The sequence below is a fragment of the Stenotrophomonas sp. SXG-1 genome, assembly GCF_014083965.1.
Taxonomy (GTDB): Bacteria; Pseudomonadota; Gammaproteobacteria; order Xanthomonadales; family Xanthomonadaceae; genus Stenotrophomonas; species Stenotrophomonas geniculata.
Window position 1 is genome coordinate 4,323,780 of the sequence record NZ_CP046588.1, and the last position, 56,263, is coordinate 4,380,042.

Sequence of the window (56,263 nt, forward strand, 5' to 3'; positions counted from 1 at the left end):
GTCGTCGGCGATGGGCAGACGCGAAATCTCCGCCGGCGTGGCGCAGGCCAGGCGATCGCGGCCCGCGGCCTTGGCCCGGTACAGCGCCGCGTCTGCCGCTGCCAGCAGCGTGGACAGGTCGCCGTGGCCGTCGTCCATGGCCAGGCCGATGCTGGCGGTGACCGTCACCGGCCCGGTGGTCAGCCGCGCCGGCGTCTGCTGCAGAGCGGTACGGATCGCCGCAGCCCACGCCATCGCTTCGTCCTGCGTGCCGCCGGCCAGCACCAGCACGAACTCCTCGCCACCGTAGCGGCCCAGCAGCGTGTCCTGGCCCTGCAAACCGTGCTGCAGCAGCGCAGCGAAGTGGCGCAGTACCTGGTCTCCGGCCAGATGGCCCCAGCGGTCGTTGATCTGCTTGAAGTGATCGACGTCGACCAGCAACAGGGCCAGTGGCCGGCCCTGCCGACGCAGCCGCTGCAACTGTGCCTGGCCATCGGCCAGCACCGCGCTGCGGTTGAGCAGCCCGGTCAGCCCATCGGTGCGCGCCGCACGCCGCAGATCGACCAGCATGCGTTCGACCAGCAGCAGCACCATCGCAAAGCACCGCGCCAGTTCCAGCATCACGCCGGCAAGGTAGGTGACGAACATCGGTGTACCGGTGCGCATGATGTCCTCGCCGGCATCGGGTGCCACCGGCAGGAACAGGCGCACCGCGTACAGGGCCGCCTCGGCCAGGAACACCGCCGCCGCCAGGCGGCAGCTGGTGCGCTGCTGCACGGGGGCATGCCGCAGCAGCAACCACGCGATCCAGCCATCGACCAGCAGCGTGAACACACTGAACACCTGCAGGCGCACGCCCAGGTCCGGCCACAGCACCAGGAAGGCGAAGATGCAGGCCATGAAGGCGGCCGCCATCAACAATGGACGCCACAGCGGCAGCGGCTGTTCCAGATGCAGCGCCACGCCGCGCAGCATCAGCACCGCGCAGCCGGCCATCGCCGCGTTCCCGGCCAGTATGGCCGGCGCCAACAGCAGGTAGGGTCGCAGCGCCAGCAGGGTCACACCCAGGGTCAGCAGCCACAGGCTGGCGGTCCACAGGCGCAGCACCGGTTGCCCGCGCAGCACCACCAGCAACAATGAGAACCCCACGGCAATGCCGATGCAGAGCAGGAAGCCAAGCACGGTAATGGTCGGGAAATCCAGGGACATGCGGCGCTCATCGGCCGGGGCGGCGCGCGCATCTTAGCGCCTTGTGGTGCGATCCCCCCGGCGCTTCCCGCCCCGATGGCGATGCGGGGTCTGAAAACGGCGAGCACGGCGGCCGGCGTATGCGCAGAATCCGCGGAAAACCAAGGAGACGCTCATGCAAGCGTGGTACCTCGGTGGCATCGACCACCGCCCGTTCCTGCACCTGTTCGAGAAGAGCGACACCGCGCTGGCTGCGCTGGGCATCCAGCGTCGCTGGGCCGGCGAAACAGGAGGACACCCCTGCCGGATCAGCCTGAGCGATCCGCCCGGTGGCAGCGAGCTGCTGCTGTTGTCCCATGTGCACCTGCCCCTGCACTCGCCCTATCACGCCTCGGGCCCGATCTTCGTGCAGCGTGGCGTCACCCGCTGCGTGCTGCCGCCAGGTGAAGTACCGCCGTACGTACAGCGCCGGATGATCTCGTTGCGCGCCTATGACCAGGCTGCATGGATGCTGGCCGCAGAGATCAGCGCGGGCACGGACGTCTCCGCTCGGCTGGACGCGCTGTTTGCCGATCCTGCCGTGGCCTTCGTGCAGCTGCACAACGCGGCGCACGGCTGCTTCTCATGCCAGGCGGATCGCGTGGGCATGGCGCCGACGTAGCAGGATCTCCACGACGTGATCGTTGCCACGCCGAAGACGTGATCGTCAGCGCATCCGTTCAGTCCCGCGTGAAGCCTGCGGGAAGGGCTTCACACCCACAGTCACGGATCGGCATTTCCATGGTTCCGCACCCTGCGCTGCGACTCGATACTCGCCGTGGTGCCGCCGAAAGTCCGCCGTGCAGCGCAGCTCCTGCGGCCACCGCTCTCTTTCGACGACCACAAGGAAGCGCCATGTCATTCCGATCCACACCGCTGTTGCTGGCCACTTCACTGGCCGCCGCTGGACTGCTGCTGGCCGGCGATACATTTGCCCATGGCACCATGACCACGCCGATCAGCCGCGTCTATGCCTGCTTCCAGGGCAATCCCGAGAACCCGACCAACCCGGCCTGTGCCGCGGCCAAGGCCATCGGCGGCTCACAGGCGTTCTACGACTGGAACGGCATCAACCAGGCCAACGCCAACGGCAACCACCAGGCCGTGGTGCCCGACGGCAAGCTGTGCAGCGGCAACAACCCGACCTTCCGTGGCCTGGATGTAAACCGCAGCGACTGGCAGACCACGCCCATCCACGCCGATGCCAATGGCAAGTTCACCTTCGTGTTCAAGGCGACCGCGCCACATGCCACGCGTGACTGGCGCTTCTTCGTCACCCGCGAAGGCTGGCAGCCGGGCAGCCCGCTGGGCTGGGCCGATCTGCAGGAGTTCTGCACCCTGGGCAATACGCCGCTCTCCGCCGATGGCACCTACAAGCTGCAGTGCACGCTGCCGCAGCGCACCGGCCAGCATGTGATCTACAACACCTGGCAGCGCTCGGATTCGACCGAAGCGTTCTACACCTGCATGGACGTGCGCTTTGAAGGCGGCGGCGGAGGTACGACGCCGGCACCGCAATGGCAGGATGCTGGCCCGGTGACCGCACGCGGTGAGTTGCCGGTGGGTACCACACTGGCACTGCGTGTGTTCAACGCCAGCGGCAACGATGTCGAACGTGTGGAAACGACCTTGGCCAGCGGCCAGACGTCTGCCTCGCAGTGGCCCTTGGCGCTGGCGCGCAAGGTCAATGGCAGTGCACAACATGCGCGCGTGGGCGTGCTTGCCAATGGCGTGATCACGCCGTCGGCGTCGGCCACCGACAATCGCGTGTACCTGAAGGACGGCAACCGCTTCCAGCTCGATACCAGGGTGCCGGACCCGGGTACGCCATCGCCGGGCGGTGATTTCGACCACGTGTACCCGGCGGGCATCGGCAGCTATGTACCGGGCCAGACGGTGGTGAAGAGTAGCGACGGCAAGCTGTATGCCTGCCGTCCGTTCCCGGAGGGCGCGTGGTGCAACGTCAACGCCGAGGCGTACCGGCCGGGTGTGGGTGCCGCCTGGCGCGATGCCTGGATCGCGTACTGAGACCGGGTACAGGGAACGGTGGCAGAGCGCCGTTCCCTGCAAAGCGTGAGACGCGCCAGCGCGTGAGTGTGAAGCCGTTCCCATACGGAACCACGCGATGCTTCTTTCAAAGTAATCCGATGGATGCGGGCGGGCGGGATGCCGAGACTTCGCGGGGTTTCACCACCCACAGGAGATCTCCATGCATCTGTCACATCGGACTGTCATCGCGCTGTCTGTGATCGCAGGCATTGCCACCTCTGGCAGCGCTTTCGCCCACGGCACCATGTCCAAACCCTCCAGCCGCGTCTATTCCTGTTACCAGGGCAATCCCGAAAATCCGACCAACCCGGCCTGTGCCGCCGCCAAGGCCATCGGTGGCGCCCAGCCGTTCTACGACTGGGCCGGTGTCAATCAGGCCAACGCCAATGGCAACCATCAAGCGGTGGTTCCAGATGGCGAGTTGTGCAGCGGCGGCAACAGCAAGTACCGCGGCCTCGATCTGAACCGCAGTGACTGGCCGACCTCACCGATCCATGCCGATTCGCGCGGGCGTTACACCTTCGAGTTCAAGGCCCCGGCCCCGCATGCCACCCGCGAGTGGAAGTTCTACGTCACCCGCGACGGCTGGCAGCCGGACAGCCCATTGCGCTGGGCCGACCTGCAGGAATTCTGCACGGTGGGCAACGTGCCGGTCTCCGGCGACGTCTACAAGCTGGATTGCCCGCTACCCAAGCGCAGCGGCCAGCACATCATCTACAACACCTGGCAGCGCTCGGATTCCGGTGAAGCGTTCTATACCTGCGCGGACGTGCGCTTCGAAGGCGGTGGTGGCGTCGAACCGCCGCCGCAGTGGCAGGATGCCGGCCCGGTCACCGCCCGCGGTGCGCTGGACGTGGGCACCACCGTGACCCTGCGCGTGTTCAACGCCCAGGGCAACGATCTGGAGCGCCCGGAGATCACCCTGGCCGCAGGTCAGACCGCTGCGAACCAGTGGCCGCTGGCGCTGGCCCGCAAGGTCAACGCCAGTGCACAGCAGGCGCGCGTAGGCGTGATGAAGAACGGCGTGATCACACCGGTCGCCTCGGCCACCGAGAACCGCGTCTACCTGAAGCCGGGCAACCTGTTCCAGATCGATACCCGTGTGCCGGGCCCGATCGATCCGCCGCCGGGCGACGACTACGACTTCGTGTATCCGGCCGGTATCGGCAGCTATGAACCCGGCGAAACCGTGGTGAAGGGCACCGACGGCAAGCTGTACGCCTGCCGTCCCTTCCCGGAAGGCGCGTGGTGCAACGTCAATGCAGAGGCGTACCGTCCTGGCACCGGCGCTGCCTGGCGGGATGCCTGGATCGCGTACTGAGGCAGGTTCCGGGGGCGGCCTGTGGCCGCCTCCGGTTCATCGGGTTGCCGGCCGGCGGCCGGCACTACCCGGGTTTATTTGCTGCTGACGTACTTCTCGCGGCGGATCTGCGGGTTGCCCAGGCCAGCCGCCTTGAGCAGCTCGGCGCAGGCATCGACCATGTCCGGGTTGCCGCACAGGTAGGCGATGTCGGTGGCCGGGTCCGGCGTGAAGGCGGCCAACGCCTGCTGCACGTAGCCATGCTGCACGTCCTGGTGAGCATCGGCCGGCAGTTCCCGCGACAGGCACGGAACATAACGGAAGTTCGGGTGCTTTTCGGCGAAGCTGTAGAAGTCTTCGCTGTACAGCAGCTCACCCGGGCTGCGCGCGCCCTGCAGCAGCACGATCTGCACGCCCCGTTCGGCCATCGCCGTTTCCAGCAGCGGCAGCATCGAGCGATACGGGGTAACGCCGGTACCGGTCGCGATCAGCAGGTAGCGGGCGTTGTGGTCGCCGGGGTTCAGGCAGAACCGGCCATAGGGACCGGACGCACTGATCTGGCCGCCCTGCTCCAGCGCCTCGAACAGGGCCGTGGCGGCGCCACCGGGCACGAAACTGACCGCGATATCCACCGCCTCGCCCGGGCCCAGCGCGTGGTCGTGGATGGTCGCCAGCGAGTAGCTGCGCTTGGTTTCGGTGCCGTCGGCGTAGCTGAAATGGACCTGGATGAACTGGCCGGGCTGGAAATCCAGCGGCTGTCCATCGTCACGCACGAACTGGTAGTGGCCGACGGTCGGGGCCAGCATGCGGCAGCCGACCAGCTTGAGGGGGAATTGAACAGGCACGACTTTTCGGGACAGTGTGTAGCCGGGGCAAGCCCTCGGGGTCTTCTATAATAGCCCCTCCCCGCCCCTCTCCAGCGCCAGCCCATGGGCGCGAAGGCTTCGAGCTTGGCATCCCAGAACGATATGGCGCCCGCCCTGCGCGTGCGCGACCTGCGCAAGACCTACGACAATGGCACCCAGGCCCTGAAGGGGGTTTCCCTGGAAGTGGCCCCGGGCGATTTCTTCGCCCTGCTCGGCCCCAACGGCGCCGGCAAGTCGACCCTGATCGGCATCATCAGCTCCCTGGTCAACCTCAGCGAGGGCCAGGTGGAAGTGTTCGGCAGCGACCTGGTGCGCAACCGCAGCGCCACCATGCGCCTGATCGGGCTGGTGCCGCAGGAAATCAACTTCAACCTGTTCGAGAAGCCCTTCGACATCCTGGTGAACTACGCCGGCTTCTATGGCGTGCCGCGCGAGGAAGCGGAACAGCGCGCCGAAGAGGAACTCAAGCGCGCGCACCTGTGGGAAAAGGCCCAGGTGATGAGCCGCACGCTGTCCGGCGGCATGAAGCGCCGGCTGATGATCGCCCGCGCGATGATGACCCGCCCGCGCCTGCTGATCCTGGACGAACCGACCGCCGGCGTGGACATCGAGATCCGCCGCGACATGTGGCGCGTGCTGAAGGAGATCAATGCCGCCGGCACCACGATCATCCTCACCACGCACTACCTGGAAGAGGCCGAGTACCTGTGCCGGCACCTGGCGATCATCAACCACGGCCAGATCGTCGAGCAGGGCCCGATGCGCGCCCTGCTGGCCAAGCTGGACGTGGAAGGCTTCCTGCTGGACATCGACGGTGAGCTGCCGGCGCAGCTGCCGGTGATCGAAGGCGCGACGCTGACCGCGCCGGACCCGCACACGCTGGACATCGACATGCCACGCGCAATGGACCTCAACCGCGTGTTCGCCACGCTCAACGAGGCCGGCATCCGCGTGCGTTCGATGCGTACCAAGAGCAACCGCCTGGAGGAGCTGTTCGTGCGCCTCACCGGCAACCTGGAGAAGCCTGCATGAGCACCACCGAGCTGACCGACGGCCAGCGCAACCGCGTCGCACTGATGACCATCGTGCGCCGCGAAGTCGCCCGCATCATGCGTATCTGGGGCCAGACCCTGGTGCCGCCGGCGATCACCATGACCCTGTACTTCCTGATCTTCGGCAACCTGATCGGGTCGCGCGTGGGTGACATGGGTGGCTACACCTACATGCAGTTCATCGTGCCGGGCCTGGTGATGATGAGCGTGATCCAGAACAGCTACGGCAACATCAGCTCCTCGTTCTTCGGCGCCAAGTTCGGTCGCCACGTGGAAGAACTGCTGGTCAGCCCGATGCCGAACTGGGTGATCCTGTGGGGCTACGTGGCCGGCGCCGTGCTGCGCGGCCTGATGGTGGGCGTGATCGTGCTGATCATCGCGATGTTCTTCACCCCGGTGCGCATCCCGCACCCGCTGGTGATGCTGACCACGGTGATCCTGGGCGCGACGATCTTCTCGCTGGCCGGTTTCATCAATGCGGTGTATGCGAAGAAGTTCGACGACGTGGCGATCGTGCCGACCTTCATCCTGACCCCGCTGACCTACCTGGGTGGCGTGTTCTATTCGGTGAAGCTGCTGCCGGGCTGGGCCGAAGCGGCCACGCATGCGAACCCGATCTTCTACATGGTCAATGCGTTCCGCTATGGCCTGCTGGGCAGCAGCGATGTGCCGCTGCCGGTGGCTTACGGCCTGATGATCGGTTTCGTGGTGGTGCTGACGGCGCTGGCGCTGTGGCTGCTGCGTCGCGGCGTGGGCATGCGCAGCTGAGTTTTGCGTGCAGGGCCTGCGGCCCTGCACCCGCCGAATCAACGTCAACTTCTACGGCAACATCAAAAGCTGGCATTCCGTGGGTTGGCGGGGTGGGTCCGGTTGCGGGGGACGCCGTAAACCCATCCCTGGGGGCTTGGCCGCGGCATCCATGCCGCGGACACCCCCGCAATCGGACCCACCCCGCCTTGGACGGATTGCCGCTGCTGTGGGTAGGTGTCGACCTTGGTCGACACGATGGATCCACGCCATGCGTGGATGAAGCGTTCCAAGCCGATGCTCGGCGCTTTTCGTCTGGGATTGCGGCTAGGCTGTGGCGATGAAGATCACTTCCATTCCGTTGGACAAGGCCGTGTCGGACGGCCCCATCGATGCCTTCAGCCATGTGGTGCTGGGCGATTCGCCCACCCTGGATGAGGTACTGGATTGCCTGGCGTCGCTGCACGTGGCCAATCCCCGCCATCGCTATCTGTGCACGCTCGACGATGTCGGTCAGTGCCGTTACACCAGCATGCACGCGTCCGACGACGCGCGCATCGCACTGTACGAGGACGAAGACCCGGCGACCCCCGAAGATGCGTTGGCGGCACGCGAGCGGTTGCTGGCGCATGTCATCGCGCAGCTGGAGCACTCCTTCCATCGGCTGGAATGGACCACCCTGCCGGGTACCTTGCTGTGCAATGACGCAGACATCGAGACGCTGGTCACGGCCAATGCCGCACCCGACCTCATCGTCGACGAAGCGGTCTGCGTACAGCAGGTGCCGGTGGACCGCGATGACCTGCTGATCGCCGTCCTGCCCAACGGCTACTTCAGCGCGGACTGGGACATCTTCCAGAACCACGCCCTGATACGGCACCTGCAGGAGCGGTACGACTACCGCCTGTTCGGACTCGGCGCATCGTGGCTTGGCTTCCAGCGTAACCGCGCGCCACCGCCAGCAGAGGCAAACGCGTTGGTCGCTGACCTGCAGCGTGTCTACGCTGCCGGAACGCACGACATCTGGTCACAACTGGCTGCAACGCTGGCCACCCGAACCACGCTTCTATTGGGATACACCGAGGACTTCAGCGAACAGCTGCCCTGAGCACCGCTCTACACGAGCGAGCGCAGCGAACGACCCGCTTCCGCTCTTGATCTGCTTCCCGTGGTGGCCGCGCCCGGCCAACCCCGATGAACAGTGCTTTCCGCGAACCACCACGGGGGCACCGCCGTTGGCCACATTCTCCGGCACAATCGGACCCATGATTCCCCCAGAACACGGTGAACCTGCAATGCGCATCCTGATCCTTGGCGCCGGCGGTACCGGCGGTTACTTCGGTGGTCGCCTGGCCCAGGCCGGCGTGGACGTGACCTTCCTCGTACGCCCCGCGCGCGCCGCACAGCTGGACCGCGATGGCCTGGTCATCCGCAGCCCGATCGGCGATGCCCGCTTCCCGGTGCAGCACGTGACCGCCGATGCGCTGCCCACATTGGCCGCGCAGAAGCCTTTCGATCTGGTCATTCTCAGCTGCAAGGCCTACGACCTGGACAGCTCGATCGACGCCATTGCTCCAGCCGTGGGCGCGAACACCACCGTGCTGCCCATCCTCAATGGCCTGCATCACTACAATGCGCTGGACCTGCGCTTCGGCCGCGAGGCGGTGCTGGGCGGCCTGTGCTTCATCAGCGCCACCAAGGCGCCCGATGGCGCGGTGCTGCATCTGGGCAAGCCGGCCAAGCTCACCTTCGGCGAGCGCGACGGCGGAGCGATCTCCGCACGCGTGCGCGCCTTCGCTGCCGCCTGCGCACAGGCCAATCTTGATCACCTGGCCAGCGAGCGCATCGGCCAGGAGCAATGGATCAAGTACACCTTCCTGACCGCGCTGGCCGCCGCCACCTGCCTGCTGCGCGCGGACATCGGCACCATCGTCGCCACCGATGATGGCCAGGCCATCGTGCGCGGCCTGTACGACGAGTGCCTGGCCGTGGCCGAAGCTGCCGGTGAGCCGATTCCCGATGCCGCGCAGGACACCGCGCGCGGCACCCTCACCCAGGCCGGCTCTGCATTGAAGGCATCGATGCTGCGGGACCTGGAGGCTGGCCAGCAGGTCGAGGCCGAACAGATCGTCGGCGACATGCTGGCGCGTGCGCGCAAGGCCGACCAGGAAGGCCTGTTGCTGCAGGTCGCCTACAGCAGCCTGCAGGCCTACCAGGCCCAGCGTGGCGCGTGAGCCTCGCACTGCAGGCGGGCGCGCTGCCGGCGCGGGTGCTGATCCTCGGCCTGGGCTGGAGTGGCCGCGTGTTGGCCGCGCAGCTGCGGGCGCGCGGCGTGCAGGTTGCGGGAACAGTACGCGATCCGGCAGCGCCCCCCGGCGATGGCCTGCGTCGGCACCGGTTGCAGGCTGACGCCTCGCCTTCGCCGGCCCTGCTCGAGGAGATCGCACACGCCGAGGCCGTGCTGTGCAGCGTGCCGCCCGATGCCGAGGGCGATCCTGCCTTGCGCCTGCTGCTGCCCGCGCTGTTGGCCAGCCCGGCACTGCGCTGGGTCGGTTATCTGTCGTCCACCTCGGTGTATGCCGACCGCGCTGGCGGTTGGATCGACGAAACCAGCGACGCAGATGCCACCGGGGCCGTCGGTGTGCAGCGCCTGCTCGCGGAAGCCCAGTGGCGTGCACTGGCCGGACAACGCGGCATCGCCTCGGCGGTGTTCCGCCTGCCTGGCCTGTACGGGCCGGGGCGCAATGTGCTGCTGCAGCTGGCGCAGGCACGCGCCCGCCACGTAGTGCGCCCTGGGCTGGTGTTCAACCGGCTGCACGTGGATGACCTGGCAACGGTCGTTATCGCGTCGATGCAGCGGCCGTGCGTGGAGGGGCTATACCTGCCGGCCGACGACGAACCGGCACCACCACAGGATGTGCTGGCCTTCGCCGCGCAGCTGGGCGGGCTTGCGATGCCGCCGGCCGTGGCCTGGGACGATCCAGCGCTGAGCCCGACGCTGCAGCGCTTCTACCAGAGCAACAAGCGCATCGACAGTCGTGGCACGCGTGTGGCGCTGGGGTGGGCACCGCGGTTTCCGACGTATCGGGAAGGACTGCAGGCGCTGGCCGCTTCGCTCGCCGGGCATGGCCCGGCGCTACCGGACAGCGCTTTGTAGAGCCGAGCCCATGCTCGGCTGCTCTTTGCGTCTTTCGCGCTGCGCGCGATAAGCCGAGCATGGGCTCGGCTCTACGGATCAACCCGCGTCGGGCAGCCGGAAGAAAGTGCGCGTGGCCGCCGTGGCATTGGCCGCCGTCACCGCAACGTCCTCGCCACGGTCGCGCGCCAGCTCTTCCACGATGTGCGAGAGGAACATTGGCTCGTTGCGGCGATCCTTCGGCATCGGCTTCAGCGTGCGCGGCAGCAGGTACGGTGCATCGGTCTCGATCATCAGGCGGTTGGCCGGGATGTTCTTCACCAGTTCGCGCAGGTGCGCACCACGGCGCTCGTCACACAGCCAGCCGGTGATGCCGATGTACCAGTCCTGGTCCAGGTAGTCGAACAGTTCGTCGCGTTCGCCGGTGAAGCAATGCACCACCGCCGGGCCGATGCGGCCTTCGAAGTTCTTCATCTGTGCCATGAAATCGGCATGAGCATCGCGCTGGTGCAGGAACAACGGCTTGCCATTGTCCGCGGCCAGCTGCAGCTGGCGCTCGAACGCGCGGTGCTGGGCCGGGCGCGGCGAGAAATCGCGGAAGTAGTCCAGCCCGCACTCCCCCACCGCCACTACTTCCGGGTGGGCATGCAGCGCGCGCATTTCGGCATCGCATTCCTCGGTGTATTCCACCGCATGGTGCGGGTGCACGCCGGCGGTGGCATACAGGAAGCCCGGATGCTGCTGCGCCAGCTGCACCGCCAACGGTGAGTGCTCGCGGCTGGCGCCGGTGATGACCATCTGCACCACGCCGGCCTGGCGCGCGCGGTCCAGCACGGCGTCACGGTCGCGGTCGAAGGAATCGTGGGTCAGGTTGGCGCCGATATCGATCAGGTGCATGGTCATCGTGGGGGAAAAGTGCCCGCGCATTGTACCTGCGCCCGCCGTGGCCCCTTATCCTTTGCACATGAACGCCCCGCTCTTCCCGATTTCCCCGCTGCTGCCGCAGATCCAGCAGCACCTGGCCGCGCAGCCACGGCTGGTGCTGGAAGCCCCGCCCGGCGCCGGCAAGACCACCCAGGTACCGCTGGCGCTGCTGGATACGCCGTGGCTGCAGGGCCGGAAGATCATCCTGCTGGAACCGCGCCGGGTGGCCGCGCGCAGCGCCGCGCTGTTCATGGCGCGGCAGCTCGGTGAAGAGGTGGGTGGCACCGTCGGCTATCGCATCCGCTTCGAGAACAAGGTCTCGGCGCGCACACGCATTGAAGTCGTCACCGAAGGCATCCTGACCCGCATGCTGCAGGACGACCCGATGCTGGAAGAGGTCGGTGTGATCCTGTTCGACGAGTTCCACGAGCGCCATCTCAGTGGCGATCTCGGCCTGGCACTGGCGCTCGACGTGCAGGCACAACTGCGTGACGACCTGCGTCTGGTGGTGATGTCGGCAACACTGGATGGCGAGCGCCTGGCACGCTTCCTCGACGCGCCGCGGCTGAGCAGCGAGGGCCGCAGCTACCCGGTCGCGATCAGCCATTTCCCGGCGCGCCGCGATGAGGCGCTGGAACTGCAGGTGCGCCGCGCGGTGCAGCAGGCCTTGGCCGAACACCCCGGTGACCTGCTGGTGTTCCTGCCCGGCCAGCGCGAAATCGCGCGCGTGCAGGCCGGGCTGCAGGAATCGCTGGACGGCAACGTCGAAGTGCTGGCCCTGCACGGTGAACTGCCGGTGGAGCAGCAGGCGCGCGTGCTGCAGGTGGCCAGCGATGGTCGCCGCCGCGTGGTGCTGGCCACCAATGTCGCCGAATCCTCGGTGACCCTGCCCGGCGTGCGCGTGGTGATCGACAGTGGCCAGGCACGCGAACCGCGCTACGACCCCAACAGCGGTTTTACCCGGCTGGACGTGGTGGCCATCGCGCAGGCGTCGGCCGACCAGCGCGCCGGCCGCGCCGGACGCGTGGCCGAGGGCGTGGCCTGGCGGTTGTGGCCGCAGTCGCAGCGGTTGGAGCCACAGCGTCGCGCCGAGATCGACCAGGTGGAACTGGCAGGACTGGCACTGGAACTGGCGGCCTGGGGCAGCAGCGACCTGCGCTTCCTCGACCCGCCGCCGGCCGGTCCGATGGGCGCGGCACGCGAACTGCTGCAACGGCTCGGCGCCCTGTCCAGCAGCGGTGCGATCACCGCACTTGGCCGGCGCGTGCTGGCGTTGGGCACGCATCCGCGGATGGCGGCGATGCTGCTGGCGGCGCCCGATGCACGTGCGCAGGCGCTGGCCGCTGATCTGGCCGCCCTGCTGGAGGCGCGCGACCCATTGCGCCAGGGCGGTGACGCGCTGGCGGCACGCTGGCGCGCACTGGCCGCGTTCCGCAATGGCCGCGCACCGGGTGACGCCAACCGCAGCGGTCTGGCCGCCATCGATGCGGCCGCCAAGCAGTGGCGACGTCGCCTGCGCTGTGATGCCGCGCCGCCCGCCAGCATCGAGGCCCACGAACTGGGTGACCTGCTCGCACATGCCTTCCCCGACCGGATCGGTTTCCAGCATCCCAGCGATCCATTGCGCTACCTGCTGGCCAATGGTCGCAGCGCGCGCCTGCACGAACTGAGCGACCTGCGTGGCGAACCGTGGCTGGTGGCCAGCGAGCTTCGCTTCGAGGCACGCGATGCGCTGCTGCTGCGTGCCGCACCGGTGGACGAAGGCCAGCTGCGCAAGGCGTGGCCGGAGCGCTTTGTCACCGAAGATGTGGTCCGCTGGGACAGCGAGCGCCGCGCCCTGGTGGCCCTGCGCGAGACCCGTTTCGACCGCATCGTGCTGGACAGCCGCTCGGCCGGCCGGGTCGATCCGCAGCACGCCGCGCAGGCGCTGACTGACGCGGTGGCCGAGCTCGGCCTGCAGGCGCTGCCATGGACCGAAGGCCTGCGCCAGTGGCAGGCACGGGTGGAATCACTGCGGCGCTGGATGCCGGAGTTGGATCTGCCCGACTGCAGCGACGCGGCCCTGCTGGCCAACCGTGCGCAGTGGCTGCAGCCCGCGTTCACCGGCAAGAGCCGTCTGGATGCGCTGGACGAGTCCAGCTTCGGCGAGGCGCTGAAGTCGCCGCTGGAGTGGTCGCAGCGGCAGCTGGTCGAGCGCCATGCGCCGACCCGCATCACCGTACCTTCAGGCTTGGAACGGCCGATCACCTACGCGTTGGACAGCGAAAGTGGCGAGCCGTTGCCGCCGGTGCTGGCGGTGAAGCTGCAGGAACTGTTCGGCCTGGCTGATACGCCGCGCATCGCCGATGGGCGCGTGCCGCTGACCCTGCACCTGCTGTCGCCCGGTGGCCGGCCGCTGCAGGTCACCCAGGACCTGCGCAACTTCTGGGAAAACACCTACGCCGAAGTGAAAAAGGAGATGAAGGGCCGCTACCCGCGCCATCCGTGGCCGGATGACCCGTGGACGGCCACGGCCACGCATCGGGCCAAGCCGCGCGGAACCTGAGGGGGCGGGGTCAGAGCCCTTTCCCAACGGAAAGGGATCCGACCCCACCCTGCCTGATCCTGAATGGCTGCGGTAGAGTCACACCACGTGTCACCCCGACTGACATACCGTTTACGGGCAACACGCGACACTGGACTTCGACCCGAGGCAAAGGACCCCCCGCATGAGCAAGCTGACCGTAATCACCGACCGCGCTCTGGAGCGCGCCCTGGAGCTGGCCCACACCGCCGGCGATGGCCTGAAGAGCGCCGGTGGCAGCCTGCGCAATGCGGACTGGATCAAGACCGGCGCCGCCATCGGCGCAGTGAAGACCGGCGGCAAGGCCGCGACCAAGTTCGTGCGCCGCAATCCGGCAGTAGCCGTGGCCGCAGCTGCGGTCGGTGTGGGCCTGCTCGGCTATGCGCTGTACCGCAAGCAGCAGAAGAAGAAGGCCGCCAATGGCCACGTGGTGAATGGGCAGGCGCAGCGCATCAATGCGCGTGACCGCCGCAACGACACCGTGGTGGATGAGCACAGCGATATCGGCAGCGACGCCTGAGATCGTCGGCCGCTGCCAGGGCCGGGGTCCTTCCGCAGGAAGGGCTCCGGCCTTTTCATTTCAACCGATCTGCCGCCACTGGCCCGGCTGCAGGTCGTCCAGCCGGTAGGGTCCCATCGACACGCGGACCAGCCGCAGCGTCGGCAGGTTCACCGCCGCGGTCATCCGCCGCACCTGGCGGTTGCGGCCCTCGCGGATCGTGATCGCCAACCAGCTGTCAGGCACGGTCTTGCGGAAACGTACCGGCGGATCGCGCGTCCACAGCGACGGCGCCGGATCGAGGCGCTCGATCTTCGCCGGCAGGGTCGGCCCGTCGTTCAGCTCAACGCCGTCGCGCAGCCGCTGCAGCTGCTCGTCGCTGGGCGTGCCTTCCACCTGCACCCAGTAGGTCTTGTCGGCCTTGTGTCTGGGGTCGGTCAGCTTGTGCGCCAGCGTACCGTTGTCGGTCAGCAGCAGCAGGCCCTCGCTGTCATGGTCCAGGCGGCCGGCGGCATACACGCGCGGCGGCAGGCCAAACCCGGCCAGGGTCGGCCGCGGCGGCACGCTGCGGTCGGTGAACTGGCAGAGCACGTTGAAGGGCTTGTTGAAGGCAATCAGCATTGCGGGCACGGCGGGCGGCAGATGGCGCATTGTCCCACGCCGCGCTGCTCGCTCGCCGGGCACCGCTTTGGCCGAGGCTGCGGCGGGATCAGCCGAAGACCTTCCACTCCAGCAGGAACGAACCCAACACCAGTGCGATGCCGCACGCCGCGATGACATTGGCCCGGCGCCGCAGGCGGACCGGTGGCGGATTCATGGCACGCGCACGTTCCTCCAGCAGCGCACCGGCGAACAGCACGGCAAACCCCACCGTCGCCACCAGGTCGTAGGCATGGCCACCGTAGAACACGAAATCAATCAGCCGCGCCAGCACCAGCACGGCCACGGCGATGTAGAACACTTTCTTCAACGGTCCACTCCATGGATGGTAGCGCCGGGCCAAGCCCGGCGGATGCACATTACGTCGATTGCCACGCCGCTGCGCTCGCCGGGCGTGGCCCGGCCCTGCCGATTTACGGCTTGATGAAGCGCAGGGTCATGCGATCGCTCTCGCCGATCGCCTGGTACTTCGCGTCGTCGGCCTTGTCGTGCTGGTTGGTCGGCGGCAGCGTCCACACGCCGTTCGGGTGGTCCTTGGTGTCGCGCGGGTTGGCATTGACCTCGCTGCGCGCATCCAGCTTGAAGCCGGCGGCTTCGGCCATCGCGATCACCTGCTGCTGGCCGACATAGCCGGTGTCATCGTCGTCGGCCACATCGGTCTTGGCGCGATGCTCGACCACGCCCAGCACCCCGCCCGGCTTGAGCACGTTGAAGAAGCCCTGGAACATGCCCTGCGCCTGGCCGGCCTTGCGCCAGTTGTGCACGTTGCGGAAGGTCAGCACCACGTCGGCTGAATTGGCCGGGCCGAACACCGGCTTGGCCGGATCGTAGACGACCACGGCAGTCTTGCCGAACTGCGCCGGTGCGCCGGCGTACTTCTTTTCCAGGCTGTCGCGGCTGCGCTGCTGGTAGTCACGGCCGCGGCCTTCGGGCACGGCCATCGGGTCGACCACGGCGGCGACGTAATGACCCCTGTCATGCAGCAGCGGCGCCAGGATCTCCGAGTACCAGCCGTTGCCGGGGGTGATCTCGATGACGGTCTTTTCCGGAGCCACCCTGAAGAACGACAGCGTCTGCGCCGGATGACGGAAGCCATCGCGCTTGACGTTGTTGGCATCGCGGGTGGGCGCCTTCACCGCCGCGTCGATGGCCGGCGAGACCTCGATCTTCGCCGGCGCGACCGTGGCCGGTGCGGCGAACGCGGGAACAGCAGCAAGCAGGGCCGAAGCAAGCAGCAGTCGGCAACCACGCAGGGACGAAGCAGGCATCATCGGGACGACTCCAGCGGAAGATGCGGCGAGACTAGCAGTCACAGCGTCCCAGGTGTTCACAAAACGTTAGCTGCGTGCGCGCCGCGGAACACTGTTTTGTGGTCGTCGCCGCAGCACGGTCACACATCGCGTTCTATTCTGGAGCACTTCCCCCCAAGGAGTCCGTGCCCATGACGGCAACCCGCGAACTGGGCCGTTCCGGCCTGCATGTACGTCCGCTCGCCTTCGGTGGCAACGTGTTCGGCTGGAGCGCCGATGAGAAGGCCAGCTTCGCCCTGCTCGATGCCTTCGTCGACGCCGGTTTCAATCTGGTCGACACCGCCGATGTGTACTCGGCCTGGGTGCCGGGCAACGCCGGCGGCGAATCGGAAACACTGATCGGCAAGTGGTTCGCGCGCAGCGGCAAGCGTGACAAGGTGGTGCTGGCGACCAAGGTGGCCAAGTGGGCCGAACGCCCCGGCCTGACCCCGGACAACATTACTGCGGCGGTCGAGGATTCGCTGCGCCGCCTGCAGACCGACGTGATCGATCTGTACCAGGCCCACGAGGATGACGAGTCGACGCCGCTGGAAGCCACGCTGGCTGCGTTCGGCCGCCTGATCGAAGCCGGCAAGGTACGTGCGATCGGTGCCTCCAACTACAGCGCCACGCGCCTGGCCGATGCGCTGAAGGTGTCCACCGACTACAAGCTGCCGCGTTACGAAACCCTGCAGCCGGAGTACAACCTGTATGACCGCGCCGGCTACGAAAAGGAACTGGAACCGCTGGTGCAGCGCGAGCAGATCGGCGTGATCGGCTACTACGCGCTGGCCAGTGGCTTCCTCAGCGGCAAGTACCGCACGCCGGCCGATGCAGCCAAGAGCCCGGCGCGTGGCGAGAACGTAGTGAAGCGCTATCTGAACCCGCGCGGCCTGCGCATCCTGCAGGCGCTGGATGACGTGGCCAGCAAGCACGGCGCCAGCGCCGCACAGATCGCGCTGGCGTGGCAGATCGCGCGGCCGTCGATCACTGCGCCGATCGTCAGCGCCACCACCGTCGAACAGCTGCACGATCTGCTGGCAGCGGCCAACCTGTCGTTGAGCGTGCAGGACGTCGCGCAGCTGGATGCCGCCAGCGCGGAAGCCTGAGTTGTAGTGCCGGCCGCTGGCCGGCATTGCACAACAGCGAAGAAAATAATTGAACAAAATAGTTGCGCGCGACTAAATCGTGGTTTATCGTGCGCACCTCGTTTCAACGACCACTGGAAAACTCCCTTGAACGCGCATTCCGTCGCCACCGCCAAACTACTGCCATGCCTGCGCATGGACGTGCTGGCGCGCGCGTTCGGCAAGGAAGACCAGCTGACAACGGCCTGATACCCGCCCTGCGGAGATCGGCCACCCCGATCTCCGAGGCCTGACGACGCCCTCGGAACGCAAGTCCCGGGGGCGTTTTCGTTTGCGTCGGCACAAGGACCCGCGATGCCAGAACTGCACCCCGCGCGGCAACCCGCCGCTCACTGATCCAGGTTTTTCCTGCCCCACCGGAGGAGTTTCTCCGCGTGCATGGCAACGCCTGGACATTATCTGCATCGCACCCAAACATTATCGCTCGCCGATAATGCCGGTGGCCTGCACCCTCGACTACCAACGGTCCCGTTTCAACCACGGGCTGGTGCGCGCGGCGTTGCCGTGGCGTATGCCGGAGGTCGCGGACAGGCCATCGCCTGGATCGCCTGCTGGAGGCAGGCGCCGGTTCGCCGGCACGCGGTTCGATTCCGCGCGATCCCCAACTGGATAGCTCAGCTTGGTCAGAGCAACGGATCCGTAATCCGTCTGTCGTGGGTTCGATTCCCACTCCAAACCACATGACCTGTCACGTCATGACTTGAAGCAACACCCGGGGCGCAAGCCCCAGCGGCCATCGTCGCCGTCCACGGACATCGCCTTCGGGCAGGAACGTGGAAGGCAACGGACCAAACGCCGGGCCCCGGCCCGCCGCCACTGCCAGCCACGTTCCGCACCGGTGCTGCCTGCCGGGAACGACGATGGCAGCACTGCCGGTGCACCGAGGGCTCCGCGCGCGGACCGTCCGCCGGTGGCCGCCCTCTTCCGCCGCCTGCACGTGGTGTGCAGCCGACTGTGCCACGACCTGATCGACCCGGGTCATGGCGATTCATCCGCATCGGGTCGAACCACCAGAGCCATACAAGGAGAGACTCCCATGTTCTGGACCATCAAGGTCGTGATCGGCGACGGCGAGCGCGGCCTGGTGTATCGCAACCGTCGTTTCCAGCAGATCCTGCTGCCGGGCGTGCACCGCCTGTCGCCGTTCGGCGGCCGGCCGCACGTGGACCTCCACAACGCATCGAAGGGCGCGGCCTACACCGGCAGCGACCAGGACAGCCTGATCGAAGCGCTGGACGCACAGCTGGACACGCACTTCGTACTGGCCAACGTCGGCGCCGGCGAAGTCGGCCTGTTGCTGCGCAACGGCCGCATCGACGAGGTGCTGCCGCCGGGCAGCCGCCGTCTGTACTGGCGCGGTTCGGTCGACACCCAGGTACGGGTGATGGCGCTGGGTGACGAGCCGCGCATCCCGCTGGACGTGCAGCAGCGCCTGGGCCAGCTGGGCGTGCTGCCGCGTGTCGCGGTGATCAGCACCGTGCCGAGCGAGTCGGTCGGCCTGCTGTTCATCGATGGCACGCTGCGCCAGACGCTGGACGCCGGCCTGCATGCGTTCTGGAACTTCAACGGCAACGTGTCGGTGGAGCGCGTGGAGCTGCGTGCGCGTTCGCTGGACGTGTCCGGCCAGGAACTGCTCAGCCGCGACAAGGTGACCCTGCGGGTGAACCTGGCCGCGACCGTGCAGGTGGTCGACCCGGTGCGTGCACACCGCACGCTGAGCAATGCCGATGAGTTCATCTATCGGCAGCTGCAGTTCGGCCTGCGCCAGGCGATCGCCGCACGCAGCCTGGACGAGCTGCTGGGCGACAAGGCGGCACTGGACGGCGAGATCGCTGCCCATGTGCAGGCGGCGATCGAGGGCCATGGCGTGCGGCTGCTCGGTGTGGGCATCAAGGACGTGATCCTGCCGGGCGAGATGAAGGAGATCCTCAACGGCGTGGTGCTGGCCGAGAAGCAGGCCCAGGCCAGCGTGATCCGCCGCCGCGAGGAGGCCAACGCCACGCGTTCGCAGCTCAACACCGCAAAGCTGATCGAGGACAACCCGGTGCTGATGCGCTTGAAGGAGCTGGAGGCGCTGGAGAAGGTCACCGAGAAGATCGACAAGCTCACCGTGTTCGGCGGCCTGGAGGGCGTGCTGAAGCAGCTGGTGACGATCAGGTAGGGGGTCGCGGCGGCGCAGGGACGCGCCGCCGGCCCATCAAGGACATTCAACAAGACAATGGACACGCAACAGAACTATCAATGGCTGCACGCCGAGGGCACCACGCCGATCAAGGGCTGGATCAACGGTGTGCCGCTGGAGGCACAGGCCCACGAGCAGCTGCGCAACATCGCCGCGATCCCGTTCGTCGGGCCGTGGGTGGCGGTGATGCCGGACGTGCACCTGGGCAAGGGCGCGACCGTGGGCTCGGTGATTCCGACCCGTGGCGCGATCATTCCGGCCGCGGTCGGCGTCGACATCGGCTGCGGCATGGCGGCGGTGCGTACCACGCTGCGCGCCAACGACCTGCCCGATGACCTGCGGCAACTGCGCAACAGCATCGAGCGCAGCATCCCGGTCGGCAACGGGCGCGGCGGCGAGCATCGCCGCATGCCCGACAGCATCCACACCCGGTTGGTGCAGTCCGGGCTGGCCGACGGCCTGGAGAAGATCAAGGACAAGCACCGCAGGATCCGCACCGATAAGCTGGACCGCCAGCTGGGTACGCTGGGCGGCGGCAACCACTTCATCGAACTGTGCCTGGACGAGACGGATACGGTGTGGGTGATGCTGCACAGCGGCTCGCGCGGCACCGGCAACCTGATCGGCACCTACTTCATCGAGAAGGCGCGCGAGGAGCTGGCACGGCGCGTGCTGGGCTTCCACCTGCCGGACAAGGACCTGGCGTTCTTCATGGAAGGCGAGCCGCTGTTCGATGACTACGTTGAAGCGGTGTCGTGGGCGCAGGACTACGCGCGGCAGAACCGCGAGGCGATGATGTCGCGCGTGCTGGCCGAGATGCGCCACCGCTTGCCGAAGTTCCAGCTGGCGGCGATGGCGGTGAACTGCCACCACAACTACGTGCAGAAGGAAACGCATCACGGCCAGGAGCTGCTGGTGACACGCAAGGGCGCCGTCAGCGCGCGCGAGGGCGAACTGGGCATCATTCCCGGCAGCATGGGCACGCGCAGCTACATCGTGCGCGGCAAGGGCAGCGCGGACAGCTTCCACAGCTGCAGCCACGGTGCCGGCCGGGCGATGAGCCGTGGCACGGCGCGCCAGCAGATCACGCTGGCCCAGCACCGCGAGGCCACCGCACACGTTGAGTGCCGCAAGGACAGCGGCGTGCTGGACGAGTCACCGGCGGCGTACAAGTCGATCGATGATGTCATGGCCGCCCAGCTGGACCTGGTGGACGTGGTGCACACACTGCGGCAGGTGCTGTGCGTGAAAGGGTAATGGAACGGTGCCGGCCAAGGCCGGCACCCACCGGAACACGTTCAGCGCGCCACGCTGTCCTCAGTCACCAGTGCGTGGTGCACGCCGATGCCCGCACGCACGCCCTCGGCAGCAGCCAGGGTGATGTTGCCAACTGTGGTTGCATCGCCGGCGGCGTACACGTTCGGCAGCGAGGTCTGCTTCATCGCATCGACCTCGATCAGCACGCCCAGCGGGCTTTCCACCAGGGTGCAGCCCAGCTGCTGCACCAGCGGCGTCGCCATCGTCTGCGTGGCCGGCACGAACAGCGCGCGTTGCGCGATGCGGCGGCCATCAGCCAACTCCACTTCCAGCCAGGTCGGCTGGTCGCCCTGCACGCCCACCACCGGCGCGGTCTCGATCTGCACGCCGCGCTGCTGCATGGCGGCCCGCTCCTCATCGGTGATCGGCAGGCCCTGGCTGAAGAAGGTGACATTTCCCCAATCGGCGAACAGCGGCGCCTTGCTGGCGGACATCGGGTGCCCACCAAGCAGACCGATTGCGCCACCACCCACTTCGTAGCCATGGCAGTAGGGACAATGCAGCACGGTGCTGCCCCAGCGCTCGGCCAGCCCCGGCAGTTCCGGTAGCTGGTCGGTGATACCACTGGCCAACAGCAGCTTGCGAGCAGCCAGCACCTGGCCATCAGCGGTGTGCACTTCGACGCCCGCGGCGGTGGCGGATGCCTGCACGGCCTCGGCGTGCAGCCAGCGTACGCTGGGGTAGTCCAGCAGCTGCTGTCGCGCGATCTTCAGCAGCTCGGCGCCGCTGATGCCATCCAGCCCCAGCACGCCGTGCGAATGGCCGGCGAAGCGGTTGCGCGGCAATCCGGCGTCGATGACCGTGACCGGGCGGCGGGCGCGGGCGAGGATCAGGCCGGCGGCAATGCCGGCATAGCTGCCGCCAACGATGAGCACATCAGGATTCATGGTGACCTTCCAGGGAACGGTGATGGGCGAGATGGCGGGCGAAGTCGGCGCCGAGCTGGTCCAGCGTGGTCGCCTGCAGCCGCTGTTCGAGAAGGCGCTGTGCTTCGCGCGCCCCTTCGAGCAGGGCGCTGTTGACCAGCTGCTGGATAGGGCAGCCGCCGCCGGAATCGCGGGCGCCGACCTGCACCAGCGGTGGTGCGCCCACGGCCAGATAGATGTCATGCAGGGTGATCGTTGCGGGATCGCGTGCCAGCAGGCTGCCACCGCCGTGGCCACGGGTGCTGCGCACCAAGCCGGCCTTGTGCAGCTGTGCCAGCAGGCGACGGATCACCACCGGATGGGTCGGCAGGCACGCGGCCAGCTGTTCGGAGGTGCGCGGGCCCGGCTGGCCGACCAGATGGGCCATCACGTGCAGCGCATCGGAGAGCGGGTTCGCGGATTTCATGTAACAAGAATAGTTACATTTAAATCGCCTGTCGAGGGTCTGCTTTCGTTCCATATGGACACATCTGTCCTATGAAACACTTCCTTCACATCGCTAAACGAAACGGTAATGTGATACACGTCGCACTTCAGAGGGGCCCACACGGGTCGATACCGAATCGCCCCTTCCCGAGAGTCCTTCCACATGAATGCGTCTGTCCGTGCACCGCGCCTGCAGTCCAAGCTGCTTGGTGCGGTCTCCGTTGGCTTGGCCGTGGTCCTGTTGTGCGCCCTCGCCGGCCTGGCCTCCGCCTGGTTGAAACTGTCCACCGAGGTTCCACCCGAAGTCGCGCACAGCCGCGATGCAGAACGCCTGCAACGCGAGTTCCGCGGCCAGGTGCAGGAATGGAAGAACGTATTGCTGCGCGGCCGCGACGATGCGCTGCGCCAGCGCCATCTGGATGCCTTCGACAGCGAGGGCCGACTGGTCGAGCAGCTGGCCAAGGGCCTGGTGACCAGCCCGGACGCGCGCACGCGTGATCTGGCACAGGCCTTCATCGGCCTGCATGCGCAGCTGCAGAAGGACTATCACGCCGCCCTGCAGGCATTTGCGGAGGCCGGCTACGATCCCGCTGCCGGCGACAACCTCGTGCACGGCAAGGATCGCCCGGTGGCGAGCGCACTGGATACGTTGAGCGCGCACGCCACACAGGTGGCAGAAGCGGCGGTGGCCGCGCGTTCCCAGCAGGCGCGGCAGACGTTGTTGGTGTGCGCGGCGTTGACCGTGCTGGCCGCCGTGCTGTTGCTGATGGGCCTGGCGTGGTGGCTGCGGCGCGCCGTGGTGCAGCCGGTACTGGCGGTGGAAGCCGCTGCACGTGCAGTGGCTGCCGGCGACCTGCAACACGTGGTGCAGGTGCGCAGCCGCGACGAGATCGGCCGCCTCGCGCAGGCCATGCAGGCGGTGCAGTCCACGCTGCGCGGCGTGCTGGATGCACAGGCCACGATGGCGCAGGCGCATGAGGCCGGCACCATCAGCCACCGCATGGACGCCAGCGCCTTCCCCGGCGCCTTCGGCACCATGGTGGCCGACAGCAACACGCTGGTGGATGCGCACATCCAGGTGAAGATGCGCGCGATTGCGATCATGGGCCGCTACGCCGTCGGCGACCTCAGCCAGGACATGGAACGCCTGCCCGGCGAAAAGGCCGTGATCACCAACGCGTTGGATACCGCCAAGGCCAATCTCGGCATGATCAACGGCGAGATCCGCCGCCTGGCCGAAGCCGCCGCCGCCGGCGACTTCAGCCAGCGTGGCGACAGCGCGCGCTTCGAGCATGACTTCCGCGTGATGGTCGACGGCCTGAACCGCCTGATGCAGGCCACCGAGCTGAACCTGGGCGAGGTTTCCAGCATGCTGCGCGCGATTGCCGACGGCCGCCTCGGCGCGCGCATGCACGGTGATTTCCAGGGCGTGTTCGCGCGCATCGCCGGCGACGCCAACACCACCGCCGCGCAGCTGGCGACCATCGTCACCGACATCAAGCACGCCTCCGGCAACATCCACACCGCCGCCGCGGAGATCGCCGCCGGCAACAATGATCTGTCGCGCCGCACCGAACAGCAGGCCGCCAACCTGGAAGAGACGGCAGCATCGATGGAGGAACTGACCTCCACCGTGCGCCAGAACGCCGAACACGCGCGCCAGGCCAACCAGCTCGCGATCGGCGCGCACGCGGTCGCCTCGCAGGGCGGCAGCGTGGTCGGCCAGGTGGTGGCGACGATGGGCGCGATCGAAACCTCGTCACGGCAGATCGCCGAGATCATCAGCGTGATCGATGGCATCGCCTTCCAGACCAACATCCTGGCATTGAACGCTGCGGTGGAAGCCGCGCGTGCCGGCGAGCAGGGCCGTGGCTTCGCGGTGGTCGCCAGCGAAGTGCGCACGCTGGCGCAGCGCTCGGCGGCGGCCGCGAAGGAGATCAAGTCACTGATCGAAGCCTCGGTGGAACAGGTTGGCCATGGCGCACAGCGCGTGCGCGAGGCAGGCGACACCATGGCCGAGATCGTGGCCTCGGTGCAGCGCGTGACCGACATCATGGTCGAGATTTCCGCCGCCTCGCAGGAACAGAGCGCGGGCATCGAGCAGGTCAGCCAGACCGTGATCCAGATGGACGGCACCACCCAGCAGAACGCTGCGCTGGTGGAGGAAGCCAGCGCCGCGGCACGCAGCCTGGAACAGCAGGCGAACCGGTTGATCGAGGCGGTGGATGTGTTCGATCTGTCGACCACGGCGGATGCGAAGGGCGGGTTGGCGCGCGCGGCCTGATTGGTCCGGTTGCCGGCCAGCGTCAGATGGGTAGCGCCCGACCGTTGGTCGGGCGATGGCAGGTGCAGTGCGGACCAACGGTCCGCACCCACCCGAATCCGATCAGCGCAGGTAACCGCTCTGCGCCATTGCTTCACCCAGGTAATCCAGGAACGAGCTGATCCGCGCCGATACCGCCGTGTTGCGGTAATACACCGCGTGGATCGGCTGGTACACATCCAGCGTCTGCGCCGCCAGCACCGGCACCAGGGTGCCAGCAGCGCGGTCGCTATCGGTGACGAAGTCGGACAGGCAGGTGATGCCGACACCTTCCACCGCCAGACGGCGCAGTGTCTCGCCACTGGACACGGCGATGTCCGGCCGCACCAGCAGCAGCCCATCCGACTCTCCGGGCAACGGCCAGCGGTTGAGTGACTCCGGCTCGTTGAAGCTGAGCAGTGTGTGCTGGCCCAGTGCGGCGACGCTGGCCGGTTCGCCGTGTGCAGCCAGGTAGGCCGGGCTTGCCACCAGCCGCAGCTGGCACCGCCCCAGCGGCCGCGCATGCAATGTGGAGTCGGCCAGTGGCCCGATCCGGATCGCCAGATCGGTGCGCCGCTCCAGCAGGTCGATGTAGCGGTCGGAGCTGTTCAACTCCAGCTGCACTTCCGGGTAGCGCGCACGATAGCCGCTCACCAGCGGCGCGATCACGTGCAGCACGAACGGCATCGCCGCATCCACGCGCAGGCGCCCTGCCGGGCGCTCGCGGCGTGCCGCCATCTGTTCCTCGGCCGATTCCACCGCATCGATGATCGCCCGGGCATGGCGCAGGAACGCCTCGCCCTCGGCAGTCAGGTGCAGGCGGCGGGTGGTGCGGGTCAGCAGGGTGATCCCCAGCTTGTCCTCCAGCCGCCCCAGCGCACGGCTCACGCCCGAGGGCGTCTGCCCCAGCTGCTCGGCAGCGGCACTGATCGACCCGCTGTCGATCACCGCGAGGAAGGCCTGCATTTCATCGAGAGTGGTCTTCATCCCGCCATTATTGACTGAGCGGCAATAGTGATTGGCGTGAAGACTGGTTTTTCGGCAAAGGTGCACCGCGCACACTGCGCGCCTTCCTTCCCTCCGGAGCCGGCCATGATCCGTGGCATTCCCCTCGCCCTGCTGGCGTTGACCCTCGGTGCCTTCGCCATCGGCACCACCGAGTTCGTCATCGTCGGCCTGATTCCCACCATTGCCGCCGATCTGCAGGTCAGCCTGCCCTCCGCAGGCCTGCTGGTCTCGCTGTATGCCCTCGGGGTGGCCATCGGTGCGCCGGTGCTGACCGCGCTGACCGGCCGCGTGCCGCGCAAGACCCTGCTGGTGGCGCTGATGGTGCTGTTCACGCTTGGCAACGTCATCGCCTTCCTGGCGCCGGGCTACACGTCGCTGATCGCCGCGCGCATCCTCACCGGCCTGGCCCACGGCGTGTTCTTCTCGATCGGTTCGATCATCGCCACCGCGGTGGTGCCGAAGGAGAAGGCCGCCAGTGCCATCGCCATCATGTTCACCGGCCTGACCGTGGCGCTGGTGACCGGTGTGCCGCTGGGCACTTTCATCGGCCAGCACCTGGGCTGGCGTGCCACCTTCCTGGCGGTAGCCGGCCTCGGCGTGATCGCCCTGCTCGGCGCGCTGCTGTTCGTGCCGCGCAGCGTGCCGCAGAGTGCGCCCGCCAGTTTCCGCCAGCAGCTGGCTGTGCTGGCCCAACCCCGCCTGCTGCTGGTCTATGCGATGACCGCACTTGGCTACGGCGGCACCTTCCTGGCCTTCACCTATCTGGCGCCGATCCTGCAGGACGTCACCGGTTTCTCCGCCAATGCGGTCAGCCTGGTGCTGCTTGTGTACGGCGTGTCGGTGGCGATCGGCAACCTGTGGGGCGGGCGCATGGCCGACCGCATGGGCCCGGTGCCCGCGCTGAAGCGCATCTTCGCCCTGCTGGCCGTCGTGCTGTTCGTGCTCACCTTCACCGCCTACACCACCTGGTTGATGCTGCTGACGGTGCTGGCACTGGGTGCGGTGGCCTTCGGCAACGTACCCGGCCTGCAGGTGTATGTGGTCAAGCAGGCGCAGCGCTATGCGCCGCAGGCCACTGACGTGGCCTCGGGGCTGAACATCGCCGCCTTCAACATCGGCATCGCGCTGGGCGCCTCGCTCGGCGGGCTGGTGGTGGAGAACATCGGCCTGATGCACACGCCGTGGCTGGGCGCACTGGTGGTGGTGGGCGCGTATGCATTGACCGTGCTCAGCGGCCGCCTGGACCGTCGTGATGGCATCGATGATCGCGCCGATGGCATCGCCGTGGCCGCGCATTGATTCATGCAATGCAGCGTTGCCGGCATGCATACGGCACCTGCCCTACCCTCTTTCCTTTGCGACTCCCTCCCCCTTGGAGCTTCCCATGACTGTTCCCGCTTTTGGCCTTGGTACCTTCCGCCTGAAGGACCAGACCGTGATCGACTCGGTGCGCAATGCACTGGACGTCGGCTACCGCGCCGTTGATACCGCGCAGATCTATGGCAACGAAGCCGAAGTCGGCCAAGCCATCGCCGAGTCCGGCGTGCCGCGTGATGACCTGTACCTCACCACCAAGGTGTGGATCTCCGAGTTCAAGCATGATGCGCTGCTGGCCAGCCTGCGTACCAGCCTGGAAAAGCTGCGCACCGATCGCGTCGACCTGGCGCTGATCCATTGGCCCTCGCCGAACGACAAGGTCGATGTGCCGATGGAGGAGTACCTGCCGGCGCTGGCCGAAGCCAAGGCGCAGGGGCTGACCAGGGCGATCGGCATCTCCAACTTCACCATCGCCCAGACCCGCAAGGCGATCGAGATCCTCGGCGCCGATGCGATCGCCACCAACCAGATCGAGATCCATCCGTACCTGCAGAACCGCCTGCTGGTGAAGTTCCTGCAGGACAACGGCATCCACATTACCGCCTACATGAGCCTGGCCTATGGCGAGGTAATCAAGGACCCGGTGATCCAGGCCATTGCCGGCCGTCACCAGGCCACGCCCGCGCAGATCGCACTGGCCTGGGCACTGCAGCAGGGCTTCTCGGTCATTCCGTCCTCGACCAAGCGCGAGAATCTGGCCAGCAACCTGGAAGCGGCCGCGATCCGCCTGACCGACGAAGACATGGCACAGATCGCCAAGCTGGATCGTGGGCACCGCCTGGCCAATCCGGAAGGCATTGCGCCGGCCTGGGATTGAAGAGCGGCCGCCGGGCATGGCCCGGCGCTACCGGATACGCGTGGGTAGCGCCGGGCCATGCCCGGCGGATCCATCAGGCCTGCAACAACCAGCCTCGCATCGCCGCACTGACCTCGTCCGGCTTTTCCATCGGTGCCAGGTGCCCGCAGTCGGGCACCACCACCAGCTGCGAGTGTGGCACCAGCGCGTGCATTTCCTCGCTCACGGCGAGCGGCGTAATGCGGTCATTGGCGCCACATACGATCAGCAGCGGGTCGCGGTAACCCACCAACACATCATGGCCATCACGGCGTTCCAGCGCACTCTGGCGCAGGAACACTTCCGCGCCCAGGCGGGCGGTCATGTCACGCACGCGCTGCACCAGCACGTAGTCGTCCAGCCGCGAGGCGTCGATGTAGCTACGCATCAGCACATCGCCGAAACCATGGAACTTGCCGGGCAGTCGTACGCTGGCGCGCTGGCTGCGGCGCTGTTCGGCACGTTCCGGTGAATCGGCGTGGATCGAGGTATCGATCAGCGCCAGCTGCAGCACGCGTTCCGGCGCGATACGCAGGATCTGCTGGGCCGCGAAGCCACCCAGCGAGAAACCGGCCAGGGCAAAGCGCTCCGGTGCCTGTGCCAGCACGTCCTCGGCCACCGCCTGGAGGGTCTCGCCGCGGGTCTGGTCACCTACGGTGCAATCGGCAATGTCGGCCAGGTCGGTCAACTGCGCGCGCCACAGTTCAGCATCGTTGAGCAGGCCGGGCAGCAGCAGCAGGGGGATACGGTCGGTCATGGGGGTATTGTCGCGCCGGTGCGGTGGCAAGGACATGCCGTGGCTGGCCCTGTGCGTTGCGAAACCGGGTCGGCAGCGCAGCGGCACGCTAGGATGCAGCCCTCGACCCTACCCGTTCCAAGGATGCGGCCATGGCAGACCCCTACAAGAGCAGCCCCACGTCCCCACCCGCGCTGCGTTTCGACGATGCACTGGTCACCACCGCCTTCGAGCTGCCCGGCCATCGCGTGGTGCGCAACCTGGGCGTGGTACGCGGCATCACCGTGCGCTCACGCTCGATCGTCGGCAACTTCCTCGGCGGCATCCAGACGCTCTTCGGCGGCAACATCACCATCTACACCGAGCTGTGCGAACAGGCCCGCGAGGAAACCTACCGCGACATGGTCAAGCACGCGCGGCAGCTGGGCGCCAACGCCATCATCGGCATGCGCTACGACGCCACCGACGTGATGACCGGGCTGACCGAGGTGCTGTGCTATGGCACGGCGGTGGTGGTGGAACCGTTGCGGTGATGCAGCCGCCAAGCGTACGCAAAAGCAGCCGAGCGTGGGCTCGGCTCTACAGAGCGGTTTCGGGCACCTCGACCTGCTGCACCGGCAGGGTCACCATCATCACCGTCGGGTCGTCCGGGTCGAGTTTGGTCTTGAAGCCCAGGCTCTGGCACATCGCCAGCATGGTGCTGTTCTCGCGCAGCACCTGGCCTTCCACCACGTCCAGGCCCAGCCACTTGGCGTACTCGATCATGATCGCCATCAGCCGCCAGCCGATGCCGTGGCCCTTCAGGTCCGAGCGGATCAGGATGCCGTATTCGCCACGGTGGTAATCGGCATCGGCGTGCAGGCGCACCGCGCCAAGCATTTCGCCGCTGCGTGGCTCGATCGCCACCAGTGCGATCGAGCGTGCGTAATCGAGCTGGGTCAGGCGCGCGATGAACTCGTGGCTGAAATGCTTCACCGACTGGAAGAAGCGCAGGCGCAGGTCCTCGTCACTGACCCGGGCGAAGAATGCGCGGAACAGCGCATCGTCTTCCGGACGCACCGGACGCACGAAGGCGCGGCCGCCATCGGACAGTTCGATGGTGCGCTCCCACTCCTTCGGGTACGGGAACACCGAGAAGCGCGGATGACCGCGGCCCTTGTGCAGAATGCGCGACGGCGCCACCGCCACGCGTGCGTCGAGGGCAAGAATGCCCTTGCTGTCGACCAGCAGCGGGTTGATGTCCAGCGTGCGCACTTCGGGAATGTCGGCGGCCAGTTGTGCCAGCTTGACCAGCGCCAATGCCAGTGCGCGCTCGTCAGCGGCAGGCACATCACCGTAGGCCTTGAGGATGCGCGAGGCGCGGGTCTGGCCAATCAGCTCGTGGGCGAGGCGCAGATCCAGCGGCGGCAATGCCAGTGCCTTGTCATTGATCACTTCAACTGCGGTACCGCCACGGCCGACCACGATCACCGGGCCGAACGTCGCGTCATCGGCGATGCCGACAATCAGTTCACGCGCCTTCGGGCGCACGATGGTCGGCTGCACCAGTAGGCCATCGATGCGCGCATCCGGCCGCAGCTGGCGCGCGCGCGACAGGATCGCGTTGGCCGCGCTCTGCACCGCCGGCAGCGTGGACAGGTTGAGGCGCACGCCATCCACTTCCGACTTGTGCGGAATATCGGGCGATAGAATCTTCAGTGCGACCGTGGCACCGCGCTCCAGCAGCGGCTGCGCCAGGTCCATCGCCTCGTGCGCATCGCGCGCATGCATCACCGGCGCGGAAGGAATGCCGTAGGCCTTGAGCAGTTCGTGGGTGGCCAACGGGTCCAGCCACTGCTGGCCGTTGGCCAGCGCGGCATCGACCAGCGCGCGTGCAGCCGCCGCGTCGACATTGAAGTCCTGCGGCAGGCTGGGTGGCGTTTCCATCAGGGCGTTCTGCGCTTCGCGGTAACGCACCAGATGCTGGAAGCCACGTACGGCCTCCGCCTCGGTCGGATAGGTCGGCACCCGCGCCGCGTTGAGCGTGGCGGTGGCCTGGTCATCATTGCCCAGCCATACCGCGAACACTGGCTTGTCGCGGTGGTGGCGCGGGCGCAGGCCGAGCGTGCGGGTGAGCGCCTGCGCAGCGTCTGCAGACGAGGTGAATGCGGTCGGCACGTTGACGACCATCACCGCGTCATTCTCGTTGTCGGCCAGCAGCGCTTCGATGGCAGCTGCGTAACGGTCACCATCCGCATCAACCACGATGTCGACCGGATTGCTGCGCGACCAACCCTGCGGCAACACCGAATCGAGCTTTTCAATCGTGCTGTCGGACAGAGTGGCGAGCGTGCCACGCAGTGCGATCAGCTGATCAACAGCCAGTCGGCCGACACCGCCACCATTGCTGAGAATCGCCAGCCGACGACCAGGGAATGTACCCAGCCGCCCCAGCGACTCCGCAGCAGTGAACAGTTCGTCCAGCGCGCTGACGCGCAGCAGGCCGGCGCGGTTGAAGGCTGCACCGTACACGTCGTCGGCGCGGGCCAGTGCCTGCACATGGGTATCACGACTGCCCGGCTGCACGCGTTCGGCGCGGCCGGACTTCACCACCACCACCGGCTTGGCGCGGGCGGCGGCACGCGCGGCCGACATGAACTTGCGCGCGTCCTTGATCTGCTCGACATAGAGCAGGATGGCGCGGGTGCGGTAGTCGGTGGCGAAGTAGTCGAGCAGGTCGCCGAAGTCGACGTCCATCGTGTCGCCCAGCGAGACCACCGCGGAGAAGCCGACCGAGCGCGCTACGCCCCACTCCACCAGCGCGGCGGCGATCGCCGAGGATTCGGAAATCAGGGCGAGGTCGCCTGCCTGCGGGAAATGTGCGGCGATACTGGCATTGAGTCGCGCGTGCGGCGCGATCACGCCCAGGCAGTGCGGCCCGAGGATGCGCAGGCCATGCTTGCGCGCCACCGCCTCTACCTGTGCGGACAACGAACCCGGGCCTTCGCCCAGGTGCGCAGTGAGGATGATCGCCGCCTGCACGCCGCGCTCGGCGGCGGTACGCACCACCTGCGGCACGATCGCCGCCGGTGCGGTGATCACCACCAGGTCGGGCACCCAGTCCAGGTCCTTCAGCCGCTTGATCGTGCGGATGCCATCGATCTCGGCATGCCGCGGGTTGATCCACGCCACCTTGCCGGGGAAGCCGGTGCCGCGCAGATTGCGCATCACCGCACGGCCGGCCGAACGCTCACGCGGGCTGCCGCCGATCACCGCGACCGACTGCGGACGGAACACAGACTGCAGGTGGTAGGTGCTCATGCGCCTACGGTACCCAAAAAAGGGGACGGAGGGGATTAAGTCGTTTGTGGCACAAACGACTTAATCCCCTCCGTCCCCTTTTTTGTTACAGCAGCGTGCCGTGCAGGATCATCGCGGCGATGCTGAAATAGATCACCAGGCCGGTGACATCCACCAGGGTGGCCACGAACGGGGCCGAGGCGCTGGCCGGGTCGAAGCCGAGGCGCTTGAGGATGAACGGCAGCATCGAGCCGGACAGCGAGCCGAAGGTGACGATGCCGACCAGTGCCGCGCCAATGGTGATCGCCAGCAGGATCCAGTGCTCGCCGTAGTCATGCAGGCCGCCCAGCTGCCAGATCACGATGCGCACGATCGCCAGGCAGCCGAGGATGGCACCCAGCACCATGCCGGTCGGAATCTCGCGGATGGCCACCTTCCACCAGTCGCGCAGGCGCAGTTCGCGCAGCGCCAGGCTGCGGATCAGCAGCGAGGTGGCCTGCGAGCCGGAATTGCCGCCGGAACTCATGATCAGCGGAATGAACAGGGTCAGCACCACCGCGCGTGCCAGTTCGTCCTCGTAGTGCTGCATCGCGCTGGCGGTCAGCATCTCGCCCAGGAACAGCACGCTCAGCCAGCCGGCGCGCTTGCGCAGCATCTCGAAGAAGCCGATCTGCATGTAGGGCTTGTCCAGCGCTTCCATGCCGCCGAACTTGTGCGCGTCCTCGGTGGATTCCTCGATCAGCGCATCGAGCACGTCGTCCACGGTGACGATGCCCAGCATCTGCTGCTGGTCGTCGACCACCGGAATCGCCAGCAGGTCGTGGCGGCGGATCAGCCGCGCCACTTCTTCCTGGTCCATCAGCGCATCCACCGTCACCGGCGGATTGACCTGGGCCACGTCCAGGATCGATTCCTCGGGCAGGCCGGTGATCAGCCGGCGCATGGTCACCACCTGCTGCAGCTGCTGGCTGGCCGGGTCCAGCACGTAGATCGCGTATACCGTCTCGCGGGTGCGCTCGACCTGGCGGATGTGCTGCAGGGTCTGCGCCACGGTCCAGCTGGCGGGTACCGCCACGTACTCGGTGGTCATCAGCGCGCCAGCGGTGTTCGGCGGGTAGCTGAGCAGCTTCTGGATGGCCTGGCGGGCGTCGGTGCCCAGCAGCGGGATCAGCCGCGCGCGTTCTTCCTCGTCCAGCTCGTGGACGATGTCGGTGGCACGGTCATCGGCCATCAGACCCAGCAGGGCGGCGGCGCGTGCCGGCGGCAATGCGGCCACCAGCTCGCCGCTGCGGTGCAGCTCCGGCGCTTCCAGCATCTTCACCGCACGCGGCAACGGCAGCGCAGCCAGCGTTTCCGCGGCGCGGGTCAGTTCCAGCGTGTTGAGGAATTCCACCGCATCGGCGGTGTTGTAGTTCGCCAATGGCGCGGCCAGTGCGGCGGCATCGGCCACCGGGCGCAGCAATTGCTTCTGGTTCATCGGGTTTGCCTTGTGGGGGTGCGACCTCGCGCAACGCCAACGCAGGCAAACCGTCCCGATGTCAGGCGGTGGCCATCGCTGGCGTCGAACGAGGTCGACTTCTACTGTCGCTGGACATGGGTTGGGGACTCCGGGATGCGTGTGCGGGCGGACGCGCCGCCAGCGGCGGGCAGTCTGGACCCGTGGGCCATGCAGGTCAACCCGGCCGCTGTGCACAGGATGCCTGCCCGACAGGTTGTTCTCGTGCATACACAGGCCGGCGCGCATAATGACGCGGTGGCACTCGCCACCCCTTCCCCCACCCGAATGGACGCACAGCGGGCTCCGCCGATGACCAGGTATTCCCATGCATAGCGGTGGTCTGGAACTGGCCCTGGTGCTGCTGCTGGCGGCGGTCATCGCCGTGCCGGTGTTCAAGAAGTTCGGCTTCGGCGCGGTGCTGGGCTACCTGGCCGCCGGTGTGGTGCTGGGCCCGGACGGGCTTGGCTTCGTGCAGGACGCCGACCGCATCCTCGGTGCCGCCGAGATCGGCGTGGTGATGCTGCTGTTCGTGATCGGCCTGGAGCTGTCGCCGGCACGCCTGAAGGTGATGCGGCGCTCGGTGTTCGGCGCCGGCGCGGCACAGGTGGCGCTGTCCGGGCTGGTGCTGGGCGGCCTGCTGCTGCTCGACCACTTCCAGTGGAAGAGCGCGCTGGTGGTGGGCGTGGCGCTGGCGTTGTCATCCACCGCGGTGGGCCTGCAGCTGCTGTCCGAGCACAAGGCGATCAACAGCGACCATGGCCGGCTCGGGTTCGCCATCCTGCTGTTCCAGGACCTGATCGCGATTCCGCTGCTGGCGGCCATCCCGCTGCTGGGCGGGGTGAAGAACGAGACCCTGCGCTGGGAAGACGCCGCCGTGGCCCTCGGTGCGCTGGCCGTGGTGATCCTGTGCGGGCGACCGGTGCTGCGCAAGGTGTTCAGCATCATCGCGCGCACCCGCAGCCCGGAAGTATTCACCGCCACCGCACTGCTGGTGGTGCTGGGCACCGCCTGGTTCATGCAGGAAGCCGGCCTCAGCCCCAGCCTGGGCGCGTTCCTGGCCGGCGTGCTGCTGTCCGATTCGGAGTTCCGGCACGAGTTGGAAGCGCAGATCGAGCCGTTCAAGGGGCTGCTGCTGGGCCTGTTCTTCATCGCGGTGGGGATGGGCATCGATCTGGACCGCATCGCCGCCGAGCCGTGGCTGATCGCTGCCGGCGTGGCGATCCTGCTGGTGGTCAAGTTCAGCCTGCTCTACGTGATCGGGCGTATCGCCAAACTCAGTTCGCGACAGTCGCTGCTGCTGGGCAGCGTGCTGTGGCTGGGCGGCGAGTTCGCCTTCGTGGTGTTCAACGAAGCGCAGCGCGCGCACCTGCTGGGCAACGCCAACCATGACCGGCTGGTGGCCATCGTCGGCCTGTCGATGGCGATCACGCCACTGCTGATGATTGCGCTGCTCAAGCTGCTCGGCCAGGAGAAGGCCGCACCGCGCCAGGCCGCCGAGGCCGACAAGGTGGCGCCGGACAATCGGCCGAAGGTGCTGATCGCCGGCATGGGCCGTTTCGGCCAGGTGATCGCGCGCCTGCTGACCGCGCAGAAGGTGCCGTTCGTCGCGCTGGAAGCGAACCCGGACACCGTGGCCGACCTGCGCCGCTTCGGCAACCAGCTCTACTACGGCGACCCGACCCGGCCGGAGATGCTGCGCGCTGCCGGCGGCGAGCATATCGATGTGTTCGTGATCACCGTGGACGACCCGGAGACCAACCTGCGCGCGGTGCGTATGGTGCGCCGGCTGTACCCGGACGCGACGGTGCTGGCGCGTGCACGCAACCGCCAGCATGCGTGGCGCCTGATGGACATGTCGGCCGAGCCGTTCCGCGAAGTGTTCGGCACCAGCCTGGAGATGAGCGGCCGCGTGCTGACCGCGCTGGGCGTGGCACCGGACGTTGCCGAACGCCATGTGCAGCGCTTCCGCGAGCACGACGAACAGCTGCTGCGCGACCAGTATCTGGTGTACGACGACGAGGCGGCGGTGATCCAGACCTCGCGCGATGCACGCAACGACCTGATGCACCTGTTCGAGGCCGACGCGGAAAGCGACGGCAAGTAGGCGTGCCGACCAACGGTCGGCACCCACCACAGATTGCGGTTGCCGGCCAGCGGCCGGCACGACCCTTTTCCAGGAATCAGCCGTTGTCGCGCAGGAACCGCGCCATCGACGAAACGCCCGGCACGCGCGGTTCGAACTCACCGGCCACGTCGATGAAGCCACGCATCACCGCGATCTCGCGCGGGCTGCGGTTGAGGCTGTCGCGCACTTCCGGATCGGCACCGGCACGCAGCAGGCGCTGCACCAGCAGCGGCAGGCCATGCAGCGCGGCCAGGTGCAGCGGGCCGAAACCGCGCGGATCGCGCACGTCCAGGCTGACGTCCTCATCCAGCAGGCGCTCCACCGCCGCCATCACCACCTGCTCGTCGCAGGCGGTACCCGGCTCGGCACGCGCGCCCAGCAACAGCAGCAGCGGCGTCACCGAACCGGCAGCGGCCTGGTCCGGTTCGGCACCGGCCAGCAGCAGGGTGTCGAGCAGGGCCAGCAGGCGCGAGCGGTCGCGGGCACTGAAACCGTACAGCGCGGCGCAGTGCAGCGGGCCCAGCTGTTGCGCATCACCGGCATGCACGTCGGCACCGGCAGTGAGCAGGCGCGCGACGATGTCCGGCAGGCCCAGCGCCGAGGCCAGCATCAGCACGGTCACGCCGCCCGGCAGGCGGTGTTCCAGCTTGGCGCCGGCGTCGAGCAGGGCCGAGACGATATCCACCTGGCGCATGCTGACCGCCGCCGACAGCGGCGTGGCACCACTGGCCGCGGCGTGCTGCGGATCGGCGCCACGCGCCAGCAGCAGGTCGGTCACCGCCAGATGGCCACCACCGGCGGCGCGCAGCAGCGCGGTGCAACCCTGCGCATCGACCGCGTCGACGGCGAAGCCCAGATCGATCAGGCGGCGCACCGCATCCACGTCACCAGCCATCGCGGCGGCCGGCAGATCGGCCTCGCGCAGGGTACGGCGCGGCAACGGCCATACCCGCCAGTCCAGCCAGTCGGCCAGATCGCGGCGACCAATCGACAGCGCCACGCCCAGCGGCGTCTGGCCGTCGGCGGCACGGGCTTCCGGCGAGGCACCGTGCTGCACCAGCAGCTTCAGCGCGCCTTCGCGGGCCAATGCGGTGGCCAGATGCAATGCGGTCATGCCATGGCTGTCGCGCGCTTCGCGATCGACACCGGCCTTGAGCAGGGCCTGCTGCAGGCGCAGCCAGCCCAGGCGCACCGCCAGCGACAGCGGCGGATCACCGGCCGGCGAGGCGGCGAACGGATCGGCGCCACGTTCCAGCAGTTCCAGTGCCAGCTGTTCCAGGCCACGGGCGGCCTGGTCGTGCTGCGCACACGCGGCGAGGAAGCGTGCCAGGCCACCGCGTCCGGCCGGCGACAGGCCACGCTGCAGCATGACCTGCAGCGCCGGCACCGCGTCGATGCCGCGCGACAACAGCGCGAACATCGGCGTGTCGGAACAGGCGTCACGCACGTAGGGATCGGCACCGTGGGCCAGCAGCCAATCGACCGCACGCGGCTCCAGCGCCAGTTCCGGATCGAGCAGCAGGCCACCCAGTTCTTCCGGCTGGCACAGCTTGGCCAGCGCGGCCATGCCTTCGGTGTTGCCGAAGCCCAGCGCTTCACGCAGCAGGGTCAACGGCGGACGGTCCGGCAGCAGGCCACTGGCACTGGCGGCTTCGCCGCGCTCGGCCAGGCCATCACTGACCGCGGCCGGCAACGGATAGGAGGGGTCCAGCAGAGCCACGATCGCCCAGCGGCCGGCTTCGGCAGCGTAGTCCACCGCACGGCGACCGACCGGATCGGCGGCATCGGCGGCGATGCCCAGTTCGACCAGGCGCTTGATCAGCAGCGGTGAGACATCCTCGGCCATCGCCGCCAGCTGCACCGCGTTGCGGCCTTCGCCGTCCACCGCGACCAGGTCCGGCTTGTGCGGCAGCAGATGCTCGACCACGGCGGCACGACCGGCACGGGCCGCTTCCAGCCATGGCGTACGGCCCAGCGCATCGCGCGCTTCCAGATTGGCACCGGCGCCGAGCAGCACGCCGATGATCTCCACGTGGCCGGCCAGGGCCGCCTCGTGCAATGCACTGCGGCGCTGGCGATCGCGGGCGTCGGCGCGCGCCTTGTGCTTGAGCAGCAGCTGCACCCCGGCCGGATCGTCATCTTCGGTGGCAGCGGCGGCCAGCAGCACCGGCGTGCCCTCGGCCGGTTCGCTGCGCGCACCGCGTTCGAGCAGGAAGCGGGCCAGGCGCCAGTTGCCGACCTGGCAGGCCACCGCCAGCGGCGACCAGCCCTCGTTGTTCAACGCATCGACTTCGGCGGCGGCATCGCGCAGCAGCGCGGCCACGCCCGGGTCGGAACTGCGCGCGGCATGGTGCAGCGGGGTGTTGCCATCGCTGTCGACGGCACGCGAGTCGGCGCCGTTGGCGAGCAGGGTCATCACCGCTTCGGGGCGGCCGTGCCAGCTGTCGCGGGTGGCGGCCAGCAGCGGGGTCATGCCCCGGTGCGGCGCATTCACATCGACGCCGCGGGCGATCAGTTCGCGCAGCAGGCGCAGGTCCGGCAGCACCGCCGCCAGCACCGCCAGGCTGCGCTGGTCGCGCCAGTTCGGGTCCGGCAGCGCATACGGATCGGCACCGGCCTGCAGCAGCTGCAGGCCCCGGTCGATGCGGCCATGGCGGGCGGCTTCATACAGTGCCGGGGTCAGTTCCTGCGGTGCCATCGCCTCCAGCGGCGCGGTTTCGGCCGCGGTGGCGAACATCGGTTCGTGCTCGTTGCTGGCGGTGGCCAACGGGCTCGCGCGCAGCGACACCAGCGGTGCCGGCGCGACCCGCTGCAGCAGCAGGTGCAGCACTGGAGACAACAGCATCACCGCCAGTGCGGCAGGCCAGCGTGCGCTTTCCGGCAGCAGGCCCGGCCAGGCCGGCAGCACCACCAGCGCGGCCAGCGCGATCACCAGCGCGGCCACGCCGAGGCCACGCCAGGCGGTCAGGTCGCGCCCGGCCAGCGCCTGCCAGTGCTGGGCCAGGCTGCCATCGAGGCGTTCGACATCGTTCCACAGCGGCCAGGTGCGCCAGGCCGCCAGCAGGCCGGCACTGACCAGCACGCTCAGGCCCAGCACCGCCGCAAGGCTGCCGCTGTCACGCAGTGCGGCCAGCGGCCAGGCCAGCAGCAGCGCCAGCAACAACGGCGCTGCCGTCCACAACGCCAGCAGCGCCGGCAGGTCCTGGCGCGCGACCACCTTCAGCGGCAGCAGCGCGCGGCTGCGCCGCCACCACGAGACACCCAGCGCGAACGCAGGCTGCGCCAGGGCGGCAAGGATGGCACCCGGAACGCCGCCCACGGCGGCGCCCAGCGCCAGTACGGCACCCACGGCGAAGGCGATCGACAGGGCGCGCGGACGGGACGTGTCAGTCATAGTGGCGCGGCATCAGGCTGGCCACCGACGGCGGCACCTGCAGGTAGAACCCGCGCTCGCTCATTTCGCTGCGGACCTTTTCCGGATCGGCCTGGGCCAGGCGGCGCTGGGCATCCAGGGCCACGTCCAGGACGAAGGCGAGCGTCCCCAGCGAGGTGAGCAGCGGCGCAGGCAGCGCGCTGAAATCATCGCGACGGGGAACGTAGACGTAGGTGTCCGGCTTGAGTTGGCTTTTATAGACGTAGGCGTGCATGTCCGCGGGACGATAACCCGGGAAGAGCCATGATTGTGTCGGAAAGCCGACACCGGGGAAAGCCGTCAGCCGACGATGACGGCGTGATCGACGGCGTTTCCCCGGCGGGGTTCAGCAATGTGGCGGCGGCGTTCAGCCACGGCCGCCACCACGCAGGCGCTTACTTGACCTTGGCGTAGGTACCCTTCAGCGCGACGCCGGCGAGGATCGCACCGGCGTAGCATTCGTAGTTGGTGCTGCTCTTGAACTCGTTCTTCTTGTAGTAGCTGACGATGTCGACCACGGCGTTGGCGCCGCGCGACTTGGCGCCGTCCTGCAGCGCGCGCAGCGCCGACAGTGCGACCCAGCGGCAGGCCTCGGCATCGCTCTTGTTGGCGGCGTTGGTCTTCTTGTTGGTCACGTCTTCGCCCAGGCGCTGCTGCACGCTGACCGGCTGGCCGGCCAAGTAGAAGCGGACGCTGCCGTCGATGCCGGCGTCCTTGGCAGCCTGCGAACTGACCAGTTCCTGCAGGGACTGCTCCACGCGGGTATCGCGGGCAGAAGCGGTGGAGGCCAGGGCCAGCAGTGCGGTGGCCGTGGCGATCATCAGGGTGCGGCGCATCGGAACATCTCCTTGTCGAGGGTGCGGGTAGGTTGCGGGAACAGCGGCGGTGGGGCGGTGGATCACTCGCGCCAGCGGCGGAACACCAGCGAGGTGTTGATGCCGCCGAAGGCGAAGTTGTTGCTCATCACGTACTCGGCCTGCAGTTCGCGGCCTTGGCCGGTGATGAAGTCGAGCTGGCCACAGCGCGGGTCGACCTCGGCCAGGTTCAGGGTGGGCGCGAACCAGCCAGCGCGCATCATCTCGATGCTCATCCAGGCCTCGAACGCACCACAGGCGCCGAGCATGTGGCCGACATAGCTCTTCAGCGAGCTGATCGGCATGCGGCTGCCGAACACCTGCGCGGTGGCCTGGGTCTCGGCGATGTCGCCGTGATCGGTGGCGGTGCCGTGGGCGTTGACGTAGTCGATCTGCGCCGGCTCCAGGCCTGCATCCTCCAGCGCCAGGCGCATGGCCTGGGCCATGGTGTCGGCACTGGGCTGGGTGACGTGCTGGCCGTCGCTGTTGGTGCCGTAGCCGACCACCTCGGCAAGAATGGTGGCACCGCGCGCCTGCGCGTGCTCCAGGTCTTCCAGGATCAGCGTACAGGCGCCCTCACCCAGCACCAGGCCATCGCGGCCGGCATCGAACGGGCGCGGCGTGGTCTGCGGCGCATCGTTGCGCACGCTGGTGGCGAACAGGGTGTCGAATACCGCCGCAGCGGTGGCATCGAGCTGCTCGGCACCGCCGGCCACCATCACCGTCTGCTTGCCGCTGCGGATCGCTTCGTAGGCCGCGCCCACGCCCTGGCTGCCCGAGGTGCAGGCGCTGGAGGTGGTGTAGACGCGCCCGGACAATCCAAAGAACACACCGATGTTGACCGGCGCGGTGTGGCTCATCATCTTCAGGTAGGTGGTGGCACTGATGCCTTCGGTGGTGAATTCGTTGAGCATGCGACCGAATTCGCCGGTGGCCTCGTGGCTACCGGACGAGGAGCCGTAGGCCACGCCAGTACGGCCGCTGCGCAGTACTGGATGCTCGTGCAGGCCGGCTTCGCGCAGCGCCACCTCGGTGGCGCGCACCGACATGATCGCGACCTTGCCCATCGAGCGGGTGGTCTTGCGGTTGTAGTTCGGCGGCAGCTCGAAGTCCTGCGCCGGCGCGGCCAGCTTGGTGTTCAGGCCGGCATAGACATCCCATTCGGGCATCGCGCGCACGGCATTGCGGCAGCTGCGCAGGTGCGCTTCGATGGTGGGCCAGTCATGGCCAAGCGGACTGATGGCGGCAGCACCGGTAACCACCACGCGACGATCGGCGCCCATCAGAGCATGCCCCCGTTCACCGAGATCACCTGGCGGGTGATGTAGCCGGCCGGCTCGGACAGCAGGAACGCCACCGTGGCCGCCACTTCATCGGGGCGGCCGACGCGGCCGGCGGGAATCAGCTTGAGCGCGTGTTCAACCACTTCATCGTTGAGCATTTCGGTCTCGATCAGGCCCGGAGCCACGCAGTTGACGGTGATCTGGCGGCTGGCCAGTTCGAGCGCCAGGGCCTTGGTGGCACCGATGATGCCGGCCTTGGCGGCACTGTAGTTGACCTGGCCGCGGTTGCCGGCCAGTCCGGACACCGACGACAGGGTGACGATGCGGCCGGGCTTGCGCCGCCGCACCATCGGCATGATCAGCGGATGCAGCACGTTGTAGAAGCCATCCAGGTTGGTGTGGATGACCTGGTCCCAATCCTCGGCCGACAGTGCCGGGAAAGCACCATCACGGGCGATGCCGGCGTTGCAGACCACGCCGTAGTACGCGCCATGCGCCTCGACATCGGCCTCCAGCGCGGCGCGTGCGGCCTCGCGGTCAGCCACGTCGAACGCCAGCACGCGGGCCTGCTGGCCCAGTGCATGGATCTCGGCCACCACGGCCTGTGCCTCTTCCAGGCGGCTGCGGCAATGCACCACCACGTCGAAGCCATCACGCGCGATGCGCAGCGCGATGGCCCGGCCGATGCCCCGGCTGGCGCCGGTCACCAGCACGCTTCGATTCCCTGTCATGCCTGTCCACTCTCCAGATAGGCCATCGCGTCGGCCGGTTCGAACACCGACACGTTGGCTGTCGCCCATTCGTCCTCTCCTGCCAGGATGCGGCAGGCGAACATCCCCAATCCATTGTCACCCAACAGCTCGCAGCGCGCCTGTACGCGCAGCCGCGAACCGGCGGGGAAGCTGCTGCGCGCGCTGCTGTAGCGGCGGCTGCCGAGCAGGAAGCCCAGCTGCGGCGGCTTGCCGGCCGCACGCGCGCGGCAGCCGGCCCAGGCCGCGATGGCCTGCGCCATGTATTCGATGCCGACCCACGCCGGCACTTCGCCGTTCTCCACGAACAGGCCGGCCTCGGGCACCACCAGTTCGGCCTCGAGGGTGTCCTGGTCCCAATGCGTGATGCGCTGCAGCAGGCACATGTCCTGGCGGTGCGGCACCACCTCTTCGATTGCATACAGCGTGTTCATCGACGCTCCAGTGCCAGCACGGCGTTGCTGCCGCCGAAAGCGAACGAACTGCTCAGCACCCGTCGCGGCGGCTGCGCCAGGCGGGTGGCCGGTGCGACCAGCGGCAACACCGGCAGCGCTGGGTCGGCCACGCCGTCCCACCAGTGCGGCGGCAGCTGCTGCTGCGGGTTCTCGGCCAGCAGGATCCAGCACAGCGCGGCCTCGATCGCGCCCGAGCCACCCAGCGTGTGCCCGGTCAGCGGCTTGGTCGAACTGGCTGGCACGCTGTTGCCCAGCACCTGCGAGACCGCCAGGCTTTCCATCGCATCGTTGTGGCCGGTGGCGGTGCCATGCAGGTTCACGTAGTCCACTTCGTCGGCGCCCCAGCCTGCGCGCAGCAGCGCCTGCTGCAGCGCGTCGATGGCACCCAGCCCCTGCGGGTCGGGAGCGGACATGTGGTGCGCGTCGGCCGATTCGCCCCACCCCGCCAGGCACACCGGGCCGGGCTCGCGGGTGAGCAGGAACAGCGCGGCGCCTTCGCCGATGTTGATGCCGGCGCGGTGCTGCGAGAACGGGTTGCAGCGTGCCGCCGACACCGATTCCAGCGCGCTGAAGCCAGCCACGGTGAAGCGGCACAGCGAATCGGCGCCACCGGCGATCACCGCATCGACGATGCCGGCGCGCAGCATGCGCGCGGCTGACATCAGCGCCTTGGCACTGGACGAACACGCCGTGGACAGGGTCCACGCCGGTCCCTGTGCGCCGCTGCGCTGGCGCACGAACTGCGCGGCGGTGCCCATTTCCTGCTGGGCGTAATCGAAGCCCTGCGGCCACTGGCCCTGCTCGGCGTGGCTGCGCAGGGCCTGCTCGGATTCACCGATGCCCGAGGTGCTGGTGCCCAGCACCACCGCCACGCGCTCGGCACCATGGCGGGCAATCGCCGCGGCCACCGCCGGTGCGATCTGCGCCAGCGCCACGTCCAGCAGGGCGTTGTTGCGCCCGCGCAGGGCCACCGGCAGGTCTTCCAGCGCCGGCAGCGGCGTGCGGACCTCTCCCAGCGCCAGGGTGCGCCCCGGCAGCAGGCTGTCGTTGTCGCTGAGCCCGCCCGGCACATCGGCGAACATCGCCGACGCGACCGCAGTGCGGCCATCGCCGAGCGCGCAGACCACGCCCAGGTCGTTCAGGTAGATCGGTGCACTCATGGGTCCTGCCCGGCCATATCGATCGATTCGATGCGCAGCGCATAGCCTTCGGCGCGGTTGTCCAGCTGCACGCTGCCATCGTCCAGGCGCTGCAGCTGCAGCCACACCGTGCCGTCACGCGACAGGCTGCGCTGCTGGCCGTCGCCGATGACCTCCCAGCCGGCCGGCAGCACGGCGGCGATGGCGGCGGTCGGCCACAGCGCAAACTGCAGGTCATCCAGCACACGCTCGGCACGCACCTGCGGCGGCAGCCACGGCGCGCGCTGCTGGGTCAGCTGCTGGCCGTCCCACTGCAGGCGCACGCCGGTCTGGCCCATCGCCTGCACCGCCAGCCGCACCTGCTGCGCATCCGCCTCCAGCAGTGCGTCGAGATCGCGTTCATGGCTGCCGAAGCGGAAATGCAGCTGCTGCTGCAGCGCCAGCGGCGCCGGCAGGCTGGCCGGTGACAGGCGCAGCGGCGGCAGCTCCACCTGCGGCTTGGGCATGCGGCCGGCACAGGCGGCCAGCAGCAGGCACAGCAGCAGTGCTGCGGCACGGGCGATCACGCGCTGCACAGCTGCTCCAGGACGCGCATGCGGCGGCCGCTTTCGTCGGCCACATACGGGTTGTTGGTGTCCCAGGCGTAGCCGGCCAGGATGGAGCTGATCATGTCGCGCACTTCGGGCTGCTGCTGCGGGTGGTAGATGATCTTCTGGAAGCCGCCTTCGTACCAGCTTTCGACGAAGCGGCGGAAGGTCTTCACGCCGGCGCGCAGCGGGATCGAGAATTCAGCTTCCCAGTCGACGGTTTCACCGGCATAGCGGCGCGCCAGGCATTCACTGGCCAGCTGCGCGGACTTGAAGGCGATGGTCACACCGGACGAGAACACCGGGTCGAGGAACTCGCCGGCGTTGCCCAGCAACGCGTAGCCGGGGCCCCACAGCGAGCTGACGTTGGCCGAGTAGCCGGTGATGCGGCGCACCGGCAGCACCGCCCATTCGGCGTTGGCCAGCAGGCGCGTCAGGTTGGGGTCCTCGCCGACGATGGCCTGCAGCTTCTGCAGGTCGTCACCCTCGTAGCGTTCGAAGAACGACGGTTCGGCAACCACGCCCAGCGAGCAGCAGCCATTGGAGAACGGAATCGTCCAGTACCAGACGTCGATGTGCTCGGGGTGGGTGGTGATCAGGATCTTGTTGCGGTCGAAGTCCGCTTCGACCGGAATGTTGTCGCGCACGTGGCAGAAGATCGCGCCGCGCACCGGGAAGTTGGATGGCGATTCCAGCTGCAGCAGGCGCGGCAGCAGGCGCGCGAAGCCGGAGGCATCGAGGATGAAGTCGGCTTCGATGCGGTATTCGCTGCCATCCGGGCGGCGCACGTTCACCGTGGGCTGTTCACCGGGTTCGACCGACAGCACTTCATCACCGAAACGCAGCGTGGTGCCCATGCGCTCGGCACCGCGTGCCAGCACGTTGTCGAAGTCGGCGCGCTGCACCTGGTAGGTGGTGCCCCAGCCAGGCGAGAACTTCTTCCGGAAGTCGAACGCGGTACGCGCTTCGCCGTGCACGAAAGCGGCGCCGTTCTTGTACTGGAAGCCGGCCTCGACCACATCCTGCAGCAGCCCGGCGGCTTCGATGTATTCCATGCTCTGCGGCAGCAGGCTTTCGCCGATGGAGAAGCGCGGGAACTGCTGGCGTTCCAGCATCAGCACCTGGCGGCCCTGCTGGCGCAGCATCGCCGCGGCCACCGAGCCGGCCGGGCCGGCACCGATGATCAGGATCTCAGTACGTTCGACAGCATCCACAGCAGTATTCATCGGTGCGTCCTTGTTGCTCGATAAGGTGGAAAGAAGGAAGTCGGAAGACAGGTTCAGGCGGGCGGCAGGTCATGCGGCGGCGGCCGGAACAACGGCGAGATCAGCCAGACCAGGCCGATGCCGAACAGCAGGGTCAGGCCGAACGCGCGCAGCGCCGGGGTCTGCGACAGGCCCAGCAGACCGAACGACAGCCAGGTACTGGCCGCACCCACGCACACCGCCAGCCATGCGCTGGCATCGCCACGGTGCTCGATCAGGAAGATGCCGTAATCGATGCCCATGCCCAGCAGCAGCATCAGTGCCAGTACGTTGAACAGCTGCAGCGGCTGGCCGAACAGGCCCAGCAGCCCAAGGGTCAGCGCGCCGGCAATCAGGGTCGGGGCAAACACGCGCCAGGCCTGGCGGCGGTAGCGCAGCCACAGCGCACCGAACACCAGTGCGATGCCGACCAGCAGCAGCCCGCCCATCAGCTTGCGGTAGTGGCCCAGCAGCTTGGAGAAATCAGAGGTGCGGTCCACCCAGCGCACGCCGGGCAGGCCTTCGGCGGCACCTTCCAGCGTGGCCAGGGCATCGGCGCGCGACAGGTCATCAACCATCACCACGCTGATCATCTGCCCACCGACCTCACCCACCCACAGGTGGCGGAACGGCTGCGAGGCCGGCGAGGCCAGGAAGGCTTCGGCGGTAAGCGGCGCATCCGCGAACTGCGGTCGCTGCAGCGGCTCGCCCACGGCCTCGGACACGGCCGACAGCACCCCAGGTTCCACCTTCGCGGTCAGCGCGGCATCGGCCTGCTGGCGTGCCGGTGAGGGCAACCAGTCACTGATGGCGCGGTAGCCACCGATGCGTTTGTCATCGGCCAGTGCACGCAGGCGTTCGGTCAATGCCTCTTCGCGCTGCAGCAGCTGCGCCGCATCGGTGCCCTGCACCAGGTAGAACTGCGCCGGGCTGGGCATGCCCAGCAGCTGGCTCAGGCGGATCTGCTGGGCCATCAGCGCCGGCGGCGACGACTGCAGGCTGCGCAGGTCGTCGTTGCTTTGCAGGCGCGCGATGCCCACCGCGGACAGCGCCAGCGCGGCCACCACGAAGATCGCCACCGGACGGCGGCCGTGCAGGCGCGGGAATCGCTCCAGCGTATTGCCCAGCCACTGCGAGAAACGGGTCTGGCGGATCTCGCCGCCATCCAGCCACGGGAACCAGAAGATCACCGTGAGGAAGGCGGCGGCGAGGCCGACCACCGAGAACAATGCCATCTGGCGCAGGCCTGGGAACGGGGCCAGGCCCAGCGCCAGATAGGCCAACGCGCTGGTCAGCAGGGCCAGCCACAGGCCCGGTAGCAGATGCCGCAGCAGCTTCCAGCGGCGATCGGCCGGTTCAGCCTGGCGCGAGGCGAACCAGTGAATGCCGTAATCCTCAGCCACACCCACCAGCGACGCACCAAATACCAGGGTCAACACGTGTACCTTGCCGAACACCAGCACGGTCACCGCCAGTGCCACGCCGCAGCCGATCAGCAGCGAGGCGGCCACCAGCAGGATCGGGCGCAGCGAACGGAACGCCAGCCACACCAGCAGCAGCACCGCAGCCAGTGAACCCCAACCGATCGTGTTGATTTCCTGGTTGGCCTGCACCGCCGCCGCTTCAGCATGCAGCGGCACACCGGCATGCAGGATCTCCAGCGACGGCGCAGCCGCCTTGGCCGCCTTTCCGGCCCGCTCCAGCAGGCCATCAAGATGGCGCTCGCCATCGAGCTGGAACGCTGAACCCGGCGTATCGAACTGCAACGCCGCCCAATGCTTGCCCTCGGCTTCGAGCAGGCCGTCATCGCCCAGGCGCAGGCCCGACCCCTGCGCCTGCTGCTGCCACCACTGCGGCCACAGCGACAGCGGGTCCTGCCGCCAGTCGGTCAGGCGCGGCGCGCCCATCGGGCCATACAGCGCAGCCAGCGCCTGTTCGGCCAGCGCCCCGGTTTCGCTGTTCTGCAGCTGGTTGCGCTGGACGGGAGTCAGCAGGCGGTCGCGGTACGGCGCATAGAACGCGCGCGCCTCATCGAACCAGCCTTCGATCGAACCACTGGGCACCAGCAACGCGCTGTCGGCATCGGCAGCCATGGCCGCAGCGAACGCGGACTGCGCGCGCTTGGCGGCGGTACCGTCCTGGCTGCCAAGCAGCACCACCACCTGCCGCGAACTGCCATCGGCGATGCGGCGGGTGACATCGCTCAACAGGCGGTCATGCGCATCCTGCGGCAGCAACGCGAGGATGTCGGTGTCGATCCGGGATTGCTGGCTCCACAAATGCCACTGCTGTGCGCCCATCACCAGCAGCACCAGCAACCAGGCGATGCCCAGCCAACGCCACCAGCGCCGCAACCGGTCCGGCGCGTTCAACGCCACGGCGTCACTCAAAGCGGCGTGCCTCATCGGGGTTCAGCGTGGCCGGGGCCTCGCTCAACGCGCTGAACTGGATCTGCGTACGGTCCTTGTTGGCCTCGACGATCTCCACCTGGCGCACATAGCGGTCACCCTGCAAGGTCAGCGATTCGAAGGCCTTGGCCAGCATTGCCGACTTCGGTGTCAGGCGCAGGCGCCAGCCCTGCCCTTCGCGGCTGGCAGCAACATTGAACTGGCTGGACAGCGCCTGCACGTCGCCGCTCATCAGCGCGAACATGATCGCGTTGACCGAGCGCATCGCCGGCTGCTGCCGCGCGTCGAGCTCGACGCGGGTGCTGCCATCGCGCTGGCGGCTGAGGATGCGGTCGGCAGTGACCACCACTTCAGAAGGGAAGGGCTTGAGCGTGGTCCAGATCACGCCGTGCTGGCGCGCGACCACGAACCGGCCCTGCGAGCGCAGTGGGTTCTTGAAGCCGCTGACCTGTTTTTCCTGGCTGAACTGGCCACGCAGCACGTCGGGCCGCGCCACCGCCTGGGTGATCGCATCGACGGCGGGGTCGGCCGCCTGCACCCGCGGTGCGGCCGCCAGCAGCAGCGCGCACAGCAGCACGCTCGAAACACGGGCAAGCATCGTCACGGCGCAGGCACTCCCAGGCGTTCCCACAGTACCGGCGGGCACTGGTACAGCATTTCCTTGCTGGCCGCGTCCACCGCGACCTGGATGGTCATCGCGCGGGTCAGCACCTGGCCGCTTTCCGCATCGAGAATCTCGTACTCGATCTTCAGCCGGTTCTCCCATTCCACGATGCGCGCGATCACGCGCAGGGCCTGGTTGAACAGCAGCGGGCGCACATATTTCACCCGTGCATCGACCACCGGCCACAGGTAGCCCGATTCGAGCATCTGCGGGTAGTCGTAGTCGTAGCGCCCGAGCAACGCGCAGCGCGCGATCTCGAAGTACTTGAAGTAGTTGCCATGCCAGACCACGTTCATCGGGTCGCAGTCATGGAAGGCGGGAGTCAACGCAATCTCGCCAACCCGTTCAATGGCCTCATTCACCGGCATACAGCTCCCAACGTTGCGCGCGGATCTCCACCAGCAGTTCCCGCAGTTCGCGATCCAGCGCGCGGTCTTCTTCAACCAGGGCGATGCGCTGCCCCAGGTCGGCGTACATGTCGGCCAGACTGCCATGCAGCTGCGCGTTCAGGCCAACCCGTTCGCGCAGCGCCAGGCCCTGGCGGGCGGCGATCAGCATCGCCGCCACCACCTGTTCGGTCAGTTCGATCACCCGCAGGCAGTCGCGCGCGGCGATGGTGCCCATGCTGACCTTGTCCTGGTTGTGGCATTCGGTGGAACGCGAGAACACGCTGGCCGGCATGGTCTGCTTCAGCGCTTCGGCGGTCCACGCCGAAACACTGATCTGCAGCGCCTTCAGGCCATGGTTGATGGCCGCGCGCGGGCCGGTGGCCGCCGACAGGTTGGCCGGCAGGCCATGGTTGTAGCGCGCATCCACCACCAGTGCCAGCTGCCGGTCGAGCAGATCGGCAACATTGGCCACGGTGTTCTTCAGGGTGTCCATCGCCAACGCGATGTGGCCGCCGTAGAAGTGGCCGCCATGCAGGATGCGCTCGCCATCGGCATCGATCAGCGGATTGTCGTTGGCGCTGTTCAATTCGGTTTCGATCAGCTGGCGCAGGAACGGCAGGCTGTCCTCCAGCACGCCGATCACATGCGGCGCGCAGCGCAGCGAATAGCGGTCCTGCAGGCGCTGTTCATTGCGCGGCGGGCGCTCGCTGTGCAGGTCGCTGCGCAGGCGCGAAGCGATGCGGCCCTGGCCCGGGTGCGGCTTGGCCGCGAACAGGGTCACATCGAAGTGGTGCGCGTTGCCGTCGCTGGCCAGCACGTTGAACGCGGTCAGGCGCGTGGCCATGCGGGCCAGGTAATCGGCGCGCTGCCAGGCCAGGCAGGCCAGGCCGGTCATCACCGCGGTGCCGTTCATGATCGCCAGGCCTTCCTTCGGCCGCAGCTTCAGCGGGGTCATGCCGATCTTGGCCAGCACCTCGGCCGCCGGCTGCACGCGGCCGTCGTGCAGCACCTCGCGCTCGCCACACAGCACCGCCGCTACGTACGACAGCGGGGTCAGGTCACCACTGGCACCGACCGAGCCTTCGGCCGGAATCATCGGCAGCACGTCGTGCTGCAGCAGGGTGGCCAGGCCTTCCAGCAGCGGCACGCTGACACCGGACATGCCGCGCACCAGAGAGGCCAGGCGCGCGGCCAACACCGCACGGGTCTCGACCGGGTCCAGGTAACGACCCAGGCCACAACCATGGTAGGTGTAGAGGTGGTGCGGCAGTTCAGCCACCAGCGCCGGCGGGATGTTCACCGTGCACGAGTCACCGTAGCCGGTGGTCACGCCGTAGATCACGCCATCCTCGCGCAGCAGTCGGTCGAGGAAGTCGGCACCGCGCTGGATGTGCGCGCGGAACGCCGGCGCCTCACTCAGCGCGGCCTCGCGCTGGCGCTGGGCCAGGGCAACCACGTCTTCGATGGTCAACGGTGCATCGCCAAAGCGGCACACGGGTACGGCGTCAGTCGTCATGCGGAGCCTGATCCCAGAAGGGGAAGAAATTGAACCAGTCCAACGGGGACTGGATGACCTGGAGTTCCAGCCAGCGCGCGAAGCGCTGTGCCTGTTCGGCCAGTGCCGCATCGCGTGAGCCACGCGGCAGCACGATGCGTTCGGCGAACTGTTCAAACGCCACGCGATAGCCTTCGCCCTGGTGCAGGCAGGCCATGGTGTAGACCGGGCAGCCCAGCGCGGCGGCGAGCACGTAGGCGCCGATCGGGAACGGCGCCCGGTGGCCGAGAAAATCGGCGGTGACGCTGCGACCGCCCTGCACCGGCGTGCGGTCACCGACGATGGCGACAAAGCCACCGGCCGCCACGCGCTCGGCCAGCATCACCGCCGTGGCCGGGCCCATCTCGGTGACCTGCACCAGTTCCACCGCCGCCAGCGGGTCCAAGCGCTGCAGCAGGCGGTTGAAGCGCTGCGCATGCGCGGTGTGCACCAGCACGGTGATGCGGAACCCCTGCACCTGTTCGGCCAGCACCTGGCACAGTTCCAGGCAGCCGATGTGCGCGGTGAGGATCAGCCCACCTTCGCGGCGCGCGATCTTCTCCAGCACCAGGTCACGATGCAGGTGGATGCGTTCGGCCGGATAGCGCCCGCCCAGGCCGAGGATCTTGTCCAGCATCGTGTCGGCGAAGGCGAAGAAATGGCGCAGGCTGTCGCGCCGTGTCGGCGTGCGACCGAGCGCGCCGCTGTGCGCCTGCAGCCGCTGCAGGTACTGCATCGAGGCCTGGCGCCCTACACGGTTGCCCAGCCAATGGCAGGCCACCACTGGCCACACGCACAGGCGGAACGGCCAGCGCCCGAACCAGCGGTGCACCCAGCACAGGAACAGCACGCCGGCCACCGACGTCGATTCGCCGATGTCGGCCCAGTGCGGGGCACCCTGCGCGGCCGCCATCTCAGTGCCGCCCCCGCAGGCGGCGCCACAGCAGGCGAGGTGCGCGCCAGAGCATGCCGAAGAACAGGCGGGTATGCATGCGGCTGATACGCACGTTGTCGCGCCACACATCGAAGTGCGACACGCCATCGGCGGGATAGGTCACGCGCGTGGCCAGGTGCTCGACCGGCAGCTGCCGCCAGTACAGGCGCACCATCACCTCGGTATCGAAATCCATGCGGCGGCCGATGGTCTCTTCATCGATCAGGCGCAGCACCGCCGGCAGCGGATACACGCGGAAGCCGCACATGGTGTCGCGCAGGTGCAGCGAAAGCGTGTTGATCCAGACCCAGATGTGGGTCGCGTAGCGCCCGTACAGGCGCGCCTTCGGAACACTGGCGTCGTAGGCCGGAATGCCGCAGATCACCGCCTCGGGATGGGCGCGCGCCGCTTCGATGAAGCGTGGCAGGTCAGCGGTGTCGTGCTGGCCATCGGCATCGATCTGCAGCACGTGGCTGTAGCCACGCGCACCGGCTTCGGCGAAACCGGCCAGCATTGCCCCGCCCTTGCCCTGGTTGATGTCCAGGCGCAGCAGGTCGACGCCCTGGCGCTGTGCCAGCGAGCGCAGTGCATTCGCGCACGCCTCATGCGAGCCATCATCGACCAGCAGGCACGGCAGGCCGGCGGCCTGCACGCCGTCGACCACTGCCGCGATGGCGTGCTCGTGGTCGTAGACGGGGATCACCACCAGTGGCGCGAACGCGGCACTGGCAACGGCCGGATCAGTCCGCATCGGCGAAGACCACCTTGCCGCTGGCATGCACACCGTGGCTGGAGGTGTAGCGGAAGGCCAGCACGTTGCGTGCGGCATCCCAGTCCAGCTGCAGGGTCAGCTCATCGCCCGGGCGGGCCACATGCTGGAACTTCACCGCATCCATGCGCAGGAACGCTGCCGGCATCGCGAACATCTGGCGGCCAAAACGCACTGCCCAGTCCAGCTGCGCCACGCCGGGCAGGATCGCCGCCTGCGGGAAGTGGCCCTGGAACGGCCGCAGCGCCGGGTCGAGGGTCATGCGCAGGGTGGCGCTGGCGGCGTCGCGGCGGTCCCAGACCGGCACCGGCATCAGTGGCTGGAACAGCGCTGCCAGCGCCGCCTGGGTGACCTTGCCCTGTGCGTTGATCGGCAGCGTCGGCACCAGCCGCCAGCGGCGCGGCCGGGTGACCGCGTCATGTGCCTGTGCCAGGCGCGCGCCCAGGCGCTGGCCCAGCGCGCGGCGCGCGGCGTCACCGCCCTCCAGCAGCGCCAGGTCGGCCGGCACCACCACGGCTGCCAGCTGCTCGCGCTGGCCGGGCAGGACCAGCACGCGCACGTCGTCCACTTCGGCGTCTTCGCGCAGCGCGCGTTCGAGCGCATCCAGCGAAACGCGGCGCTCTTCGATCTTGACGATGCGGTCGGCACGGCCCAGCAGGCGGAAGCGGCCGTCGGCCAAGGCTTCCACGCGGTCCTGGGTGCGCCACCAGTCGAGGGTTTCCAGATGCGCCGAGGCGACGGCCAGGCAGCCTTCCTCGATGCGCCACTGCACGCCCGGCAGCGGCTGCCACGGCGGCAGGTCGGTGTCCCAGCGGCGCCAGGCGATACCACCGGTCTCGCTGCTGCCGTAAACCTCGGTCGGTGCCACGCCCAGCCACTGCCGTACCTGGCGTGCAGCTTCTTCCGGCAGTGGGCCACCGGAGGAGAACACCGCACGCAGGCGGCCATGCAGGCTGGCCCAGTCGAGCTGCTCGGGCAGGCGCTTGAGGTGAGCCGGGGTCGCCACCAGCACCGTGTCGGTACCGGCCAGCGCGCCCACCAGGTCTTCATGGAAGAACCGGCGTGGATGGATCAGGCGGCCGGCGGCCAGTGGCCACAGCACGCGGAACAGCAGGCCGTAGATGTGCTGGTGGGACACCGTGCCATGCACCTGCACGCCTTCCAGCTGCGCGCCGAACGCGGCCTGCAGCGCATCCACCTCGCGCGCCAGCTGGTCCATGCGCTTGCTGATCGCGCTCGGCTGGCCGGTGCTGCCGGAGGTGAACACGCACAGTTCGCAGGCGCGCTCGTCCAGCGCCTGCAGTTCGTCGTCCAGCGCGTCGTCCAGCGCCGCCAGCGGGCGGTAATCGGCGGACACGTCGCCTGCGAAACCGCTCACCTGCGGCTGCAGCACCTGCAGCGTGGCCGGCAGGTTGTCGGCGGCCAGGAACACCCGCTTGCCGGCATGCCAGGCGCCGAACAGCGCCGCAGCAAAGGCCACGGCATCGTCGAAATACAGGGCCCAGTCACGGCCTTCGGCGGCCGCAAAGGCCGCGCGCCAGGCCAGCACGCGCTGGCGGAAGCGGGCGTGGTCGATCACCTCGCCATCGCAGACGCCAACATTGCGCTGCGGCCGCGCCTCCAACAGCAGCCGGTCCAGGGCAATCCACTCAGCCATGCACGTGCGCCGCCTTCACCCGCCGCCGCACCAGCCACTCACCTGCGAACAACACGCCCATCATCACGTACGCCAACAATCCGTTGTAGAGCATCCAGACCCGGTCCGACGCGTACAGCGCGGTCAGCAGGGCCAGGCTGCCGTTGAGAACGAAGAAGCCACACCACACCTGGGTGACGCGGCGGGTATAGGCCACCGCGAACGCTGGCAGGTCCGGTTCCTGCAGCCGTGCCAGGCGTTCCACCAGCGGCGGGCCGAAACGCAGGCTGGTGCCAAACACCGCCAGCATCACTGCATTGACCAGCGCCGGATACAGCTTCAGTGGCAGGGCCTGGTTGAGCACGGTAGCCAGTACCGCCAGCAAGCCGGTGCCCGCCGCTGCGGCCCACCACAGCGGCTGGCGCGAACTCAGCGCGCGCAGCAGGGCCAGGGTGAACAGCAGCAGCGACAGCCAGCGTGGCTCAAAGCGGCCCATCGCCAGGTACACCAGTACCGGGTAGGCCAGCGAGATCGCAGCCACCACGACCGTGCGTGCGCGTGCCATGGTGGAGCCGCCGGCGCTGCGGTCAGGCGGCTGCCTGGTCCGGCAGCAGCCTGTGCACCACATCAACGATGTCCTGCACGGTACGCACGGCCTTGAACGCTTCCGGCTGCAGGTTGCGGCCGAGCAGCGGCTTGAGCTGCACGATCAGGTCCACCGCATCGATGCTGTCGATGTCCAGGTCGTCGTACAGGCGGGCCTCGGGCGTGATCCGGGCGGTTTCGATCTCGAAGCTGTCGGTCAGGATGCTGACGATGCGTTCGAACAGTTCATTCTTGGTCATGGCAGGTCCTGGCACCGTTACGACTGGCGGGCGGCGACGAACTCGCCGAGCGCGCGCACGCTGGAGAAATGGCGACGGGTTTCTTCCGAATCGGCCGAGAGGCTCACACCGTACTTCTTCTGCAGCGCCAGGCCCAGCTCCAGCGCGTCGATCGAATCCAGGCCAAGGCCCTCGACGAACAGCGGCGCGGTCGGATCGATGTCCTCCGGCGTGATGTCCTCCAGCGAAAGGGAGGAAATGATCAATTCCTTGATCTCGTGCTCAAGTGCTTGCACGGTTCGGATCTCCAGACAGGTCGAAATAACGAGAAAGGTGCTCGGTGACGCGACGGGCTGCCAAGGCATCCCCCCTTGGCGAGTCGTCTTCGGCCAGAAATGGCGCGATCGGGATATCTTCGCCGATCTGCAGCCGAACGTGAAAGCGACGTGAGGGGACACGATACCACTTCTGCCCCTTGGTCAGCGTTGGCGGGCTGCAGGTGATCCGTACCGGGGTGATGTCCAGGCGGCCGCGCACGGCGATGTTGGCCGCGCCCCGCTGCAGCCGCGGCGGCTGTCCGGGCACGCTGCGGGTGCCCTCCGGGAAGATGACCAGGGTGCCTCCAGCGCGCACTGCGGCCACACAGTCATCGACCAGGCCGGCACCATCGTCATTGGCGATGTAGCCGGCGGCCCGTACCGGACCGCGCATGAACGGGTTGCAGGCCACGGCCCGCTTGACCACGCAGTCGGCGTTGGGAAGCAGCGAGATCAGGCAGACCACGTCGATCAGGGTCGGGTGGTTGGCCAGCACCAGCAGGCCGTCGCGCTGCAGGCGCTCACCGCCCTCGATCTCGTAGGTCATCACCCCCAGCCCGCGCATCAGCCGCAGGTGGCTGGCGAACGCGACCTGGACCACGCGCCGGGCGCGGCGGCGGCGCGCCACCGGGTCACGCATCAGCAGCAGTACCGGCATCACCAGAACGCCGAGCAGCACCCCGCCCAGGCCAAACGCGACGAAGCTGAGGCCGGTGCCAAACACCCGCCAGGCATGGTCGAGGCGGCGCAGCAGCTCAGCCACGGCGGCTCCAGCACCAGCGCTGGCCGTGGGCCACGTGTTCCAGTGCCGGCGCGCCGGACAACAGGAACCGGTGCAGGTCCAGCGCATGCGGCAGCAGGCCGGGCGCAGTGCTGGCCTGGCCGTCGGCCGGCTGCCACTGCAGCGACAGCGTCGGCCGGCCCTCTGCCGGAGCGGTCAAACGCCAGCACCATGCAAAGAACGGATCGGGTTCGTCGGCGAACGTCGCGTAAATTTCAGGAAGTGGCGACTCGTAGACCACTACCCGTACCTCGCGGGCGCCATCGGCAAGCAGGCCGACGGCCTCCAGGCAGGCCGTCTCCACCGTGGCCTGGCCCGCCGCCAGCGCCAGGTAGTTGCCGCGGTGGCCGCGGGCGATGGAATACAGCGCGGCGATCGCGTTGTGCACGGACAGGCCGAATCCGGTCGGCGACAACGGCTGGTCGCCGACCAGCGCGCCCAGCAGGTCCATCGAGCGGGCCACGTCGCCGTGGCGGCTGGCGAACACCAGCGGCACGTCACTGTCGGCGCCCTGCCCGTCCTCGCACCAGCACGCGGCCTGGATCGCCATACGACCCAGCCGCTCGATGCGACGGCGCTGCATCGCCGGCACTTCGGCCAGCGCCGGCGTGTCCCCGCCATGCGGCAGGTACGGCGCATCGGCCCAGCCCAGCCACTGGCTGCGCTCACCCAGGCCGGGCGCCCAGGCGGCCCAGTCGACGATGGAAAATTCGATCATTTGGCGATGGTGCTTCAACGGGAGAACGATAGGCACGAGCCATTACGGCGACGCGCGGCGGCCCCCCGTTCCTGCAGCCGTGCGTCCGTCCAGGACGTCGCCGGCTGCCCCCCTGG

General features: G+C 68.1%; 51 protein-coding genes and 1 tRNA gene (1 of these 52 running past the window's edge). 19 read left to right on the plus strand and 33 right to left on the minus strand.

Features of this window, described 5'->3' with window-relative positions; all coding sequences use genetic code 11:
• A protein-coding gene (locus GOC52_RS19735) for a GGDEF domain-containing protein (RefSeq protein WP_191850266.1) crosses the window boundary here: on the minus strand, window positions 1-1,188 show its 5' portion. Its footprint begins 15 nt before the window's first position; only the first 1,188 of its 1,203 coding nucleotides appear in the window; its start codon is at window positions 1,186-1,188; the stop codon falls past the left edge of the window.
• Window positions 1,189-1,342: 154 nt separating this feature from the next.
• Here GOC52_RS19735 and GOC52_RS19740 point away from each other — a divergent pair, with 154 nt between their 5' ends.
• The 3 genes from GOC52_RS19740 to GOC52_RS19750 all read left to right on the plus strand — a co-directional run bounded on the left by GOC52_RS19740 (window position 1,343) and on the right by GOC52_RS19750 (window position 4,576).
• Entirely contained in the window at window positions 1,343-1,828 is a 486-nt protein-coding gene (locus tag GOC52_RS19740; protein ID WP_049412357.1) for a DUF1203 domain-containing protein, read from the plus strand.
• A gap of 233 nt (window positions 1,829-2,061) precedes the next feature.
• Complete coding sequence (locus GOC52_RS19745) at window positions 2,062-3,234, plus strand: lytic polysaccharide monooxygenase (protein WP_191850268.1); 1,173 nt, start codon at window positions 2,062-2,064, stop codon at window positions 3,232-3,234.
• Between the two features lie 181 nt (window positions 3,235-3,415).
• Complete coding sequence (locus GOC52_RS19750) at window positions 3,416-4,576, plus strand: lytic polysaccharide monooxygenase (protein ID WP_191850270.1); 1,161 nt, start codon at window positions 3,416-3,418, stop codon at window positions 4,574-4,576.
• A gap of 74 nt (window positions 4,577-4,650) precedes the next feature.
• On the opposite strand, the gene GOC52_RS19755 is transcribed toward GOC52_RS19750, so the two are convergent.
• Window positions 4,651-5,400 (minus strand): ferredoxin--NADP reductase, encoded by a 750-nt coding sequence (locus GOC52_RS19755; protein WP_100064770.1) that lies wholly within the window; start codon window positions 5,398-5,400, stop codon window positions 4,651-4,653.
• A gap of 84 nt (window positions 5,401-5,484) precedes the next feature.
• On the opposite strand from GOC52_RS19755, the gene GOC52_RS19760 reads away from it, so the two are divergent.
• The 5 genes from GOC52_RS19760 (at window position 5,485) to GOC52_RS19780 (ending at window position 10,377) form a co-directional block, all read left to right on the plus strand.
• Entirely contained in the window at window positions 5,485-6,453 is a 969-nt protein-coding gene (locus tag GOC52_RS19760) for an ABC transporter ATP-binding protein (protein WP_043399492.1), read from the plus strand.
• Window positions 6,450-7,241 (plus strand): ABC transporter permease, encoded by a 792-nt coding sequence (locus GOC52_RS19765; RefSeq protein ID WP_010482250.1) that lies wholly within the window; start codon window positions 6,450-6,452, stop codon window positions 7,239-7,241. The genes GOC52_RS19760 and GOC52_RS19765 overlap by 4 nt, the downstream gene beginning before the upstream one ends.
• A gap of 319 nt (window positions 7,242-7,560) precedes the next feature.
• Entirely contained in the window at window positions 7,561-8,328 is a 768-nt protein-coding gene (locus GOC52_RS19770; protein ID WP_191850272.1) for a hypothetical protein, read from the plus strand.
• A gap of 187 nt (window positions 8,329-8,515) precedes the next feature.
• Window positions 8,516-9,454 carry a 2-dehydropantoate 2-reductase gene (panE, locus tag GOC52_RS19775; RefSeq protein ID WP_191850274.1) on the plus strand — a complete coding sequence of 313 codons (939 nt, stop codon included), beginning with the start codon at window positions 8,516-8,518 and terminating at the stop codon, window positions 9,452-9,454.
• A complete protein-coding gene (locus GOC52_RS19780; protein ID WP_191850276.1) occupies window positions 9,451-10,377 on the plus strand; it encodes an NAD-dependent epimerase/dehydratase family protein in 927 nt (308 codons plus the stop codon). The genes panE and GOC52_RS19780 overlap by 4 nt, the downstream gene beginning before the upstream one ends.
• 78 nt (window positions 10,378-10,455) lie before the next feature.
• Here the strand turns inward: GOC52_RS19780 and GOC52_RS19785 are convergent, their stop codons facing one another.
• Complete coding sequence (locus GOC52_RS19785) at window positions 10,456-11,253, minus strand: TatD family hydrolase (protein WP_032129204.1); 798 nt, start codon at window positions 11,251-11,253, stop codon at window positions 10,456-10,458.
• A 67-nt stretch (window positions 11,254-11,320) separates the two neighbouring features.
• Between GOC52_RS19785 and hrpB the strand changes: the two genes are divergently transcribed.
• Both hrpB and GOC52_RS19795 read left to right on the plus strand, forming a co-directional pair.
• Complete coding sequence (gene hrpB / locus GOC52_RS19790; protein ID WP_191850278.1) at window positions 11,321-13,825, plus strand: ATP-dependent helicase HrpB; 2,505 nt, start codon at window positions 11,321-11,323, stop codon at window positions 13,823-13,825.
• A 163-nt stretch (window positions 13,826-13,988) separates the two neighbouring features.
• A complete protein-coding gene (locus GOC52_RS19795; protein WP_019336760.1) occupies window positions 13,989-14,363 on the plus strand; it encodes a hypothetical protein in 375 nt (124 codons plus the stop codon).
• Between the two features lie 60 nt (window positions 14,364-14,423).
• Here GOC52_RS19795 and GOC52_RS19800 read toward each other — a convergent pair whose 3' ends face one another.
• The 3 genes from GOC52_RS19800 to GOC52_RS19810 form a co-directional block, all read right to left on the minus strand.
• Window positions 14,424-14,963 carry a pseudouridine synthase gene (locus tag GOC52_RS19800; protein WP_026347220.1) on the minus strand — a complete coding sequence of 180 codons (540 nt, stop codon included), beginning with the start codon at window positions 14,961-14,963 and terminating at the stop codon, window positions 14,424-14,426.
• Window positions 14,964-15,051: 88 nt separating this feature from the next.
• Window positions 15,052-15,303, minus strand: coding sequence for a hypothetical protein (locus tag GOC52_RS19805; RefSeq protein ID WP_224329425.1), 252 nt, complete (start codon window positions 15,301-15,303; stop codon window positions 15,052-15,054).
• A gap of 112 nt (window positions 15,304-15,415) precedes the next feature.
• A complete protein-coding gene (locus tag GOC52_RS19810; RefSeq protein WP_191850280.1) occupies window positions 15,416-16,273 on the minus strand; it encodes a class I SAM-dependent methyltransferase in 858 nt (285 codons plus the stop codon).
• 170 nt (window positions 16,274-16,443) lie between these two features.
• On the opposite strand from GOC52_RS19810, the gene GOC52_RS19815 reads away from it, so the two are divergent.
• From GOC52_RS19815 to GOC52_RS19830, 4 genes are all read left to right on the plus strand, one after another.
• The gene (locus GOC52_RS19815; protein ID WP_057504411.1) at window positions 16,444-17,400 is read left to right on the plus strand and encodes an aldo/keto reductase; all 957 of its coding nucleotides are present in this window, start codon (window positions 16,444-16,446) and stop codon (window positions 17,398-17,400) included.
• Between the two features lie 644 nt (window positions 17,401-18,044).
• Window positions 18,045-18,118 (plus strand) — tRNA-Thr (locus tag GOC52_RS19820).
• A gap of 357 nt (window positions 18,119-18,475) precedes the next feature.
• Window positions 18,476-19,600 (plus strand): slipin family protein, encoded by a 1,125-nt coding sequence (locus GOC52_RS19825; protein WP_057504412.1) that lies wholly within the window; start codon window positions 18,476-18,478, stop codon window positions 19,598-19,600.
• 57 nt (window positions 19,601-19,657) lie between these two features.
• A complete protein-coding gene (locus tag GOC52_RS19830) occupies window positions 19,658-20,878 on the plus strand; it encodes an RtcB family protein (RefSeq protein ID WP_125438223.1) in 1,221 nt (406 codons plus the stop codon).
• Between the two features lie 41 nt (window positions 20,879-20,919).
• Here the strand turns inward: GOC52_RS19830 and GOC52_RS19835 are convergent, their stop codons facing one another.
• Window positions 20,920-21,825 carry an NAD(P)/FAD-dependent oxidoreductase gene (locus GOC52_RS19835; protein WP_191850282.1) on the minus strand — a complete coding sequence of 302 codons (906 nt, stop codon included), beginning with the start codon at window positions 21,823-21,825 and terminating at the stop codon, window positions 20,920-20,922.
• Window positions 21,815-22,270: an Rrf2 family transcriptional regulator gene (locus tag GOC52_RS19840; protein ID WP_100447051.1), complete on the minus strand. Its 456-nt coding sequence runs from the start codon at window positions 22,268-22,270 to the stop codon at window positions 21,815-21,817. Before GOC52_RS19840 ends, GOC52_RS19835 begins: the two co-directional genes overlap by 11 nt.
• A gap of 183 nt (window positions 22,271-22,453) precedes the next feature.
• Here GOC52_RS19840 and GOC52_RS19845 point away from each other — a divergent pair, with 183 nt between their 5' ends.
• Entirely contained in the window at window positions 22,454-24,574 is a 2,121-nt protein-coding gene (locus tag GOC52_RS19845; RefSeq protein WP_191850284.1) for a methyl-accepting chemotaxis protein, read from the plus strand.
• A 102-nt stretch (window positions 24,575-24,676) separates the two neighbouring features.
• On the opposite strand, the gene GOC52_RS19850 is transcribed toward GOC52_RS19845, so the two are convergent.
• On the minus strand, window positions 24,677-25,579 hold the full coding sequence (locus GOC52_RS19850; RefSeq protein ID WP_049454144.1) for a LysR family transcriptional regulator: 903 nt from the start codon (window positions 25,577-25,579) through the stop codon (window positions 24,677-24,679).
• A gap of 105 nt (window positions 25,580-25,684) precedes the next feature.
• Here GOC52_RS19850 and GOC52_RS19855 point away from each other — a divergent pair, with 105 nt between their 5' ends.
• The gene (locus GOC52_RS19855; protein ID WP_191850286.1) at window positions 25,685-26,899 is read left to right on the plus strand and encodes an MFS transporter; all 1,215 of its coding nucleotides are present in this window, start codon (window positions 25,685-25,687) and stop codon (window positions 26,897-26,899) included.
• Window positions 26,900-26,984: 85 nt separating this feature from the next.
• Entirely contained in the window at window positions 26,985-27,794 is an 810-nt protein-coding gene (gene dkgB, locus GOC52_RS19860) for a 2,5-didehydrogluconate reductase DkgB (RefSeq protein ID WP_010482282.1), read from the plus strand.
• A gap of 73 nt (window positions 27,795-27,867) precedes the next feature.
• On the opposite strand, the gene GOC52_RS19865 is transcribed toward dkgB, so the two are convergent.
• Window positions 27,868-28,569 carry an alpha/beta fold hydrolase gene (locus tag GOC52_RS19865; RefSeq protein ID WP_043399531.1) on the minus strand — a complete coding sequence of 234 codons (702 nt, stop codon included), beginning with the start codon at window positions 28,567-28,569 and terminating at the stop codon, window positions 27,868-27,870.
• A gap of 131 nt (window positions 28,570-28,700) precedes the next feature.
• Here GOC52_RS19865 and GOC52_RS19870 point away from each other — a divergent pair, with 131 nt between their 5' ends.
• Complete coding sequence (locus GOC52_RS19870) at window positions 28,701-29,081, plus strand: YbjQ family protein (protein WP_043399533.1); 381 nt, start codon at window positions 28,701-28,703, stop codon at window positions 29,079-29,081.
• Window positions 29,082-29,127: 46 nt separating this feature from the next.
• Here the strand turns inward: GOC52_RS19870 and GOC52_RS19875 are convergent, their stop codons facing one another.
• Complete coding sequence (locus tag GOC52_RS19875; protein ID WP_191850288.1) at window positions 29,128-31,848, minus strand: bifunctional acetate--CoA ligase family protein/GNAT family N-acetyltransferase; 2,721 nt, start codon at window positions 31,846-31,848, stop codon at window positions 29,128-29,130.
• Between the two features lie 85 nt (window positions 31,849-31,933).
• Window positions 31,934-33,304 carry a magnesium transporter gene (mgtE, locus tag GOC52_RS19880; protein ID WP_057502991.1) on the minus strand — a complete coding sequence of 457 codons (1,371 nt, stop codon included), beginning with the start codon at window positions 33,302-33,304 and terminating at the stop codon, window positions 31,934-31,936.
• A gap of 346 nt (window positions 33,305-33,650) precedes the next feature.
• Between mgtE and GOC52_RS19885 the strand changes: the two genes are divergently transcribed.
• Window positions 33,651-35,429, plus strand: a complete 1,779-nt coding sequence (locus GOC52_RS19885; RefSeq protein WP_010482289.1) for a monovalent cation:proton antiporter-2 (CPA2) family protein — start codon at window positions 33,651-33,653, stop codon at window positions 35,427-35,429.
• 76 nt (window positions 35,430-35,505) lie between these two features.
• On the opposite strand, the gene GOC52_RS19890 is transcribed toward GOC52_RS19885, so the two are convergent.
• The 21 genes from GOC52_RS19890 to GOC52_RS19990 all read right to left on the minus strand — a co-directional run bounded on the left by GOC52_RS19890 (window position 35,506) and on the right by GOC52_RS19990 (window position 56,147).
• On the minus strand, window positions 35,506-38,844 hold the full coding sequence (locus GOC52_RS19890) for an ankyrin repeat domain-containing protein (protein WP_049413128.1): 3,339 nt from the start codon (window positions 38,842-38,844) through the stop codon (window positions 35,506-35,508).
• The gene (locus GOC52_RS19895) at window positions 38,837-39,097 is read right to left on the minus strand and encodes a YcgL domain-containing protein (RefSeq protein WP_010482302.1); all 261 of its coding nucleotides are present in this window, start codon (window positions 39,095-39,097) and stop codon (window positions 38,837-38,839) included. Before GOC52_RS19895 ends, GOC52_RS19890 begins: the two co-directional genes overlap by 8 nt.
• Before the next feature lie 160 nt (window positions 39,098-39,257).
• Window positions 39,258-39,698, minus strand: coding sequence for a hypothetical protein (locus GOC52_RS19900; RefSeq protein WP_010482305.1), 441 nt, complete (start codon window positions 39,696-39,698; stop codon window positions 39,258-39,260).
• A gap of 62 nt (window positions 39,699-39,760) precedes the next feature.
• Window positions 39,761-40,999, minus strand: coding sequence for a beta-ketoacyl-ACP synthase (locus GOC52_RS19905; RefSeq protein WP_191850290.1), 1,239 nt, complete (start codon window positions 40,997-40,999; stop codon window positions 39,761-39,763).
• Complete coding sequence (locus GOC52_RS19910; RefSeq protein WP_180889488.1) at window positions 40,999-41,730, minus strand: 3-ketoacyl-ACP reductase FabG2; 732 nt, start codon at window positions 41,728-41,730, stop codon at window positions 40,999-41,001. Before GOC52_RS19910 ends, GOC52_RS19905 begins: the two co-directional genes overlap by 1 nt.
• Complete coding sequence (locus GOC52_RS19915; protein ID WP_010482310.1) at window positions 41,727-42,182, minus strand: ApeP family dehydratase; 456 nt, start codon at window positions 42,180-42,182, stop codon at window positions 41,727-41,729. The genes GOC52_RS19910 and GOC52_RS19915 overlap by 4 nt, the downstream gene beginning before the upstream one ends.
• Window positions 42,179-43,363 carry a beta-ketoacyl-ACP synthase gene (locus GOC52_RS19920; RefSeq protein WP_191850292.1) on the minus strand — a complete coding sequence of 395 codons (1,185 nt, stop codon included), beginning with the start codon at window positions 43,361-43,363 and terminating at the stop codon, window positions 42,179-42,181. The genes GOC52_RS19915 and GOC52_RS19920 overlap by 4 nt, the downstream gene beginning before the upstream one ends.
• A complete protein-coding gene (locus GOC52_RS19925) occupies window positions 43,360-43,917 on the minus strand; it encodes a DUF3261 domain-containing protein (RefSeq protein WP_191850294.1) in 558 nt (185 codons plus the stop codon). The genes GOC52_RS19920 and GOC52_RS19925 overlap by 4 nt, the downstream gene beginning before the upstream one ends.
• The gene (locus tag GOC52_RS19930; protein ID WP_191850296.1) at window positions 43,905-45,155 is read right to left on the minus strand and encodes an NAD(P)/FAD-dependent oxidoreductase; all 1,251 of its coding nucleotides are present in this window, start codon (window positions 45,153-45,155) and stop codon (window positions 43,905-43,907) included. Before GOC52_RS19930 ends, GOC52_RS19925 begins: the two co-directional genes overlap by 13 nt.
• A 53-nt stretch (window positions 45,156-45,208) precedes the next feature.
• Window positions 45,209-47,578 carry an MMPL family transporter gene (locus GOC52_RS19935; protein WP_238794414.1) on the minus strand — a complete coding sequence of 790 codons (2,370 nt, stop codon included), beginning with the start codon at window positions 47,576-47,578 and terminating at the stop codon, window positions 45,209-45,211.
• Window positions 47,556-48,179: an outer membrane lipoprotein carrier protein LolA gene (locus GOC52_RS19940; protein WP_191851491.1), complete on the minus strand. Its 624-nt coding sequence runs from the start codon at window positions 48,177-48,179 to the stop codon at window positions 47,556-47,558. The genes GOC52_RS19935 and GOC52_RS19940 overlap by 23 nt, the downstream gene beginning before the upstream one ends.
• Window positions 48,180-48,181: 2 nt before the next feature.
• Window positions 48,182-48,613, minus strand: coding sequence for an acyl-CoA thioesterase (locus GOC52_RS19945; RefSeq protein WP_043034444.1), 432 nt, complete (start codon window positions 48,611-48,613; stop codon window positions 48,182-48,184).
• Window positions 48,600-50,150 (minus strand): HAL/PAL/TAL family ammonia-lyase, encoded by a 1,551-nt coding sequence (locus GOC52_RS19950; RefSeq protein WP_049435987.1) that lies wholly within the window; start codon window positions 50,148-50,150, stop codon window positions 48,600-48,602. Before GOC52_RS19950 ends, GOC52_RS19945 begins: the two co-directional genes overlap by 14 nt.
• Window positions 50,140-51,081 (minus strand): LpxL/LpxP family acyltransferase, encoded by a 942-nt coding sequence (locus tag GOC52_RS19955; protein ID WP_049435988.1) that lies wholly within the window; start codon window positions 51,079-51,081, stop codon window positions 50,140-50,142. Before GOC52_RS19955 ends, GOC52_RS19950 begins: the two co-directional genes overlap by 11 nt.
• 1 nt (window position 51,082) lies before the next feature.
• Window positions 51,083-51,853 (minus strand): glycosyltransferase family 2 protein, encoded by a 771-nt coding sequence (locus tag GOC52_RS19960; protein WP_049435989.1) that lies wholly within the window; start codon window positions 51,851-51,853, stop codon window positions 51,083-51,085.
• Window positions 51,843-53,528, minus strand: coding sequence for an AMP-binding protein (locus GOC52_RS19965; RefSeq protein WP_191850298.1), 1,686 nt, complete (start codon window positions 53,526-53,528; stop codon window positions 51,843-51,845). The genes GOC52_RS19960 and GOC52_RS19965 overlap by 11 nt, the downstream gene beginning before the upstream one ends.
• Entirely contained in the window at window positions 53,521-54,072 is a 552-nt protein-coding gene (locus tag GOC52_RS19970; protein WP_191850300.1) for a COG4648 family protein, read from the minus strand. Before GOC52_RS19970 ends, GOC52_RS19965 begins: the two co-directional genes overlap by 8 nt.
• A gap of 22 nt (window positions 54,073-54,094) precedes the next feature.
• Window positions 54,095-54,352: an acyl carrier protein gene (locus GOC52_RS19975; RefSeq protein WP_006402206.1), complete on the minus strand. Its 258-nt coding sequence runs from the start codon at window positions 54,350-54,352 to the stop codon at window positions 54,095-54,097.
• 17 nt (window positions 54,353-54,369) lie between these two features.
• Complete coding sequence (locus GOC52_RS19980) at window positions 54,370-54,627, minus strand: phosphopantetheine-binding protein (RefSeq protein ID WP_005411610.1); 258 nt, start codon at window positions 54,625-54,627, stop codon at window positions 54,370-54,372.
• Complete coding sequence (locus tag GOC52_RS19985; RefSeq protein WP_191850302.1) at window positions 54,614-55,411, minus strand: lysophospholipid acyltransferase family protein; 798 nt, start codon at window positions 55,409-55,411, stop codon at window positions 54,614-54,616. Before GOC52_RS19985 ends, GOC52_RS19980 begins: the two co-directional genes overlap by 14 nt.
• Window positions 55,404-56,147, minus strand: a complete 744-nt coding sequence (locus GOC52_RS19990; RefSeq protein WP_191850304.1) for a beta-ketoacyl synthase chain length factor — start codon at window positions 56,145-56,147, stop codon at window positions 55,404-55,406. The genes GOC52_RS19985 and GOC52_RS19990 overlap by 8 nt, the downstream gene beginning before the upstream one ends.
• Window positions 56,148-56,263: the final 116 nt, after the last annotated feature.

What these genes read in the sequence shown, in the direction of transcription:
- GOC52_RS19740 (WP_049412357.1), top strand. Translation starts at nt 1,343, where the DNA reads ATGCAAGCGTGGTACCTCGGTGGCATCGACCACCGCCCGTTCCTGCAC.
- GOC52_RS19745 (WP_191850268.1), top strand. Translation starts at nt 2,062, where the DNA reads ATGTCATTCCGATCCACACCGCTGTTGCTGGCCACTTCACTGGCCGCC.
- GOC52_RS19750 (WP_191850270.1), top strand. Translation starts at nt 3,416, where the DNA reads ATGCATCTGTCACATCGGACTGTCATCGCGCTGTCTGTGATCGCAGGC.
- GOC52_RS19760 (WP_043399492.1), top strand. Translation starts at nt 5,485, where the DNA reads ATGGGCGCGAAGGCTTCGAGCTTGGCATCCCAGAACGATATGGCGCCC.
- GOC52_RS19765 (WP_010482250.1), top strand. Translation starts at nt 6,450, where the DNA reads ATGAGCACCACCGAGCTGACCGACGGCCAGCGCAACCGCGTCGCACTG.
- GOC52_RS19770 (WP_191850272.1), top strand. Translation starts at nt 7,561, where the DNA reads ATGAAGATCACTTCCATTCCGTTGGACAAGGCCGTGTCGGACGGCCCC.
- panE (WP_191850274.1), top strand. Translation starts at nt 8,516, where the DNA reads ATGCGCATCCTGATCCTTGGCGCCGGCGGTACCGGCGGTTACTTCGGT.
- GOC52_RS19785 (WP_032129204.1), bottom strand. Translation starts at nt 11,253, where the DNA reads ATGCACCTGATCGATATCGGCGCCAACCTGACCCACGATTCCTTCGAC.
- hrpB (WP_191850278.1), top strand. Translation starts at nt 11,321, where the DNA reads ATGAACGCCCCGCTCTTCCCGATTTCCCCGCTGCTGCCGCAGATCCAG.
- GOC52_RS19795 (WP_019336760.1), top strand. Translation starts at nt 13,989, where the DNA reads ATGAGCAAGCTGACCGTAATCACCGACCGCGCTCTGGAGCGCGCCCTG.
- GOC52_RS19800 (WP_026347220.1), bottom strand. Translation starts at nt 14,963, where the DNA reads ATGCTGATTGCCTTCAACAAGCCCTTCAACGTGCTCTGCCAGTTCACC.
- GOC52_RS19810 (WP_191850280.1), bottom strand. Translation starts at nt 16,273, where the DNA reads ATGATGCCTGCTTCGTCCCTGCGTGGTTGCCGACTGCTGCTTGCTTCG.
- GOC52_RS19815 (WP_057504411.1), top strand. Translation starts at nt 16,444, where the DNA reads ATGACGGCAACCCGCGAACTGGGCCGTTCCGGCCTGCATGTACGTCCG.
- GOC52_RS19825 (WP_057504412.1), top strand. Translation starts at nt 18,476, where the DNA reads ATGTTCTGGACCATCAAGGTCGTGATCGGCGACGGCGAGCGCGGCCTG.
- GOC52_RS19830 (WP_125438223.1), top strand. Translation starts at nt 19,658, where the DNA reads ATGGACACGCAACAGAACTATCAATGGCTGCACGCCGAGGGCACCACG.
- GOC52_RS19835 (WP_191850282.1), bottom strand. Translation starts at nt 21,825, where the DNA reads ATGAATCCTGATGTGCTCATCGTTGGCGGCAGCTATGCCGGCATTGCC.
- GOC52_RS19840 (WP_100447051.1), bottom strand. Translation starts at nt 22,270, where the DNA reads ATGAAATCCGCGAACCCGCTCTCCGATGCGCTGCACGTGATGGCCCAT.
- GOC52_RS19845 (WP_191850284.1), top strand. Translation starts at nt 22,454, where the DNA reads ATGAATGCGTCTGTCCGTGCACCGCGCCTGCAGTCCAAGCTGCTTGGT.
- GOC52_RS19850 (WP_049454144.1), bottom strand. Translation starts at nt 25,579, where the DNA reads ATGAAGACCACTCTCGATGAAATGCAGGCCTTCCTCGCGGTGATCGAC.
- GOC52_RS19855 (WP_191850286.1), top strand. Translation starts at nt 25,685, where the DNA reads ATGATCCGTGGCATTCCCCTCGCCCTGCTGGCGTTGACCCTCGGTGCC.
- dkgB (WP_010482282.1), top strand. Translation starts at nt 26,985, where the DNA reads ATGACTGTTCCCGCTTTTGGCCTTGGTACCTTCCGCCTGAAGGACCAG.
- GOC52_RS19865 (WP_043399531.1), bottom strand. Translation starts at nt 28,569, where the DNA reads ATGACCGACCGTATCCCCCTGCTGCTGCTGCCCGGCCTGCTCAACGAT.
- GOC52_RS19870 (WP_043399533.1), top strand. Translation starts at nt 28,701, where the DNA reads ATGGCAGACCCCTACAAGAGCAGCCCCACGTCCCCACCCGCGCTGCGT.
- GOC52_RS19875 (WP_191850288.1), bottom strand. Translation starts at nt 31,848, where the DNA reads ATGAGCACCTACCACCTGCAGTCTGTGTTCCGTCCGCAGTCGGTCGCG.
- mgtE (WP_057502991.1), bottom strand. Translation starts at nt 33,304, where the DNA reads ATGAACCAGAAGCAATTGCTGCGCCCGGTGGCCGATGCCGCCGCACTG.
- GOC52_RS19885 (WP_010482289.1), top strand. Translation starts at nt 33,651, where the DNA reads ATGCATAGCGGTGGTCTGGAACTGGCCCTGGTGCTGCTGCTGGCGGCG.
- GOC52_RS19890 (WP_049413128.1), bottom strand. Translation starts at nt 38,844, where the DNA reads ATGACTGACACGTCCCGTCCGCGCGCCCTGTCGATCGCCTTCGCCGTG.
- GOC52_RS19895 (WP_010482302.1), bottom strand. Translation starts at nt 39,097, where the DNA reads ATGCACGCCTACGTCTATAAAAGCCAACTCAAGCCGGACACCTACGTC.
- GOC52_RS19900 (WP_010482305.1), bottom strand. Translation starts at nt 39,698, where the DNA reads ATGCGCCGCACCCTGATGATCGCCACGGCCACCGCACTGCTGGCCCTG.
- GOC52_RS19905 (WP_191850290.1), bottom strand. Translation starts at nt 40,999, where the DNA reads ATGGGCGCCGATCGTCGCGTGGTGGTTACCGGTGCTGCCGCCATCAGT.
- GOC52_RS19910 (WP_180889488.1), bottom strand. Translation starts at nt 41,730, where the DNA reads ATGACAGGGAATCGAAGCGTGCTGGTGACCGGCGCCAGCCGGGGCATC.
- GOC52_RS19915 (WP_010482310.1), bottom strand. Translation starts at nt 42,182, where the DNA reads ATGAACACGCTGTATGCAATCGAAGAGGTGGTGCCGCACCGCCAGGAC.
- GOC52_RS19920 (WP_191850292.1), bottom strand. Translation starts at nt 43,363, where the DNA reads ATGAGTGCACCGATCTACCTGAACGACCTGGGCGTGGTCTGCGCGCTC.
- GOC52_RS19930 (WP_191850296.1), bottom strand. Translation starts at nt 45,155, where the DNA reads ATGAATACTGCTGTGGATGCTGTCGAACGTACTGAGATCCTGATCATC.
- GOC52_RS19935 (WP_238794414.1), bottom strand. Translation starts at nt 47,578, where the DNA reads ATGAGGCACGCCGCTTTGAGTGACGCCGTGGCGTTGAACGCGCCGGAC.
- GOC52_RS19940 (WP_191851491.1), bottom strand. Translation starts at nt 48,179, where the DNA reads ATGCTTGCCCGTGTTTCGAGCGTGCTGCTGTGCGCGCTGCTGCTGGCG.
- GOC52_RS19945 (WP_043034444.1), bottom strand. Translation starts at nt 48,613, where the DNA reads ATGCCGGTGAATGAGGCCATTGAACGGGTTGGCGAGATTGCGTTGACT.
- GOC52_RS19950 (WP_049435987.1), bottom strand. Translation starts at nt 50,150, where the DNA reads ATGACGACTGACGCCGTACCCGTGTGCCGCTTTGGCGATGCACCGTTG.
- GOC52_RS19955 (WP_049435988.1), bottom strand. Translation starts at nt 51,081, where the DNA reads ATGGCGGCCGCGCAGGGTGCCCCGCACTGGGCCGACATCGGCGAATCG.
- GOC52_RS19960 (WP_049435989.1), bottom strand. Translation starts at nt 51,853, where the DNA reads ATGCGGACTGATCCGGCCGTTGCCAGTGCCGCGTTCGCGCCACTGGTG.
- GOC52_RS19965 (WP_191850298.1), bottom strand. Translation starts at nt 53,528, where the DNA reads ATGGCTGAGTGGATTGCCCTGGACCGGCTGCTGTTGGAGGCGCGGCCG.
- GOC52_RS19970 (WP_191850300.1), bottom strand. Translation starts at nt 54,072, where the DNA reads ATGGCACGCGCACGCACGGTCGTGGTGGCTGCGATCTCGCTGGCCTAC.
- GOC52_RS19975 (WP_006402206.1), bottom strand. Translation starts at nt 54,352, where the DNA reads ATGACCAAGAATGAACTGTTCGAACGCATCGTCAGCATCCTGACCGAC.
- GOC52_RS19990 (WP_191850304.1), bottom strand. Translation starts at nt 56,147, where the DNA reads ATGATCGAATTTTCCATCGTCGACTGGGCCGCCTGGGCGCCCGGCCTG.